Raw genomic sequence first — 51,029 nt, forward strand, 5'->3', positions numbered from 1 at the left:
CGTCATCAACAACTCGTGGGGCTCCAGCGGCGACTTCGACCCGGACGACCCGATCAACGTGGCGTCGCGCCTGGCGAACGAGCGCAACATCGTGGTCGCCTTCGCGGCGGGCAACTCGGGCTCGGCTCCGGACACGCACAATCCCTACGCCAAGGCCCCCTGGGTGATCTCGGTGGCGGCGGGCACCAAGGCGGCGACGCTGGCCGACTTCTCCTCGCGCGGCCGCACCGGCGGCGCCCGCACGGTGACGTCGCAGAGCGGTGAGGTCATCACCTGGCTCGACGAGCCGTCGATCACGGCGCCGGGCGTCGGCATCTACTCGGCGTACGCCCCCACCGGCGTGCTGGGCGCGCTCGGGCCGGACGAGACCAACCCGTTCTACACCATCATGGACGGCACCTCGATGGCCTCGCCGCACGTGGCGGGGATCGCGGGGCTGATGCTGGAGGCCAACCCGCTGCTCACGCCGGACCAGGTGAAGCAGATCATGCGCGAGACGGCCACCAAGATGCCGGGCTTCCGCGCGTTCGAGGTGGGTGCGGGCTACGTGAACGCCTACGCCGCGGTGCAGAAGTCGTTCGCCCTGGCCACCCCCTTCGGCAAGACGCTGACGGTGGAGACGGTGCCGGCCACGGTTCGCGAGGACGTGCTCTACGACAAGACGTTCGACTACACGCCGGCCTCGCTGCCGGGCGCGTACAAGCACGCCTTCCAGGTGGCGCCGGGCGCGAGCATCCTGGAGGCCAAGATCGAGTTCCAGGGCGTGAACGTGCCGGCGTACGGCACGGTGGGCAACCCGCTGCTCTTCGACGTGTACGACCCGAACGGCAACCGCTACAACGCATTCGACCTGTACTTCGCGGAGAACGGCACCACGCGGCTGGTGATCGTGGTGAACAACCCGACGCCGGGGACCTGGACGGCCGAGGTCAAGGCGCTCACCCCGCTGGGCAACGAGGCGGGCAACTTCGCCACCCTGCCGGACAAGGTGCACGAGACGGAGATCCTGACCTTCATCACGCCGCCGGTCATCGCGGACGTGCAGGGGCACGCGGCGCAGGGCGCCATCGAAGTGGCGCTGGCGAACGGCTACCTGGGGCTGTGCGCGCCCGGCTCGTTCTGCCCGGACGCGGAGCTCACCCGCATCGACCTGGCCCGCGGCTTCACGCAGTTCGGCACGATCCGCCAGAACCTGCCGCTGAACGGCGCCAGCACCTTCAGCGACGTGTCCGCGGCGGACAAGCCCTTTGCGGAGGCGGTGGCGGCGCGCGGCGCGGCGATGCGCGACCGTGAGCACCGCTACGCCGGCATCATGGACGGCTCGGGCGGCCTCTTCTCCCCGACCGCCAAGGTGCAGCGCGGCGGCCTGGCGCGGATGCTGGTGCGGGGCGTAGGCGGCGACGCGGCGGCGCTCGCCCACACGGGCGACGTGACCTACACGTACAACGGCCAGACGTACGTGATCGCGGACCAGGACCAGATCCCCGCCAGCCTGCGCGGCTACGTGCACACGGCGATCAACTCCAACATGCTGAACGTGTACGCGGAGATCGAGCAGGGACCGTTCGACCTGACGCCGAAGCTGAAGTTCTACTTCCGGCCGACGAACGTGGTGAAGCGCGGCGAGGCTGCCGTGGCGATCGCCCGCTACCATGCGCAGTTCTTCCAGTAAGGGAAGTGCCAAGTCCTAAGTGCTGAGTGCTGAGTCAACAGCGCACTCACGCACTGCCGTTCAGCACTTAGCACTTAGCACTCAGGACTAACCATGCGCCGGGGGTTTCCGCCCCCGGCGCATTGTCTATCCACCCCACCGGCTTTACTGTGTACGCGTGAAACGCTTTCCCTGGCACACCCACGCGCACTCGCGCGCCGGGTTCACCCTCCTGGAAGTGATCGTCGCGCTCGCCATCCTGGGGACCGGGGTGGTGGCCGCGCTCGGCATCCTCGCGACCGGCACCTCGGTGACCGCGCGCGCCAGCACCCGCCTGCTGGCCACGGAGCTGGCGGAGTCGCGCATGGAGGAGACCCTGCTGCGCCCCGCAGACTCCCGCGGGCGCGACGAGGGGAGCTTTCCGCCGCCGCACGACGACTTCCGCTGGCGCACGCGCGTGGGGCCGGGGCCGCTGGACGGGACGATGTCGGTGGAGGTGTCGGTGCTGGGGAACGGCGACTCGGTGCACCTCGCCACCCTGCGCCGCCGATGAAGGGGCGCGCGGGGTTCACGCTCATCGAGGTGGTCATCGCCCTGGCGCTGGCCGGGCTGGCCATGGCGCTGGTGGCCGGAAGCGTGCGCGCCGCGGTGGACACCGGCGAGCGCCAGACGCGCGCCGTGGGGGAGGAGCATCGCGCCCGCGTCACGCGCGAGTTCCTGCGCGAGGCGGTGCGCGGCCTGGCGGTGGAGCGTGCCGGGCGCGGCGACCTGGTGATCCTGACGCCGGGCGGCTCCCGCGAGCGCCCCATAGACCGCGTCGTCTTCTCCACCCACGGCGGCGCGGTGTTCGGGTGGGAGAGCGACCTCAAGGCCGTGCAGCTCCTGGTGGACGCCGACCCCGCCACTCCCGAGAGCGGCGTGGTGGCGCGCGTCCTCCGCACCGTCCAGGGCGGCGCGGTGGAGGAGACGCTCACCCTCCTGCCGGACGTCACGGGGATGGGGATCAGGATGCTGGAGGCCGGCGGCGAGTGGCAGGATGCGTGGCCGGACGCCACCCGCGCCCCCGCCGCCATCGAGTTCCGCTTCACCGGCGGCGACGCGGAGCCCGGCGTCTCGCCGCTGGCGGCGCTCCCCCTGCGCGTGCGGGTGCCGTGAGGGACCGGCGGGGGATCGCGCTGGTGGCGGCGCTCTGGGCGCTCCTCCTCCTCGCCTCGCTGGGGACGGCGGTGGCGCTCACCGCCCGCCGCCACCTGTGGATGGTGGGGACGCAGGACCGGCGCGCAGCCGCCCGCTGGTCCGCCGAGGCGGGGATCGCCGAGGCCGAGACGCGGCTGGACTCCGTGCTCGTGGAGCTGATCACCCGCACCCCCGCCAACATCGGCGCCGCGTCGCTGGGCGGCGAGGAAGACCCGGGGATGCGCGAGCTGCGGGCCCGTGCCCGCGCGGCGCTGGAGACCTTCAACTCGCTGGACTCGCTGGTGGCGCGCGGCGGCGACCGGCGCCTTCCCAACGGCGCGGAGTACGCGCTCCGCGTGCACGACGTGAGCACGCGCCTGAACCTCAACGCCGCCGATGAGCCGGAGCTGCGCAACTTCTTCAGGCAGTGGATCCTGGACGAGCGGGAGCTCGCCATCTTCGTCGAATCGCTGCTGGACTGGCGCGACGAAGACGACCTGGCCCGCGCCAACGGCGCCGAGCAGGCGTTCTACGCGCGCCGGGACGAGCGAGTGCGCAACGGGCTCCTGCTGTCGATTCGCGAGCTGCTGCGGGTGCGGGGGATGACGCCGGAGATCCTTGAGCGGGTGGAGCCGTTCCTGGTGGTGCTCCCCTCGCGCGACCTGCGCATCAACGTGAACGCCGCGCCGGTCCCGGTTCTCGCCGCCATCCCCGGCTTCTCGCGCGAGATGGCGACGGCGCTGGTCTTCCGGCGCCGGGCACAGGGGCCCTTCCTCTCCGCCGCCGAGATCACCGCGGACCAGACGCTCCGCGGGCTCTTCGACGCGGGCACCGGCGCACGCGCCATCAACGTGATCGCGACGCACCCGGAGGTCCTGGAGGTCTGGAGCGCCGGCCGCGCCTCCGAGGGCGAGTCGACGCACACGATCCGCACCCTCTACGCCGTGGAAGGCGCCGCCCTCCGCCGCCTGGAGCGCGAGGAGGCGGACCAGTGAAAACAGCAACAGCAATCTCACACAGAGACACAGAGGGTAAAGAAAGGACACAGACGAGCACCGTGTCGCCCTCCTCTTCCTTGTCGTTTCCTCTGTGTCTCTGTATGAGGCGCTTTTTGGCGAGGCCGCGATGATCCGCCGCGTGGGGGTCGCGGTGGCGGAGGGGGAGCTGCGGACGGCGCTGGTGGAGCGCATCGGCAGCCGGGTGCGCGTGCGCGGGGTGCACCGCACGCACGTCGCCGGAGCGCGCACGCTGGACGATGCGATCCGCGACGCCGCCGAGGTGCTCGCGCCGGGGCGCCGCGCGGAAGTGGGCGTCGCGCTGTCGCCGCGCGATGCATGGCTCAAGCTGCTGGCGCTGCCGCCGCTGCCGCCCGCGGACCGCACGCGGCTCGTGGAGATGGAGGCCGAGCGCTACTTCCCCGTGCGCGGCGAGGCGGTGCTGGCCGATGCGTCCTCCGACGGGCCGGTGGCTGCGGCGCGCGCGGACGCGGTGGAGGCGCTGGTCGGGCGTGTGGAGGAGACGCTCGGGCGCGTGGTGGCGGTGGAGCCGCAGGCGCGCGCCGCGGTGCGCGCGTGGGCCGCCCTCCAGCCCGCTCTGGGACGCGGCGTCTTCGCCACCGTCACGCACACGGGCGGGTGGTGGGAGGTCTCGGTGGCGCGCGGCGGCACGCTGCTGGGCCACGCGCGGCTGCTGGGCGCGGAGCCGGAGGCGGTGGCGGATGCGCTCGCCAGCGCCGTGCAGCAGGGCGGAGTGCTGCCGCGCGTGCTGATCGGCGTGGACCCCGCGGAGGAGGAGTGGCTCGCATCACGCCTCGCGGCGGCCATCGAGGCGCGGCTCCCCGGCACCGTCGCCGAGGCGTGCGGGGAGCTGGCGCCGGGGGTCCCCGCGGAGTTCGCGGCGGCCATCGGGGCGGCGCTGGCGCCCGCGGGCGGGCTGCTTCCTGCATCGCACCGCGAGCGGCTGAGCGCGGCGGGGCGGCGGCGCACCATGGCGTGGGCGGGGGCGGCGGCGCTCGCCTTCCTCCTCTTCCTGGGCGCCGGCCCCTGGCGCGAGTCGCGCCGGGCAAAGGCTCTGGAGGCCGAGGCCGCCGCGCTCGCCCCACGCGCCGATGCCGCCGCCGAGTTGCTGGAGCGGGTGCGCCGCTCCACGGCCACGGTGCGCTTCACCGACTCCCTGGACGCGTCGCGCCCCCGCTGGCTGGATGCGCTGGAGGAGCTTGGGCGGCGCCTTCCGCCCGGCGCGTACCTCACGGAGTTCCAGGCCGACGCGGAGAAGCAGACGGTGGAGATCCGCGGCTACGCGGGGCGCGCCTCCGCCATCGTCCCGCTCCTGGAGCAGTCGCCCCGCTTCTCCGGCGTGGAGTCGGTGGAGCCGGTCACGCGCCGCACGATCGGCTCCGTGGAGCTGGAGAACTTCGCCATCCGCATGCAGGTGGCCCCGTGACGCCGCGCGAGAAGCGGGTCGTCATTGGCGGCGCGGTGGCGGCGGTCCTGATCCTCCTGATCGGCATCGGTCCGCGCCTTTTCGGCGGCGGCGACGGCGAGAGCGGGGCGGCGCTGCAGGCGGAGCGGGTGGCGCGCTTCCGCGGGCTGGCCGCCAGCCGCGACACGCTGCGCACCCTGTCGCAGAGCGCCGCGGCGGCGGAACGGATCGCGGCGGGGCGCTACCTGGGCGGCAACACGCCGCAGGTGGCCGCGGCGCGCCTCTCCTCCGTGGTCCAGGCGATCGCCGAGGACGCCGAAGTGGAGGTGGTGCGCGAGTCCATCCTCCCCCCCGCCCCCGCCGGCCCGGCGACCGCCACCTCGCTCCAGATCGTGGCGCGCGGCGACGCGACGGGGCTGATGGAGCTGCTGAAAGGCGTGGAGCAGAGCCCCGTCCTGCTGCGCGTCGACGACCTCACGGTGGGCGGCGATCCGCGGGAGGGCGCGGGCACGCCCTCGCTCACCATCAGCCTGCGCGTGACGGGCTACCTGCTCCGCCCAGCCGACGACGAGGAGCCAACATGACCACCAACGACCGCATCTGGGCCGGCGCCACGGCGCTCCTCCTGGCCGGGGCCGTGTGGAGGGCGACGGGAGCCGGCGAGTCGCCGCGGGTGATCTGGCCCGAGCTGCCGCGCGCATCCGCCGCCACCCCGCGCCCCCCCGCGCGCGACCCGGAGGCGGTGGTGCGCGGCGCCCTGGACCGCAACGTCTTCAGCGCGTCGCGCACGGCGCCGCAGAGCCGCTACCGCGTGGGGATGCAGCTCACCCCGGGCGTCGCGCCGACCACGCTGACGATGCCGGCGCCACCCCCTCCCCCCCCTCCCCCGCCCCCCCCGCCGCGGTACCGCGTCGCGGGGACGATGGTCTCAAGCACGGGCGGGATGGCGCTGATCGACGCGGACCCGTCGTCGCCGGGGCCGGAGGTGTACCGGGTGGGAGACGCGGTGGGCGGATACCGGCTGGAGCGGGTGGCGTACGACCACGTGGTGATGGTGGGCGCCATGGGCGAGCTGCGCATGGACGTCGCGCGCCCCGGCGAGGGGCGGCGCGCCGCGGCCGCGGCTGCATCGCTGCCGTCGGGCACCCCGCTTCCCAACGCGGCGCCCACACCCGAAGTGCCCATGAGCCAGCGCGCCAAGAGCGCGGCAAACACCCCGCCCGGCGCCATTCCGCCCGGGTGGTAGCCCCATGTCATCGTCCCGAGCGAGAGTACACCGGGTGAGAAGCCAAACCGTGCATCGTGCGCTGGCCGCCGCGCTGGCCTGTCTCCTCCTTGCCGTGCCGCCCGCGAGCGCGCAGGTGAGGATCAACTACCAGGACGCGGAGCTGACGACGGTCATCAGCGCGCTCGCCGAGATGGCGGGGCTCAACGTCGTCTTCGTGGGCGTCGACCCCGCCACGCGCGTCACCATCAAGATGGGCCGCCCCATCTCGCCCGACGAGATCCCGGGGCTGATCCGCACCATCCTGGAGAGCGCGGGGTTCGCTACGGTGGACCGCGGCGGCATCCTGCAGGTGGTGCCCGCCGCGCAGGCGCCCACGCTGGGGGAGACGCAGGTCTTCGTGCACCCGCTGCGCCACGCATCCGCCACCGAGCTGGCGCTGACGCTGGCGGCCATCTACGGGAGCACCGACGCCGCCAACGCCGCCGCCGGCGACACGCGCGGCCGTCGCTCCCTCAGCGACCAGCTCCGCGGCCAGCGCGAGGGGAGCAACGTCACGACGTCGGGCGGCGGCTTCGCGCTGGGCGCGGATGGCGCGGCACGCCCGCAATCCGTGCTGACCCGCCCCAACACGGGCCAGACGCCGACCGTCGGGGGTCTGATGGTGGGCGAGGCGGCGGTGGTCCCCTACACCGCCACCAACTCGCTCATCATCCGCACCACGCCGCGCAACTACGAGCTGCTGCGGCAGACCATCGACCGGCTCGACACCCGCCCGCTGCAGGTGGTGATCGAGGTCTTCGTGGCAGAGGTGACGCTGGATCGCGAGACGCAGTTCGGCGTGGACTGGGTGGCGAGGCTGGGCGAGCGCGGCGGCGGCCAGGCGGTGCGCGGAGTGGAGCGCTTCCGCACCCTTGCGGACACGACCCCGGGTGGCCTGGTGGTGTCGATGGGCTTCGCGGAGGGCGACTTCGACGTGCGCGCCACGCTGCGCGCCATCGCCGCGGACGCGCGCGTCAACGTGCTCGCCACGCCCAGCGTGCTGGCGCGCAACAACGAGGAAGCGCGCATCCTGGTGGGCAGCCAGGTTCCCTTCACCCAGATCGCGCGCTCCGGACTTTCGGGCGAGGTGCTGGACCGCGTCGTCCAGTTCCGCGACGTGGGGACGGAGCTCGCCATCGTCCCCACCATCAACCAGGACGGCTACGTCACGCTCAGCGTCCTGCAGCAGGTCTCCACCCTCACCAACCAGACGCTCTTCGGCGCGCCCATCATCACCGTGCGCGAGGCGCAGACCTCGGCCGTGGTGCGCGACCGGCAGACGGTGGTCATCGGCGGGCTGATCGGCTCGGAAGAGTCGCGGTTCCGGCGCGGGATCCCCATCCTCAAGGACATCCCACTCCTGGGCTACCTCTTCCGCGACACGGAGCGGCGCGGCAGGAAGACGGAGCTGGTCATCTTCCTCACGCCCTACCTGGTGGAGTCCGACGCGGACCTGGAGCGGCTGCGCGAGCGTTCCATCGAGCGCACCAACAGCCGCCAGCAGATCCGCAGGGAGCTGGACCGCAACCGGCTGGACAGCGTGCGCGTGCTCCCCGCCACGCCTGTGCCCGCCCTGCCCGCTCCGCAGGGGACTCCGCCCGCGGCGCCCGTGCAGACTGTGCCGCCCGCGCAGCCCGCGCGCACCCCGCAGCCCTGAGGAGCGCGTGCTCGACGACGTCCGCCCGCTGACCGACCGCCTCTCCGCGCGCTACCTGGAGGAGCACCGCCTCGTCCCCATCCGCCTGGACGGGGACGCGGTGGTGGTCGCCGCATCGGAGCCCCTCGCGCCCGACGTGCTGGGGGAGCTCGCGGCGGTCTTCGAGCGCCCGGTGCGCATCGTGGAAGCGCCGCGCGCGGAGATCGAGCGGGCCATCGACCGCGCGTACGGGGCGGCGGCATCGACGGTCAACGACGTCATGGCCGACCTGCGCGAGGACGGTCTGGAGCTGGTGACCGAGGGCACCGAGAGCGCGGACGACCTGGAGGGCCTCGCCAACCAGGCGCCCGTCATCCGCCTGGTGAACCTCATCCTCTTCGACGCCCTCCAGCGCCGCGCCAGCGACGTGCACCTGGACGCCATGCCGGACGCCCTGCGCGTCCGCTATCGCGTGGACGGCGTACTGCGCGAGGTCTCCGCATCCCCCAAGCGCTACCAGGCCGCCGTCGTGAGCCGCATCAAGGTGATGGCCAGCATGGACATCGCCGAGCGCCGGCTGCCGCAGGACGGGCGCATCCGGCTGCGCATGGCGGAGCGCGAGGTGGACCTGCGCGTCTCCACCATCCCGACGGTCAACGGCGAGTCGGTGGTGCTGCGCATCCTGGACCGCTCCGGCGCGCGCACGGCGCTGGAAGACCTGCAGATGGACCCGGACGACCTGCGCCGCTTCGTGCGCCTGATCGAGCGGCCGAACGGCATCCTGCTGGTGACGGGCCCCACCGGCTCGGGAAAGACGACCACGCTCTACACCGCCCTCTCGCGCCTCAACGACGAGACGCGAAAGATCCTCACCGTCGAGGACCCGGTCGAGTACCAGATCCGCGGCGTGTCGCAGGTGGAGGTGCACCCGCGCATCGGCCTGAGCTTCGCCGCGACGCTGCGCTCCATGCTGCGCCAGGACCCGGACGTCATCATGGTCGGCGAGATCCGCGACCGCGAGACGGCGGAGATCGCGGTGCAGGCCGCGCTCACCGGCCACCTCGTCCTTTCCACGCTGCACACCAACGACGCCCCCTCCGCCGTCACGCGCCTGCTGGACATGGGCGTGGAGGACTACCTGGTGGCGGCGACCGTGGAAGGGATCGTGGCGCAGCGCCTCGTCCGCCGGGTCTGCCCGCACTGCTCCGAGCCGCGCCCCGCCGCCGCGGACATGGCCGCGCGGCTCGGCGTCGCCCCCGGCACCCTCTTCCGCGAGGGCCGCGGCTGCGACGCGTGCGACGGCACCGGCTACCGCGGGCGCACGGGCATCTACGAGATCCTCAACCTTACCGACCGCCTGCGCTCGATGATCGTGGCGCGCACCCCGCTCGAAGACCTCCGCGCCGCCGCCCGCGCCGAGGGGATGCGCTCCCTGCGCGCCGCCGGCCTCGCCCGCGCGCTCGCCGGCGAGACCACGCTGGAAGAAGTCCTGCGCGTGACGGCGGAGGCCGAAGAGTGAAAAGCCTCACACGGAGACACAGAGGAAACAGCAAGGCAGCAGAGGGCTTCGGTGAGTCCTTCTGTGTCTTTCCTTTTCCTCTGCGTCTCTGTGTGAGATTGCTTTTCAGGATGCCCGCCCCATGACGGCATTCCGCTATCGCGCCTCGACGCCAGAGGGAAAGATCGTGGAGGGCGTGCTCCAGGCGCCCTCGCGCGACGGCGTGCTGGCCGACCTGCGCGCGCGGGCGCTCTTCCCTGTCGCCGTGGAGGAGGCGGGCGACGCGGAGGTGTCGGGCGGGAGGGGCGGGCGCGCCGGGGCATCGCTGCGCCTGCAGCTCACCCGCTCGCTCTCCACGCTGCTGGAGTCGGGCTTCCCCGTGGACCGCGCGCTCTCCGTCGCCGCCGACCTGACGGACGACGCGATGCTGCGCGGCGTGGTGCAGGCGGTGCGGCAGGACGTGCGCGCGGGGCGGCCTCTGTCGGATGCCTTCGCGGCGCACCCGCGCATCTTCCCGCCCGTGTACGTCGCCATGGTCGCGGCGGGGGAGGCGGGCGGGACGCTGGGGCCCACCTTTGGCCGCCTCGCCACGCTCCAGGAAGAGGAAGCCGAGCTCCGCTCCAGCCTGGTCTCCGCCCTGCTCTACCCCGCGCTGATGATGTTCGCGGGCGGCATGGCGGTGACGCTCCTGGTCTTCGTCGTCCTGCCGCAGTTCGCCGGCGTGCTCCAGGATGCGGGCGCAAAACTCCCGTTTACCACCCGCGTCCTCCTGGCGACGACCACTGCCGCGAGCCGCTGGGGGTGGCTGGTCGCGCTCGTCGCGGCCGCGAGCATCTGGGCGGGCGTGTACACCGTCCGCACCCCCGCCGGCCGCGCCAAGTGGGACGCGCTCCTCCTGCGCATCCCCGGCGTCGGCGACCTGATCCGCCGCGTCGCCACCGCGCGCATCGCCCGCATCCTGGGAATGCTCCTGCAGAACGGCGTCCCCCTCGTCAACTCGCTGGAGATCGCGCGCGGCACCGCGGGGAACGTGGTGCTCGCGCGCGGCCTCGGCGATGCCGTCCGCGCCGTCCGCGAGGGGAAGACGCTGGCTGCATCCGCCGGCCCCATGCTCCCCAAGCTGGCGCGGCAGATGATGTCGGTCGGCGAGGAGACGGGCACGCTGCCCGAGATGCTGCTGCGCGTGGCCACGGTGTACGACCGCGAGGTGCGCGACACCCTCAAGCGCGCCATCACGCTGGTGGAACCCACGCTGATCCTCCTGTTCGGCGCAGTCGTCGGCTTCATCGCGCTGGGCATGCTCCAGGCGATCTACAGCATCAACGCGGGCGCGCTCTGATGCGGCGCCGCGACGGCTTCACCCTGATCGAGCTGATCGTGGTGATCGCAATCATGGGCGTGATGCTCTCCGTCTCGGTCGCCGCGCTCGGCCGCACCTTTGGCCCCGAGACGACGCCCGCGGGCCTCGTCGGCGAGCTCGCCTCCGAAGCCCGGCTCCAGGCCGCGCGCCGCGAGGAGCCCATCCGCGCCACCCTCCTCTCCGACGGCAGCTACCGCCTCGCCTCCGCCCGCACCGACTCCGTCATCGGCGAAGGAAAACTGGCGATCCAGAGCGTGCAGCCGAGCCCCTGGTCCGCCACCTTCTTCCCCCTCGGCACCTCCACCCGCGCCACCCTCCGCATCCGCCTCGACGCCACCTGGCACACCATCCGCCTCGACCCCGTCACCGGCGGCGTGGAGGTTGTAGAGTAATGCTGCTCAACATCGAGATAGAGCGCGAAGACGATGTCGCCCGTGCGTGATGCCCACTGGATAGCAGTACGGGTGTACGCAGCCGGGGAGACGTCAGTTCTGCACCGCTCGAACGAGCATGAGGACCAAGTAGATGATTCCCGAGATCCCTATGATGATTCCACAACCGATCAGGATTGTGGACGGCGTCATTGATGGTCGAGGGCGCCCGCACCTGGGGCACTCGTCTGCCATCGCGGAGACTTCCCAGCCGCAGGCCGGACAGTTGATTAGAGTCACGTTCGAGCCCTGCGGTGTGTCGTTTATGCATGAACCAGTAGCGTTGCCCGTCACACACGCCCGGGCGACGCCCGTCAAAGAAGCCGCGCGGAGGACGCCCGCAGAAAAACAGCGAAATGATTTCGCCGTTTTCCGAAGACACAGCCGGCGAAGACGGGGGTTTCTCGCGCACGGTTCAAGAAGAGGTGCAGATCGCGGACCCAGATTATCCCCGGTCTATCTGCTATGCGCTCGACAGGATTCGAACCTGTGGCCTTCGCCTCCGGAGGGCGACGCTCATCCAGTTGAGCTACGAGCTTGCTCGTATCACCATTTCTGACGATGTTCGATGCATCGAGCACTCTTCAGACCTGGTGACGAGGTTCCGCCGATGCAGTTCAACATTGAGATCGAGCGCGAAGACGATGGTCGCTGGATCGCTGAGGTACCCGACATGCCCGGCGTGATGGTGTATGGCGACAACCGCGCATCCGCCGTCGCCAAAGTGCAGGCGTTGGCGCTTCGCGTTCTCGCCGAACGCCTCGAGCACGGCGAGGAAATTCCGGAGCTGCTCAGCGTCTCGTTTCTCGCGGCATGAGCATCTGGCCGAGCACGAAGGCGCGGCGTGTTCTGGCCGCGCTGCTTCGAATCGGCTGGGCGGTAAATCGTCAACAAGGCACATCTCACCGCACGCTCACCCGCGAGGGCTGGCCGGACTACGTCTTCGCTTTCCACGACTCCGATGAGGTCGGCGGACGGATGCTCGCACGGATCGCAAAGCGTACGGGCCTTAGACCGGAAGACCTGTAGGGGAAGCCGTCGCGAAACTCGCGAGCGGCTCACCCTATATTAAAGCGTGTCTTCGCTCAGCCCTCTTCGAACGCCTCACGGCTGCGGATCTAGTGGAGGAATCGTACGTCTCACAGAACGCAGTTGCGCGCGCACCTAGACACAAGTACATGCGACTATCGGCCACCACCAGGGCAGTGGAAGGTCGCCCGTTGCGCGACTTGCAGTACAACGCGCGAGGGAGTTAATGAAACCTTCCTAACCGGGTCAACAAGATACAATCCACGGGAGAGAAAAATGATCAACGGCATCGATGGAGACTTTACCGGTAGTGCTCGTCTGAACGTTTTGCTGAACACACTTGACGAATGGCGTGTCCCCCCAGGGTTCCGCTTGCGGGTTTCCCGTGTGGGATCATCGACCGAGATCGAAGCGGTTGAACTCACCCTCGACGCTTTGCGGCGCGCGCATGGATATATCCCGCGGGAGGGGCAGGGGTACTGGAGGCTTGTGGACGCGCCGGGCAAACAGGGCTATACGGCGGAGTTCCCGGTCGACCTGCGCGACAGTTACAACTTCGTTGGTCAAGACATGCACGACGAGCGCGGCTTCGCGCAAGCAGTTGTGGATCGTGGTATCCGGATGATCAAGAGCAACTCGCCGTGAGGCCAGCCCTGGCGTCCTCCTCCGGGCCTCTTCGGCTCACTCCCTACCGGGTCGTCTCCTGGACCGCGGCTTCTACCGTCCGCCCTTCCCGCCGCAGTATCGTCTCCGCAGCGTGGCGATCCGGCCCCCATCTGTCCGGGTGCGCCTTGCCCATCTCGCGCACCTCAGCGGTGAACCCGGCCAGGTGAATCCGGGCTACCGTTGACCAGGAGGGCCGCAGCGGACGACTCGGCGACGCGAGAGGTGCGAGTGCGGGTCCGCGGTATCGGTGCTCCGGGAAGGGCGGGGTCGGCACGAAACATGGCTATATGGTACCCGCGTTCGTTACCGTGAGCAACGCTCAGCCCAAAATGAGAAAACCCCCACAGCACACAAGTAATTTGTGCTGTGGGGGTTTATCTTAAGTGCGCTCGACAGGATTCGAACCTGTGGCCTTCGCCTCCGGAGGGCGACGCTCTATCCAGCTGAGCTACGAGCGCGGATGTTCAGGGAGGCGAATAAGCCGAGTTCTGTCCCCGGCGAGCCGGGGGAGGACCATTTCTCTGGGACCGGCGTTGCCGCCGGCCTCGTGCAGCCTACCCGTGACTGTGAAGAACCGGGGTCCTTCGCGGGACGGGCCGCCCCTCGTCACTGCTTGGCCTTGCTCCGGGTGGGGCTTGCCGTGCCACGGCTGTCGCCAGCCGCGCGGTGCGCTCTTACCGTCACCGTTTCACCCTTGCCTGTGCTGCCCCGAAGGGAGCCATCGGCGGTTTGCTTTCTGTTGCGCTTTCCATCGCCTCGCGGCGCCCGGACGTTATCCGGCACCCTGCCCTGCGGAGCTCGGACTTTCCTCGACGCGAACGCCGCGGTCCTCACTCGCCTCCCAGATCCGAATTGTCAAAGATGCCCAGGAGAGGACTCGAACCTCCACGCCGGTTAAGGCACCAGATCCTTAGTCTGGCCTGTCTACCAATTTCAGCACCTGGGCACAAACAACAGCCGGTACCAGGCTTCGGACAGTGCTCTCGAGAGGACTCGAACCTCCACGGGCTTACGCCCACTAGATCCTGAATCTAGCGCGTCTACCAATTCCGCCACAAGAGCGAGAATGTCCGTAGCTGGTACCGACTGGCCGGAGGCGTGGGGTGAGCCACGCCGCCGAAAGTGCGCCCGGAGAGATTCGAACTCCCGACCTTCTGATCCGTAGTCAGACGCTCTATCCAGCTGAGCTACGGGCGCATATACCGACGGTTCTGTCAAAAAACACGCTTTCGCGTGCAGTGCACCGAGTAGGAATCGAACCTACAACCTTGGGATTAAGAGTCCCCTGCTCTGCCAGTTGAGCTATCGGTGCGTTGCCACTGGAAGCCCTTCAAGCTAAGCAAACCAGCCGGATGTGTCAACCGCCCGGGCCTTCCCGTTTCCAGCTACGGGCGTTGCAGGGCCAAGAATATGCCATCGGCCTTCCGCATCGTCAACCCCTCCCGCGCTATGGCGGGAGGGGCTTCCCGAAGGCCTCAGTACGCGGCGTAGCCGGTGACGTCCTGCCCCAGGATGAGGCCGTGGACGTCGTGCGTGCCCTCGTACGTATAGACGGACTCCAGGTTGGCCATGTGGCGCATGGCGGAGTACTCCACCAGGATGCCGTTGCCGCCCAGGAGGCGCCGCGCCTCGCGCGCGACGTTGGTGGCGATGTCCACGTTGTTGCGCTTGGCGAGCGACACCTGCTCCGGCCGCATCGTCCCCGCGTCCTTGAGGGTGCCCAGGCGCCAGGCCAGCAGCTGCGCCTTGGTGATGTCGGTGAGCATCTCGGCCAGGCGCGTCTGCTGGAGCTGCGTGGCGGCAATGGGCTTGCCGCCGAACTGCACGCGGTTCTTGGCGTACTGCAGGGCCTCGTCGTAGCACGCCATCGCCGCGCCGACGGCGCCCCACGCGATGCCGTAGCGCGCCTGCGTCAGGCACATCAGCGGGCTCTTGAGCCCCCCGGACTTCGGCAGCAGCGCCGTCTCGGGCACGTGCACGTCCTGCAGCACCAGCTCCGACGTGTCGGAGGCGAGCAGCGACAGCTTTCCCTTCTGGTCGCGCGCGGTGAAGCCGGGCGTGTCCGTGGGGACGATGAAGCCGCGGATCGACTTTGTGTCGTCCAGCTCGCCCGTCTTGGCCCAGATGATGGCGATGTTTGCGGTGGAGCCGTTGGTGATCCACATCTTGGCCCCGTCGATCACGTAGCCGTCGTCCGTCTTGCGGGCGCGCGTGATCATCCCGCCGGGGTTGGAGCCGAAGTCGGGCTCGGTGAGGCCGAAGCAGCCGATGACTTCGCCGGCGGCCATGCGCGGCAGGTACTCGCGCTTCTGCTCCTCGCTGCCGAAGGCGTAGATGGGGTACATGCAGAGCGCGCCCTGCACCGACGCGAAGGAGCGGATCCCGGAGTCGCCGCGCTCCAGCTCCTGCATGATGAGGCCATACGAGATGTTGTCCAGCCCCGCGCACCCGTACTCCTCGGGGAGGTTGGCGCCGAACACCCCCAGCTCCGCCATTCCGGGAATGAGCTGCTTCGGCAGGTAGCGTCCGATGTACGCGTCGTTGATCACGGGGAGGAGGTTCTCGTCCACCCACTCGCGCACCGTGTCGCGGATCATCCGCTGCTCCTCGGTGAGCAGCCCGTCTATGTCGTAGTAGTCGACGCCCTGGAACCTGGCCATCGCTCTTGCCTGTCGAAGGATTGTATAACCCGCTGGGATGCGGGAATATAGGCCGTGCGGGGGAGGGGCGGCAAGCACCCAGCCCCCTCCCCCCGGCCCCCTCCCCCGCCTGCGGGGGCGCAGGGCGGCGGAGGGGGAGAACTCCGCTCGCCGCGCGGATGCCCCGTAGGGGCGCGATTCATCGCGCCCGTGCCCAACGCTGCTCCGCCGCCCGCCTCAACAAACCAATTCCGTAGGGACAGCCCCGCGTGGCTGCCCGTGCCTTGCGACGCGAAGAACCCCGCCGCCGCGCACCCATGCACGCCAACCGCCCCTCCCCCGTGGTTTGGGGGAGGGGCAGCGAGGACCGAGCGGGGAGAGGGCCCGCGATGCCCGCCCCGCACCGCCACACGCAAACCGCCCCTCCCCCAGGTGGTTATTGGGGGAGGGGCCGCGAGGTGACGAGCGGGGGAGGGGGCCCTTCACTCGATCGTGTGCGACCCGTCCTTTTCCGTCTCCGCGACGCCGGGTTTGGCCTTGCGGTGGTCATAGAGGGCCCACCAGAGCAGGATGAAACCCGCCAGCGACGCCACGCCCGCACCCACCGTCGCGGTGTGGAAGAGGCGGCCGATGCCGAAGCCCAGCAGGATGCCTCCGACCGTGGCGGCCAGGACGTTGATCAGGGGACTCGCAAGGAAGCCGCGCATCTGCATCACCCCCGCGCGCGGGGCGTCATGCGACCGCGGATGACGTCGAACGCCACGCGCCGCGCCACCTTGAACATCACCCACGCCAGCGCCACCCCCAGCGCGATCCACACCACCATGAAGCGCGACTCCAGCAATCCGCCCCACACCAGCAGGTAGGCGTAGAGCAGCCCAAAGACCACCGCCGGCGCCCACGCCACGCGCGTGGAGCGGGAGACGAGGCGACCGCGGCACTGTGAGCACCAGCCGGCCGCGTCCGGCTTGTCGTGCTCGCCGAACTGGCGGCCGCAGACGCGGCAGGGGCCCGTCCACTCTTCGGACATGGCTAGAGCCGCCGGATGAGGGCATCGGTGAACGAGTCCGTCGTTCCGGTGCCGCCCAGGTCGGGGGTCAGCGTGTCGTTCTCGCGGATGGCGCCCTCCAGCGCGGCGATGATGCGGCGCGACGGCTCGCGCATCCCCAGGTGGTCCAGCATCAGCGTGGCGCCCATCAGGAGCGCGGCCGGGTTGGCGATGTTCTTCCCCGCGATGTCCGGCGCGGAGCCGTGCACCGCCTCGAAGATCGCCGCGTCCTTGCCGATGTTGGCGCCCGGGGCCAGACCGAGGCCGCCCACCAGCCCCGCGATCTGGTCCGAGAGGATGTCGCCGAACATGTTCTCGCAGACGATCACGTCGAAGCGGTAGGGGTCCATCACCAGCATCATGGCGGTCGCGTCGATGATGCGGTCCTCGAACTCCACGCGGCCGGCGTACTCCTTGGCGATCTCCTTCCCCATGTCCAGAAAGAGGCCCTGCGTGTACTTGAGGATGTTGGCCTTGTGCGCCAACGTCACCTTCTTGCGGCCGTTGTTCACGGCGTACTCGAAGGCGTAGCGCAGGATGCGGTTGACGCCGAAGCGGGTCACCAGCATTACCGACTCGGCGGCGGCGCGCGGGTCGTCGCCGATGCCGATGTAGTGCTCCACGCCGCTGTACAGCCCCTCGGTGTTCTCGCGGATCAGGACGATGTCGATCCCCTCGTAGCGCCCGCCCGACACCAGGGTGCGCGCGGGGCGCACGTTGGCGTACAGGTCGAACTCCTTGCGCAGCGCCACGTTGATCGAGCGGAAGCCCACCCCGGAGGGCGTGGTCAGCGGCCCCTTGAGCGCCACGCGCGTCTCGCGGATGGAGTCGATCGTCTCCTGCGGGAGCGGGGTGTTGTGCGTGGCGACGGCGGAGACGCCCGCCGGCCTCTCGTCCCACGTGAGCTCGGCGCCGGCGGCTTCCAGCACGCGCACCACGGCACGGGTGATGTCGGGCCCGATTCCGTCACCGGGGATCAGCGTTACGGTCTGCGGCATGGGGTACGGCTTCAGGGATTAGGGAACAGGAAACTGGGTACAGGACCGATGGGCCGTGCAAGACGGATGCGAGCGCGCGCTCAGCGGCTCCCCGCCACCAGCATCCGCTCGGCCAGGGCGGCGGCGGCGCTGGCGAGGGCGGCGCGGTCGAAGGCCGGGCGCTCGTCCCCCTCCGCGTCGCCGTGCCAGATGACGCGGGCGCTGCGGGCGTCCACCACCGCGGCCGTCATCCTCACGCGGCCCCCGCCGCTCCCCGGCATCCAGCGGGCGGCGCGGGGGATCAGCACCACGCGCGCGTCGGTCAGCGCGGAGTAGCGCCGCACGATGCCGCCCAGCGGGTCCACGATGGAGCGCTCGCCGTGGTGGATGTACGGGTCGTCGGGAAGCGCGCCGGGGTCCGCCGCGTAGCCGGGTGCCCCGCGCAGGGCGCGCCGCAGCTGATCCGGCGTCACCCACTGCGTGCGCGCGTCGCGCTCGGCGAGGGCGAAGACCAGCTCGCTCGTCGCCTCGTCGCGCGTGCCGACGCCCTCCGCCGCCTGCACGGGAAGGATCAGCACCCGCTGCCCGCCCAGGTCCATCGCCGGCATCGCCACCGGCGCGGGGACGGGCGCCGGGCCCGGGGCGGCGCGCGGGCCTCCGCACGCGGCGACGGCCAGCACCAGCACGGACGGCCTCACACAGAGCCACAGAGCAACAGAGAGAAAAGCAGAAGGGCTTCTCCGTGGCCTTTCCGTTCCCTCTGTGTCTCTGTGTGAGGCTCTTTTCACAGGAGGTGCCCGCCGTCTACGGGGATGACCGCGCCGGTGATGTGGCGCGCGTACTCGGAGCAGAGGAACATGACCACGTTTGCGACGTCCTGCGGATCGCCCAGGCGGCCGAGGACGGCGCGCTCGCGGGCCGTGTCCAGGATCTCGGCGGGGACGCCGCTGGTGAGGCGCGTGGTGCGGATGTACCCCGGCGCCACCGCGTTCACGTTCACGTTGCTCGGCCCCAGCTCCAGCGCCGCGGAGCGGGTGAGCCCCAGCAGCCCCGCCTTCGACGCGCTGTAGTTGGCCAGCCCGAACTCGCTGCGGATGCCGTGCACCGACGACACGTTCACGATCTTGCCGTCCGACTGGCGGCGGAACATGGGCGCCACGGCGCGGATCATGTGAAAGGCGCCCGTCAGGTTGGTGTCCAGCACCGTCCTCCACTGCTCGTCCGTCAGCCGCCAGAGGGCGCGGTCGCGGGCGATCCCGGCGTTGTTCACCAGGATGTTGATGGCGCCCAGCTCCTCGTGCGCGTCCTTCACGAAGCGGCTCACCTCGCCCGGGTCGCGCACGTCGCACGATGCGTGGTGCACGCGCACCTCCATCTGCGCGATCTCGCGCGCGGTGGCCTCGGCCTCCGCGCGCAGGTCCTCGCCGTCGTCGTAGCAGAAGTAGTTGAACGCCACGGCGGCCCCGTGCCGCGCGAACTCCAGCGCGATCGCCCTGCCGATCCCCGTGGCCCCGCCGGTGACGATGGCGACGCGCCCCCGCAGGCTGGAGCCGTAGCCCAGCGACTTGCTCTGCGTCTCCTCGCTCATCTCCACCAGGAGCTGCTCCACCTGGTCCTGCATCTGGACCATCTCGGGAGCGGTCGGGGAGTACTGCGCCGCGGGTTGCGGGGTGTGGCCGTGGGGAAGTCGCTCGCTGGGGTGCGGAGGCATCAAGCGACCCGGAGGTGGGAGGTGCGATGCTGCTGTGCGCGCGGAAGCTTACGGGCGCGGGAGGTTGGGGTGCAAGCTCCCGGCGCGCGGGCACAGGGCGGCCATCGTTACACAGAGCAAGCTCCGCGCCGGGCCAACGCCGCGCGGGGCGGAGGGTTTCCCCCCCCGCCCCCGCTCGGCGCCCGCACCTGCGCCCGCACGTGCGCGCGCTATGCGTTCGAGAGCGCCCCGGCCCCGTGCTTGATCGAGCGGCCTTCCACCAGGAACACCACGTCCTCGCCGATGTTGGTGGCGAGGTCGGCGATCCGCTCCAGGTTGCGGCTGGCCAGGAAGAGCGACATCGCGCTGCCGATGCGGCGCGGGTCCTCCATCATGTGCGTCACCAGGATGCGGAAGACGGAGTCGTGGAGCTGGTCCACACGGTCGTCGCGCCGGCACACCTCGCGCGCGCCCGCCGCGTCGCCGCGCACGAAGCAGTCGAGGGCGTCGGAGAGCATCTCGCGGGCAAGGCGCGACATCTCGTCGATCTCCGCCAGCTCCATGCTCACCGGGTGCTCCGCCTGGTGCCGCACCCCCTCCGCGATGTTGACGGCGTGGTCGCCCACCCGCTCCAGGTCGTTGGAGATCTTCATCGCCATGGTGATCAGCCGGAGGTCGCGCGCCATCGGCTGCTGCAGCGCCAGCAGGTGAATGCAGCTGTCGTCCACCGCGATCTCCATGGCGTCCAGATCGTTGTCGCGCGCGATCACCTGCTCCGCGAGCGCCACGTCGCGCTCCGTGCGGGCCTGCACCGCCATCCCCACCAGGTCCTCGGCCAGCGCGGACATGTTGAGGAGCTGGTGCTTGAGGCGCGCCAGCTCCTCGTGGAAGTGGCGCACCCCCGGCGTGGGGCTCATCCGAACCTCCCGGTGATGTACGCCTCGGTGCGGTCCTCGCGCGGGTTGGTGAAGATCTGGTGCGTCGATCCCACCTCCACCAGCCCGCCCATGTAAAAGAACGCGGTGAGGTCGGAGACGCGCGCCGCCTGCTGCATGTTGTGGGTCACGATCACGATGGTGTACTCGTCCTTGAGCTGGTAGATCAGCTCCTCGATCTTCTGCGTGGCGATGGGGTCCAGCGCGCTCGCCGGCTCGTCCATCAGCAGCACCTCCGGCTGCACCGCCAGCGCCCGCGCGATGCACAGGCGCTGCTGCTGGCCTCCGGAAAGACCGAGCGCGCTGCGGTCCAGGCGGTCCTTGACCTCGTCCCACAGCGCGGAGGACTGCAGCGAGCGCTCCACGATCTCGTTGAGCTCCGCGCGGCCGCGGGCGAGGCCGTTGACGCGGGCGCCGTACGCCACGTTGTCGTAGATCGACTTGGGGAACGGGTTGGACTTCTGGAAGACCATCCCCACCCGCTTGCGCAGGTTCACCACGTCGAGCCCCTCGCGGTATACGGACTCGCCGCGGATCAGGATTTCGCCGTCGTGCCGCACGCCGGGGATCAGGTCGTTCATGCGGTTGATGGAGCGCAGAAAGGTGCTCTTGCCGCACCCGGACGGGCCGATCAGCGCCGTCACCTGCCGCTCGGGCACCTCCAGCGTGATGTCGTTGAGCGCGCGGTTGTTGCCGTACCAGAAGGAGAAGTCGCGCGCCTCCACGGCGAGCGGCACGGTGCCGGTCGATGCGTTGCCGGGCGCGTCCGGCACGGTGCGCGGCGCGGCGGTGGCGATCTGTTGCATGGTCATCGTCCCTTGTACGGGCTGCGGATGAAGAGGCGGGCCGTGAGGCTCACCCCCAGCACCAGTGCAATCAGCAGGAGCGACGCGGCCCAGGCCAGGCGGTGCCACTCCTCGTAGGGCGAGATGGCGTACTGGAAGATCTGCACGGGAAGCGCGGCGATCGGCTCGCTCAGCTTCCATCCCCAGAACGGGTTGCCGAGCGCGGTAAAGAGGAGCGGCGCCGTCTCGCCCGAGATGCGCGCCAGCGACACCAGCACGCCGGTCAGGATGCCGCTGCGCGCCGCGGGAAGCACGATCCCCAGCGTGGTGCGCCAGCGGGTGAAGCCCAGCGCCAGGCCACCGTCGCGCAGCTCGCGGGGCACCAGGCGCACCATCTCCTCGGTGGTGCGGGTGACCATGGGGATGAGCATGATGGCCAGCGCCACGCCCCCCGCCAGCGCGGAGAAGTGCCCCATCGACACCACCACCCACGCCCACACGAAGATGCCGATGACGATGGACGGGATGCCGTTCATCACGTCGGTGATGAAGCGCACGGCGTTGGCCACGCGGCTCCCCTCCGCCTCGGCCAGAAAAAGCCCCGCGCCGATGGCCACCGGCAGCCCGAAGACGGCGCCGAGCCCCACCAGGATGCCGGTGCCCAGGATGCCGTTCCCCACCCCGCCGCCGGGCTCGCCCACCGGCGCCGGGGTCTCGGTGAAGAAGTCGCCGTTCATGGCCGCGATCCCGGCCCGCAGCAGGTGCCACAGGATCAGCACCAGCGGGAGCACCGTGAGCAGCGCCGCCACCCCGGTCATCGCCAGCATCACCGTGCTGGTGGTGCGCCGCCGCCGGTCGCGCCACGAGGGCGCGGTCACAGTCGGAGTGTTCATGTCAGGCGCCCCACCTCCGCCCCGCCCGGATGGCTCATGCCAGGTGCGGACGAGGGTGCATCATTTCCTGAACGAAGCGCCGCCCGGTACCCGCCCTCGCGCCGCACCCCTGGCGCGGAGTGAAGGAGACGGGCTCTGTCGAACGCGCAGATCCAACCCATGTTCGGTAGATGGTTCGGTCCATGGTGCCCGGCGTGCGGCGCGAGCGGCATGCGCAGGTGTATCGAGGCCATGGCCGGGTCGGGCTGCGGGATGAGCGCTTCGGTGGCGGAGCGCGCTTCGATCTGCACGTACCAGCTTCGAACATGGGCCGGTGCGGTGCAAGTGGCGGAGGCCGTCTCCTTCACTCGGCGCCACAGGATTGTGCGGGTGCAGGTGCGGTGCGGCGCTTCGTTCAGGAAATGGGGGTGTCTCGTCCGCGGTGGCGCGGCGGAGCCGTGGGGGTCGTGGATTCTCATCGTCTACTTCCCCGCGCGGCGCGCGACGCGCCACACCAGCAGGCGCGCGACCGAGTTCACCACGATGGTGATGCCGAAGAGGATCAGGCCGATCTCCATGAGCGCGGCCAGGTGCAGGTCGTCCGACGCCTCGCTGAACTCGTTGGCGAGCACGCTGGCCATGGTGTAGCCGGGCGCGAAGAGCGAGGTGGGGATGTCTGGCCGGTTGCCGATGACCATGGTGATGGCCATCGTCTCGCCCAGCGCGCGGCCCAGCCCCAGGATGGTGGCGCCGATGATCCCCGGCACCGCGTAGGGGAGCACGACCTGCCAGGTCATCTCCCAGCGCGTGGCGCCCAGCGCGAGCGCGGCCTCACGCTGGTCGCGCGGCACGGCGGCCAGAACCTCGCGCGACACGGCGGAGATGAAGGGGACGATCATGATGGCCAGGATCGCCCCGCCGGCCATGATGCTGGTGCCGTACGCCGGCCCGGCGAAGAGCGGAAACGAGTCGCCGAACGCGCTGGCGAGCGGCTGCTGGATGCTGGAGCGCAGCCAGGGCACCAGCACGAAGATCCCCCACAGCCCGTAGACCACGGAGGGGATGGCGGCCAGCAGCTCGGTGCCGAAGGCCACCGGCGCGGCGATCCAGCGCGGCGACAGCTCGGTCAAAAAGATGGCGAGCCCCACCGCCAGCGGCACCGCGATCAGCAACGCCAGGAGCGACGACGCCAGCGTGCCGAAGATGAACGGAAGCGCGCCGTAGCTCCCCGCCACCGGGTTCCAGTCCGATCCGATGATGAAGCCGCCGCCGAACCGCTGCAGCGCGGGCCAGGCGGCGGTCCCCACGCGCAGCAGGATGAAGCCGAAGAGGATGGGGATCGCCGCGCCGAACGCGCCCAGCGTGATGGCGTAGGCGCGGTCCGCCAGGTTGCCGTGGCGCACGGACGGGAAGACGCGGCGGACCCTGGAACGGGGTCCACCGCCCGCCAGCACGCCGGCCTGCTCGGGAGTGGGCTGCATAAGCGCGTCAGCCGGCCAGCGCGGGCTGGCGCTGGGGGCCGCAGGTGACGCCCTGGAGCTTCCGCAGCACCTCCGCGCGCACCGCCTCCGGCAACGGCGCGTAGTGGAGCTGCCGCGCCATCTCGCCGCCCTCGGCCAGCGTCCAGCGCACCAGCCCCACGAGCGCCCGCGCCTTGCCGCAATCCTCCATCTGCCCAGGGACCAGCAGGTAGGTGAACGACGCCACCGGGTACGCCTGCGCGCCGGGGGCGTTCACCACCGACATGCGCAGGTCAGGATGCTGCCGGAGCTGCTCGCCGAGGTCGGCGGCCGCGGCGGTGGTCGACTCCACGCTGGGCTGCACGAAGGCGCCGGCCGAGTTGCGCAGCGCCGTCACCGGGAGCTGGTTCTGCGTGGCGTAGGCGAGCTCCACGTATCCGATGGCCCCCTCGCTCTGCTTCACCGAGCCCGTCACCCCCTCGTTGCCCTTGGCGCCCAGACCGGTGGGCCATTTCACCGACTTCCCCGTCCCCACCTGCTGCTTCCACTCCGGGCTGACGGTGGCCAGGTAGTCGGTGAAGACGTGCGTCGTGCCGCTCCCGTCCGTGCGGTACACGGGGAGGATGTCGGCGTTGGGAAGCGTGACGCCGGGGTTGAGCCCGGCGATCCGCGCGTCGTTCCACTTGCGGATGGTGCCCAGGTAGATGGCGGCCAGCGTCGGTCCGTCCAGCCGCAGCGGCTGCCGCAGCCCCGGAATGTTGTACGACACCGCCACCGAGCCCAGCACCGTGGGCACGTGCAGGATTTCCGGCTTGCGGGCCAGCTCCGCGTCCGTCATCGGCGCGTCCGAGGCGCCGAAGTCCACGGTGCCCTGCGTGATCTGCCGGATGCCGGCGCCCGAGCCCACGGAGGCGTAGTTCACGCGCACCGGGTTGCTCTGGCCGTAGGTGGCGAACCACTTGGAGTAGATGGGCATGGGAAAGGTGGCGCCCGCGCCCGTAAGCGTAACGGTGCCCGGTGCGGCGCCCGCGCTTCCCTTCATCGCACCCGGCGTGCTCCCCCCGCCGTCCCCGCCGCACGCGGCGAGGATGGAGAGAGCGAGCGCGGCGGGAAAAAATCGACGATTCGTCATGTCGGTAGTCCACGGTTGGTCGAAGATCGGCCTCCTCGATGGCGCGTGATCCTACCCATGCTCCGTAACGCGTCGGTAACGGCGGGCCCCCGCAGCGTAACCGGGCCGTGTAACACCCTTTTCCCCGCGCGGGCCGCACGATAGCTTTGGCGCGGGATTCCGGGACCGGCGCCGGCATGCGGCGCGTTACGCACCGGAATGCCTCATCGTTACACATCGATTTCCCCTGGAGGACGCAGTGGGCCTCTTTCCAAGAGACGAGCAGTTCTTCCCGATGTTCAGCGAGATGGCCAAGCGCCTCTCGGGGTGCGCGGACCTGATCGCGCAGATGTTCGCCGAGCCGGCGCGCATCGACGAGCTGGTGTTGGAGATCAAGCGGCTGGAGCACGAGGCGGACGTGATGACGCGCGAGATCAACGCGCGCATCGACCGCAGCATCGTGACCCCGCTGGACCGCGAGGACATCCACCTGCTGGCCGGCCGCCTGGACAACGTGATCGACCTGCTGGACGGCACCGCGCGCCGCGTGCAGATGTTCCACGTCCGCCAGATGCGCCCCGAAGCCGCGCGCCTGGCCGACGTGCTGCGCCGCGCCGCCGCGTGCATCGAGGCGGCGGTCATCAACCTCAAGAAGCCCAAGCTGATGCTGGAGCGCACCAGCCAGCTCAAGGCGCTGGAGGAGGAGGGCGACGCGATCTACTTCGAGGCGGTGCACGCCCTGTTCGCCAACTCGGCCGGCGACCCGCTCGAGATCATCAAGTGGAAGGAGCTGTTCGACAAGCTCGAGGACGCCATCGACGAGTGCGACCACGTGTCGCACGTGCTGGAGAGCATCGCCATCAAGAACGGGTGACCGCCGTGGACGCGAACGTCGTTTACATCCTGGTGATCATCGCGGTCGCGTTCGCCTTCGACTTCATCAACGGCTTCCACGACTCGGCGAACTCGATCGCGACGGTGGTGGGCACCCGGGTGCTGAGCCCGGTGAAGGCGGTGTTCTGGGCCGCGTTCTTCAACTTCGCCGCGCTCTTCGTGGTGGGCACCGCGGTGGCGAAGACGATGGGCAAGGGGATGATCGACGTGAACATCGTCACCCCCAGCGTGGTGATGGGCGCGCTGATGGGCGCCATCACCTGGAACCTGATCACCTGGTACTACGGCATCCCCTCCTCGTCGTCGCACGCGCTGCTGGGCGGCTACGCGGGGGCGGCGGTGGCAAAGGCGGGGTTCGCCGCCATCATCCCGGGCGGGTGGGTGAAGACGATCCTCTTCATCTTCCTTTCCCCGCTGATCGGCATGGCGCTGGGGTGGCTGCTGATGCTGATCGTGCTGTGGACCTTCCACAAGAGCAGCGCGGGCTTCGCGGACCGCTTCTTCCGCGTGGCGCAGCTCGCCTCGTCGGCCGTCTTCTCGCTGTCGCACGGCGGCAACGACGCGCAGAAGACGATGGGGATCATCGTGGGGCTGCTGGTGTCGTCCAACGCCGTCTTCGCGGGGCAGACGGGGTGGATGCGGCACCTGTACCTTCCCAATGCGGACCACGTGCCGCTCTGGGTGGAGCTGCTGGCGTACACCATGATCTCGCTGGGCACGCTCTTCGGCGGGTGGCGGATCGTGCACACGATGGGCACCCGCATCACCCGCCTGCGCCCGGTCGGCGGCTTCTGCGCGGAGACGGGCGGCGCCATGAGCATCTTCATCGCGACGCACTTCGGCATCCCGGTGAGCACCACGCACACCATCACCGGCGCCATCGTGGGCGTGGGCGCGACGCGGCGGCTTTCGGCGGTCCGCTGGAACATCGCGGGACGCATCGTGTGGGCCTGGTTCCTTACGATCCCCGCGGCGTTCGGCGTGTCGGCCCTCTGCTACTGGCTGCTGAGGGTAACCGTCGCGCCCTGAGTCGTCTGGCCGATGATGAGAAAGGCGCCCGGACCAGCCATGGTCCGGGCGCCTTTCCAGACGGCGTCCGTTACGATCCCGCCGGCGCCGCGGCCAACCCCCGAAACGGTCACGTCAACCGATGCCCCTCGTCCGCCGCGGTACGGCCGCCGTTACCTGCGCGGCTGCACTCGCCGTTACATGCGCCCTTCCCGCCCGCGCCCAGCAGCAGCCCGCCTCCCCGACCTTCACCGTCAACGGGATGGAGGTCACGCTGGGCGCGCGCGTGCAGACCCAGCTCAACACGAGCAGCGTGGACTCCGTCCCTGCGACGGACTGGCTCCTCCGCCGTGCGCGGGTGGAGCTGTCCACGCGCTACGGTCCGCTGGTGGCGGGGCGGCTCCAGGTGGACTTCGCCGGAAACCGCGTGGCGCTCAAGGACGCGTACGTGCGGCTGAACTTCCACCCCGCGCTCAGCGTGCTGGCCGGCAACGCGCATCGCCCGTTCGGCGCGATCGCGCAGACCAACTCCGCGCAGATGGCGCCCATCGAGCGCGGCGTGCGCATCCGCGGCCTCCGTGCCCGCGACGAGTACGCGCTCGTAACCGACCTCGGCTACGCGGAGCGCGACGTGGGCGTGCAGCTGATGGGACGGCCCGATCTCCCGCTGCGCCCCTTTTACGCGGCCGCTTTCACCAACGGCCCCGTGCACACGGTGGGCGGGGGCGAGCGCAGCTATCAGCTCTCGGCGCGCGCGGGTTTCCAGCCGCTCCCGGGCGTCACCCTCGGCGGCTCCTGGGGCCGCCGCGACTTCGTGCAGCCCGCCGCCGGCTCCGCGCCCGCCCGCTCCCGCGGTGGCCAGGCCTGGGCCATCGATGCGGAGGTGGGCGGCTACCGTCCCGGCCCGCACGCCGTCGCCGAGCTCGCGTTCGGCGACGGTGACCCGTTCGCCGGCCGGCGCTTCCTGGGCGCCCAGGGATGGATCTCCTACCGCACCAAGCCGCTGGGAAGCCGCGTCGCCTCTGTCGAGCCCCTCATCCGCGTCAGCCACGGCGACCCCGACACGGACCTCGACGCTCCCGAAGACGGCGCCGGCACCCTGATCACCCCGGGCTTCAACGTCTATCTCGGGGGCCTCAACCGCGTCATGTTCAACTACGACTTCTGGCGCGGCGCCCACGGCGCGCCGAGCGGCCAGAGCTTCAAGGCGCAGTTCCAGATGGCGTTTTGAGGGGGCGGCTGTGACCGGGCGAGTGAACTCGCTGCAACAACAGCACAAAGTCCGCCTTCGCGGACTCGGGGGCGAGATCCGCCCGTATTCCTGATTCCCGGCGCCGCCGCACCGTAGGGGCGCGATTCATCGCGCCCGCCCTCTCCCCCACCTTGACCTCCGCTCTCCGCACCGATCCCGTAGGGGCAGACCCACGTGTCTGCCCGTGCCATGGGAATGCACCGTGCCCCGCCATCCCCGACCGGCGTTCGAGGTGCCCCGTTCCAGGAGCCCCGTTCGAGAGCGCGGACTCCGGGTCTGATGCCGGGGTGCACGAGCCGGCTTCAGCCGCCTTCCCGTGGTTCCAGCCGGGGGATTCATCCCCCGGCGACCAGCCGCCGGACCCACAAAGAAGCCCCGGCTCGCAACCCGAGCCGGGGCCTCTTTGCATCCCAACCCTCAAACCCCGCCCGTCAGACCAGCGCCCCCGCCTCCGCCCCCGCCAGGAAGCGCTCGGCGAGCTCCACGTACTCGGTCGTCCCGATGAACAGGGGCGTGCGCTCGTGGAGGTCGTGGGGGATGATCTCCATGATGCGCTGCTCGCCCGTGGAGGCGCGGCCGCCGGCGTGCTCGGCGATCATGGCGAGCGGCGCGGCCTCGTACAGCAGGCGCAGCTTCCCCTGCGGGCACTTCACGTCGGCCGGGTACATGAACATCCCGCCGTACAGCAGGTTGCGGTGGAAGTCCGCCACCAGGGAGCCGATGTAGCGCGCGCTGAACGGCTTCGGGTTGTCGCCGTCCGCGTTCTTGAGGTGGTCCACCATCCGGCGCTGCTCCTCGGACCAGCGGGCGTAGTTCCCCTCGTTGACGCTGTAGATCCGCTGCCCGGGCGAGGGGATCCTGATGTTGGGGTGCGACAGGAGGAACTCGCCGATCGAGGGCTCCAGCGTGAAGCCGTGCACCCCGTTGCCGGTGGTGTACACCAGCATCGTGGACGACCCGTAGACGATGTACCCCGCCGCCACCTGCTTCGTCCCCGGCTGCAGGCAGTCCTCCACGCAGCCGCGCGCGTGGTCGCTGACCTTGCGGTGCACCGAGAAGATGGTGCCCACGCTGACGTTGGCGTCGATGTTCGACGATCCGTCCAGCGGGTCGAAGAGCACGCAGTAGTTCCCCGTGGGGAACCGGTCGGGGATGGGGATGAAGTCCTCCACCTCTTCCGAGGCCATCCCGCACAGGTGCCCCGTGTGGTCCAGCGCCTTGAAGATCACCTCGTTGGCGAACTCGTCCAGCTTGCGCACCTCCTCGCCCTGGATGTTCACCTCGCCCGTGAGCCCAAGCACGTCCGCGAGCCCGGCGCGCCGCACCTCGCGCGCGATCATCTTGGCGGAGAAGGCCAGGTCGTACAGGATGTTGCTGAACGCACCGGTCGCCTCGGGGAACTCGCGCTCCGCCTCGATGATGTGGCGCTCGATGGTGACCAAGCCTTTTCCAGTCACGCGTTCCTCGGGGTTGTAGGGGTTCGGGGGAAGGCCCGCTCAGCCTCCGCCCGCGCCTCGACCTCGTACCGGTTCTGCAGGTACCCGTGCCGAAGCGACTGCAGCGCGTACTTCAGGGGGAAGAGCCGGTCCTCGCCCCACTGCCGCACGTGCGTGAGCTCGTGCACCAGCAGCCGCGGCGAAAGCTCCGCGCCGGGAAGGACGACGATGGTGCGCCCCAGCGTCACCGCCGTCACGGGGCCCTTCATCTTCGCCAGCACCCCGCCGATGGCCGGAACCAGGCGCCCTCTGCGAAAGGTGACGCCGGGCGGGACCGCGCTGGCGGACACGGAGGGAGGCGGCGGCGCCACGGGCCCCAGCACCGAATCCAGGAGCCGGTTCCAGAGCATCACGGCTCCACGCGCTCCCAGAACGCGCCACCGGGGTGGACCCGGACGATCACCGTCCCCTCCAAATCCGTGCGCGCCACGGGCACGCCGCGCGCGGCCAGGCGCTCCAGCGTTTCCGGCGCGGGATGGCGGTAGCGGTTGCGTACGCCGCAGGAGATCACGGCCAGCTCCGGTTGCACGGCGCGGAGGAATTCGTCGGAGGTCGCGGTGCGCGATCCGTGGTGCCCCACCTTGAGCACGGCGGAGCGGAGCGCGGCGCCGTAGCGGCCCACCAGCCGCGCCTCCACCTCGGAGGGCGCGTCGCCGGTGAGGAGCGCGGTGAATGCCCCGTACCGTAGCCGCACCACGGCGCTAATGTCGTTCGCGTCCGCGGGGGCGTCAAGCGACCCGGCGGAGGGCCAGAGGAACGCCACTTCCACCCCGTCGATTTGCAAGACGCGGTCCTGCCTTGCGACAGACCACACGGCGCCTCGTTCTTCGATGGTGCTGAGCAGATCGCGGTAGAGTGGCGTGCCGAACGGGAGCCCCGGCTCCACGACGCGCCCCACGCGCATCCCGCGGAGCACGGCCGCGGCGCCGCCCACGTGGTCGGCGTGCGGATGAGTGAGGATCATCGCCTCCACCGCCGTAGCGCCGCGGCTGCGCAGGAAGGGGAGGACGCGCTTCTCCCCCGCGTCAAAGCGCTCTTCGATGGGCCCGGCGTCCACCAGCAGCCAGCGCCCCGCCGGCGTGCGGATGGCGACCGCGTCCCCCTGCCCCACGTCGAGGAACGCGAGCTCCAGCCCCTCCGCGACCGGCGCGGCGGGGATGACGAGGAGCGCCGCGCACGCCGCCGCCGTCGCGAGCGATCCGCGCACCCACCCGCGCATGCGCACGCTCCACTCCAGCGCGAGGAGGATGGCGAGCGCCGCCGCGCCCCACAGCCCCCAGCGCGGCCGGGCCACCGCCGCATGCCCGCCCGGCAGCTCCGCCGCCACGTCGACCACTCGCTGCAGCCAGTCCAGCATCAGCGACGCGCCGTCCGCGAACAGCCGGCCGAGCGGCGGCACGACCGGCTCCGCCGCCAGCGCCGCGCCGGTGCCGACCAGCGCCAGCGAGGTGAGCGGGACGGCCGGCAGGTTCGCGACGATCGACACGGGCGCGATCTGCCCGAAGTGATGAGCCGCCACGGGCGCCGTCGCGACAAACGCCGCCAGCGACGTGACGAGCGAGTCCGCCAGCCACCGCTTCCACCCGCGCTTCAGCTCCGCGGGGAGCCGTTTGAGCATGGCCGGGCGGATGAGGATCAGCCCGAGAACGCCCGCGAACGAGAGCTGGAACCCGATGTCCAGCGCCGCGATCGGGTGCACGGCGAGAATGGCGAGCGCCGCCGCCGCCACGGGTGCGAGCGGCGCCGTCGGTCGCTGCAGCACCGTCGCGGCGAGGGCGAGCGCGAGCATGATCCCCGAGCGCACCGCGGAGGGCGGCGCGCCGATCACCGCCAGGTACGTCGTCACCAGCGCCACGGTGGCCGCCACGGCGTGGCTCCGCCTCAACCGCGCGGCGCGCGCCAGCAGGAGGAGCACCGCGCCGATCAGCGCGACGTGGCTCCCGCTGATCGCCAGCAGGTGCACCAGCCCGCTGCGCGCGAACCGGTCGGCGAGTCCGCGGTCCAGCGTCTCGCGGCGACCGAGCAGGAGCGCATCCGCGAGCGGCGCGTTGCGGGGAAAGAGGCGGATGATGCTCCGCTCCGTGCGTCCGCGCAGCGTCAGGAGCGGGTGTGCGGACAGGCTCGGCGGCGCCACGACCGCCGCCTTCCCCGCGAAGATGAAGCCCTTGTACGACGGATCGGCGGGCCACGCGCTGGGCGTGACGGGCCGTGGCATCCGCCACCACGCGCCGTCCACGCGGAGCTCGGTGCCCGCCAACATTGCTGGAGTGCCGCGCGGCAGGCGAACACGTGCCTCCACACGGCAGTTGGGTATCGCGCCGCCTTTCGCTTGCGCCCCCTCCAGGATCAGCGGAAGGAGCGGGATGCGGCCATCCGGCGCGGGGACGAGGTTGGCGCCCAGCACGCCGCGGACGTGGAGAGTGGCCCCATCCGCCAGCACCGCTCGGCAGTCCCGCTCCGCATCGATACGCGCCGCCGCTCCCTGCCCTGCCCCGGCGCAGACGAGGGCGCCCAGAATCACGTGCAGCACGTGCCGAGGAGGCACGCTGCCCACCCCAAGCCGCGGAGCGACGAACATCGCGAGCACTCCTACGACCGCAACCAGCGCCGCCCCCGGCGCTATCGCGGAGATGCGCAGACCCGCCAGCACCCCGGCGAGGTACGCCAGGAATGCGAGGACGATCGGCGGTCGGAAGTGCGCCATCGGACGGGGTGGCGGGGGCGGTTGGAAGCAACGCCGCCAACATGTGCGCAACGACTCGCCAGCGCAAGTAAGTCGTTGCAAATGCGCTATTTACGGAGCCACCATCCGTACGCGCTTGTATGCCCGGTGGCGCAGCGGTGCCGCCAGCGCTCGGCTGTGGCGTGATCGGGGAGCATTGGCGCGGCCGTTGCACGCCGATGGGGAAACGCGATGGGAGAGTGGAACCAGGGGAGGTGCAGGATGCTCAAGCACACCGGGAGTGCGCTGGTGCTGGCGGCGCTGGTGGCGTCGGCCGCATGCGACGGCGGGAACGTGTTCGGGAGCACGCGGGTGCCCTCGGACGGCAGCGGGGCGACGAACGGGACGATCACGGGGCAGGTGCAGGCGGGGGGGAGCGGCGTCGGCGGGGTCACCGTGCTGCTCGGGACGCAGGACTCCACCGTCACCAGCACGACGGGGACGTATACCTTCAACGACCTCGCGGCGTCCACGTACAACCTGGCGGTCCGGGTGCCGCTGGGGTACGCCCCGGCCGCCGGCGAGACGGGGCAGCGCACCGTCGCCATTCCCACGACCGGGGGCACGGTGAACGTGACCTTTGCGCTGCAGCGGACGACGACGGGCGCGTTTTAGGGGCGGGCACCGCGGCCGCATCACCGGGGGCTGAAGCCCCCGGCTGGAACCACGGGAAGACCGCTGAAGCGGTCTTGCGATCCGCACCTGGAAAACGAAACCCGCGCTCCCAACAGGAAGCGCGGATCGTCGTATGTCCCGGTAGGGCGGGCGTTTACGCGACCTGCTCCAGGACGGCGAGCTCGGCGTTGAAGGTGGCGCCGGTGGTGCTCGTCAACGTCACGTCGACGAAGCTGCCGATCAGGTCCGGGGTGCCTTCCAGGTTCACCGTCTTGTTGCTCTCGGTGCGTCCCTGCACGCCGCCGCGGCGCCCTTCCTTCTCCACCAGCACCTCCACCGTGCGGCCGAGCCAGCTCTGGTTCACCTCCAGCATGATCTGGCGCTGCATGTTGATCAGCTTCAGGAGGCGCTCCTGCCCCTCCACCTCTGGGACGAACTGGTCGGGCGGGAGGCGGGTGGCCGGCGTGCCGTCGCGCGGGGAGTAGCGGTACATGTACGCCTCGTCGAAGCGCACGTCGCGCATCAGCTTGAGCGTCTCCTCGTACTCCTCCTCCGTCTCACCGGGGAAGGCGACGATGACGTCGGTCGAGAGCGCGATCCCGGGAATCGCCTCGCGCACCCACTCCACCTTTTCGAGGTACTCCTCCACCGTGTAGCGGCGGAGCATGCGCTTGAGGGTGCGGTTGCTCCCGCTCTGCACCGGCAGGTGGAGCTGCTCGCACACCTCGGGCTCGGTGGCCATCACCTCCACCAGCTCGCGGGTGAAGTCGTTTGGGTGCGGCGAGGTGAAGCGGACGCGGCGGATGCCGTCGACCCGCGCGACCTCGCGCAGCAGGCGCGGAAAGTTCCAGTCGCCGTGCTCGTACGAGTTCACCGTCTGTCCCAGCAGCACGACCTCGGGGACGCCCTGGTCCGCCAGCGCGCGCACCTCGTCCAGGATGGCGCGCGGGTCTCGGTTCTTCTCGTCGCCGCGCACGTAGGGGACGATGCAGTAGGTGCAGCGGTAGTTGCACCCGCGCTGGATGGGCACCCACGCGGAGACGGCGGAGGCGCGCCTGGCGGTGACGCCTTCGTAGTTCTCGTGCGGGTCGAACCCCAGCACCGTGAGGCCGCCACGCGCCGGCGCGGGGGTCATTTGCGGCAGCGTGAGGAGCGTCGGCTTCGACTCCAGCGCGCCGAGTGCGGCCAGCTTCTCGGGGAGCTGGCGGTAGGAGTCGGGCCCCATCACCAGGTCCACCCCGCCGGCGCGGCCCAGGAGCGACTCGCCCATGCGCTGCGCCATGCACCCCGTGACGCCCACCAGCGCGCCGCGCCGCCGCTGCTCCTGGAGCTGGCCCACGCGCCCGATGACGCGCTTCTCCGCGTGGTCGCGGATGGCGCAGGTGTTCACCAGGATGACGTCGGCGTCTTCCGCCGAGTCGGTCGCGACGTAGCCGCTCTCCGCCAGGATCCCGTGCATCAGCTCGGAATCGGCGGTGTTCATCTGGCAGCCGTACGTCTCGATGTACGCTCGCTTCATGGCCGGGGACTTCAGGGGACGCTGGAGGGGACGGAGGCTTGGGTACACCGGTGCGGCGCGCGGGTTCAGGGAAAAGCATCACACAGAGGGCGCAGAGGGAACTACAAGGCGCAGAGAACCCCCTTTGTGGCTCTTTCTGTCCCCCTCTGCGGCTCTGTGTGAGACCGCAGTTCCGTTTACACCCGAACCCAGTCCGCGTACAGCGGAAACCGGTCGCACATCTCGCGGATCTCGCCGCGGACTGTGTTGGACACCGCCTCGTCGTCGGGGGCGGTGACGACGCGGTCGATGAGGAGGGCGATGGCGCGCATCTCGTCGGGACCGAGGCCGCGGGTGGTGAGCGCGGGGGTGCCGATGCGGATGCCCGAAGTCACGAACGGCGACTCCGTCTCTCCGGGCACGGTGTTCTTGTTGACGGTGATCCCAGCGCGATCCAGCGCCTTCTCGGCCACCTTGCCCGTGACGCCCTTGCTGCGCAGGTCGACCAGGACCAGGTGGTTGTCCGTGCCGCCGGAGACCAGGGTGAAACCGCGCTCCATGAGACCCTCCGCCAGCGCCTGCGCGTTCTCGATCACGCGGCCGCTGTAGGCGGAGAAGTCCCGCTGAAGCGCCTCACCGAACGCGACGGCCTTGGCGGCGATGACGTGCATCAGCGGGCCGCCCTGCACGCCGGGGAAGATCTGCTTGTCGATCGCCTTGGCGTACTCGGCGCGCGACAGGATCAGGCCGCCGCGGGGGCCGCGCAGCGTCTTGTGCGTCGTCGAGGTCACCACGTCCGCGAAAGGAACGGGGGACGGGTGGTGCCCCGTCGCCACCAGCCCGGCGATGTGCGCCATGTCCACGAACAGCTTGGCGCCGCTCTCGCGCGCGATCTCGCCCATCACCTCGAAGTCGATCTGCCGCGGGTACGCGCTGGCGCCTGCGACGATCACCCTGGGCTGCACCTGCATCGCCTGGTCGCGCAGGGCGGAGTAGTCGATGCGGTGGTCGTCCGGCCGCACGCCGTACGCGGCCACGTTGTACAGCCGCCCGCTGAAGTTGACCGGCGAGCCGTGCGTCAGGTGCCCGCCCTCGGAGAGGTTCATCCCGAGTAGGGTGTCGCCGGGCTCCATCAGCGCGAAGTAGACGGCCATGTTCGCCTGAGCGCCGCTGTGCGGCTGCACGTTGGCGTGCTCGGCTCCGAAGAGGCGGAGGAGGCGCTCCTGCGCCAGCCGCTCCACCTCGTCCACCACCTCGCACCCGCCGTAGTAGCGCTTGCCGGGATAGCCTTCGGCGTACTTGTTGGTGAGCACCGAACCCATCGCCTCCAGCACCGCCCGGGAGACGAAGTTCTCCGAGGCGATCATCTCCAGCTGGTGCTCCTGCCGGGCGGCCTCTTCGCCGATCAGGCGGTGGATGTCCGGATCTGCGGCCCTCAGCGCGTCTTGCATGTCTGTCTCCGTGCGGCGGCGGTCGTTCGGAAGCGCGGGAAGTTAGCGCGTTGGCCGCCGCGGGTCGAGAGCGGCTCAGGGCGAGATGACGTCCAGCCAGGGGAAGTAGCTTCTGTACCGGCGCGTATCGCGCGTGAGGAGACGCATCTGGTGAACCGATGCGTGCGCGCCGATGTAGAAGTCGGGCAGCGGCGACCGGCGCTCCCCGCCGCGTCTGCGATACGCGAGATAGCTTTTCCCGGCCAGGAAGGCGGCCTCCCACGGGAGCGCATCCCTGCGGAACCTCCAGGTCGGGAGCGCTTCCTCTACCTCTTCCACCCTGACGAACTTCACCGACACCTCCGCATAGATCACCGGGTTGATCACCAACTCCGACTCCGCTTCGAGGCGCTGAAGCGCCTCCGTGGACCAGCCGCTCCAAGCGGGGTCCTCCAGCAGGAAATCCAGGAGCACGTTGCTGTCGACCAGAACGGCGCTCACTCTTCACCCCGCGTGAGCGCCATCACTTCGTCGGTGCTCATGCCCCCCTTGAATCGGCCCCGCATCTGCTTGAAGTACAAGTGCGCATCCGCAGGTTTCTCCCGGACCTTGCGCACCAGCACACCGTCGTCCATCACGGTGAGTTCCACCTCGGTGTCCGGCAGCAACCCTATCTGGTCGAGCATGTGCTGCGGAATCGTCACCTGTCCGTCCGTGCCGATCTTCATCGCTCTGGCCCCTGGTGGTTGTGAAGACACGCAAGGAGTTTAGCTAGCTTTTCCCGCAGGTCAACGACTCGCCGAAAGGTCGTATTCGCGATGGCTGAACAGTACCGGCACCGCTCATTGGGGTCGCTCGGCTCACGATTTGCGAGCGAGCGTCGTACCAGTTTGCAGAGAGCAGACGAGACTGCTCCGCCATTAGCCACATCGCTGGAGGATCCACGAGATGATCGCTGTCTGCCGCCCGATCACGGTCGCCATGGTTTCGTGCGCGCTGCTCGCCGGGTGCGCGGAGACGTACCGCGCGACGGGTCTGAGGCCCGAGGGGCATCGGGGGAACGTGTCGCGGGGCAACGCGCGAGGCGCCGAGAAGGCCAAGGAGAAGTCGAACAACGGGCGGAAGCGCGGGCACGACGGGCAGCGCGGACGCGGAAACGGGCGCGGCAACAACGAGTAGCACGCGCCCGGAGCACCGAAGCGGGCGGCGGAGGTCCGGATCTCCGCCGCCCGTTTTTCTTGCTGCGCGACTTCGCGGACGCGCCTACGCGACGGCGGGAGGTGCGCCGGGCTCCGCGTCGTCCATCCTGCCCGCGAGAAATTCTACGTCGAAGCCTTCCTGCCGGATGCGCAGGTCGTAGTACAGGATCGTCGTCACCACGCCGATGAACGGATAGATGAGGCAGAGCACCACGCCGATGAACGGGTCCGCGAACCGCTCGTCGACCCCGAGCATGCCGATCGTCCATCCCACGGCGACGATAGCGCCTAGAAACACTACCCCGAAGATCACCCACGCCATGATCAGCGTGGCCAGGATGTGGCCGACGTACCCCTTCGCCAGCGCGCGCGAGCGACTGTACGACCCGAAGGCGCCGGCGCCTTCCAGCATCACGATGGCCGGCATCGCAAAGGTCCACGCATAGAAGATGAACGCGGGCACCACGAAGAGGAGGAGCCCGACGACGAGCATGATCCCCTGAATGATCGCCGCTCCGAAGACGCTGCCGAAGCGGCTGACGACCTCGCCTATGCTCCGCCGGACATCCGTTTCCTCGCCCGTGTAGATGTCGGACACGACCGCGATCACCGCGGTGCCTCCCGCCACCGTAAGGAGGCGGTCCGCGATGCTCGCGACGGGGTGTCCCTCGGGCAGCGCGAGCGCAAGAAGGATGGCCGGGACGAGGAACACGGCCGAGGCGAGCAGCACCGCGTCGTAGCGCGCGCGTACAATCTGGAACGCGGTGTCCAAGATCTCGCCGGGGCGGCGGGGGCGGAGTTGGGGAGCCTGCATCGTTTTCTGCGGTCTGGAGATGTTTACGCGGGGGAAGTGCCGCGGAAGGTGGGAACTCGGAAAGGTAATACAGAGACGTGTGGGCAAGAACGGCTGATCACGGGCTTTACAGTGACGTCGCCGGCCCCGGCGGCGGATCCAGCGTCCACAGGTGGCAGCGCGCGGTGACCGTTGTGCCGTCGGGAGCGGGGAGCTCGACGTGGCGGACGGGGCCGGCGGCTTCGGCGTACCCCTTCACCGCCAGCGACCCGCCCATCACCTGCTCGTCGCGCGGGAGGGTGCGCAGGACGTCCTGGCTGATGAAGACGACCAGCTTGGCACGCGGGCGGGTGATGGCGACGTTGAAGCGGTTCGGATTGAGGAGGAACGACGCCTCGCGCTCCGCGTACTCCCGGTCCGCCACGGCGTAGGAGACGACGATCATCTCGCGCTCGTTCCCCTGCATCCGCTCCACCGTGTCGACTACGGGAAGCTCCTCGCGCGGCCAGCCGCCCGCAACCAGCTCGCCCAGGATGGCGCTGTTCTGCGCGCGGTGTGGCGAGATGGCGGCGAAGGCGTGCCCGCGGAACGTCTCGGCCGTGTACGGCTCGCCGGTGGTTGGGTCGCGCATCCCCACACGCGCCAGCCGCGCGAGACGGGCGACGAGGCCGGCCTCGAACGGGTTGCGGGCGGTGGCGCGCACGCCGTCGTAGGTGCAGAAGACGACCGCGTCGTCGGGGCGGAAGAAGGTGTCCCAGAGGCACGCGTCCAACGGGTCGGCGAAAGCAGCGGGTGCTCTCAGCGTGAGCCGCCAGTCCGGCACCTTGGAGACGAGCCCCGGATAGAAGACGCGGCGCGGGTAGCGGACCAGCGCCTGGTTCATCCGCCGGCTCTCGCGCAGCATGAAGTGCCCGAACTTCGCCGAGAAGTGCGAGAAGGCAGAGCCGAAGAGGGTGTTCTCCGCGTCGTAGCTGCCGCGGATGATGGGGGCGAGCTGCCGGTCGTCGCCGCACAGGATCACACGCCCGCCGCGGCGGATAGACGAGAGCGCGATCAGCGAGTCCGCCACCTTCATCTGCGACGCCTCGTCGATCACCACCACGTCGAAGAGCGGGCGGACCGGCGCGTCGCCCGTCTCCTCCTCTTCATCCGACGAGGCGCCATTCATCGCCCGCATCTGCTTCCAAAGCGACCAGACGGTGGAGCCCACCACCACCGGCTCGTTGCGCGCGTCGGACTCGGCGAGGATTCGCTTGAGGTGCGTGTCCGGATGGAGGGCGTCGAGGCCGTGCAGGTCGGCGTCCGCCTCGCTTCCCCGCCCCTCCAGCTTCACCAGGCGCAGCGGGTTAGGGATGCCGCTCGCCGCCAGCTCGCGCGCGATCCGCACCAGCACGTTTACGACGGCGCGGTGCGTGGCGGCGCTCACCAGGATTCGGCAGGGCCGCCCCGCGCGCTTCGCCGCCGCCGCGATCCCGATCAGCATCCACGCCAGCAGGTAAGTCTTCCCCGTCCCCGGCGGCCCCCAGACGACGGAGATCTCCCTGCCGAAGACCCCGCGCCACGCCTCCTCCTGCTCCGCGTTCAGCACCGGGCGACCGAAGGCGGCGCTCGCGGGGGCCACGGCGTCTCCCCATGCCACATCCGCGTCAAAGGGCGCCAGGAGCCAGTCGGTCGGGCGCTCGCCGCGCAGCAGCCCGCGCACGAGCTCCGCCTCACCCCGTCCAGCGGCGAGGGCGCGCAGCGTGGCGACGACGCGGCGTGTGTTGAAGTCGGCCTCCGCCTTGTCCAGCACGCAGACGCGGCCGAAGTCGATCAGTCCCTCCTTCTCCGCGCGCGCAAAGCCGTACTCGGAGGCCAGCGTCATGCGCGGCGGGTCGGCGGCGAGATCGTAGTCCACCATCTCCGCGGCCAACTTGCGGCGCAGCCACGGCTTGTGGTGCGTGTCGGTGAGCGTGTGGCCGTCGTCGTTGGTCAGCAGGAGCGCGAAGTCGCCGGGGCGGAACTTGGCCTCGCGGCACTCGGGATCGAAGCTGAACACCGCGCTGCCATCCTCCCGCATCTCCTCCAGCGTGACGCCGCGGATGCATTCGAAGCGGCGCGCGCGGTCGTGCGTAGGCAGCGCGTGGAGCGAGCGGATGGCGGTGCTCTCCTCCGCCGCCTCCAGCTCGGTGAGCATGCGCAGCGACTCCAGCAGCGGGTCCGCGATGGGATCGCCTGACGATGGATTCGCGGCGAATGTCGCGGCCTGCAGCTTCAGGCGCGTCTCGCCCTTGCGCCGCACCGCCCGGTCGCGGACGGCGCGCACCACCGAGTCCAGCGCCGACAGCTTCGACTCCACCGTGCGCACGATCTCCGCGCGCACCTCGTACGGGCTCTGCTCCAGCTCGCCCACGCGAAAGGGGCGGCGGTTCCAGACGTTGTGGATGCGCTCGAACGCCACCTGGCTTGAGAAGGGCGATCCGTACGTGCCGCGCGGACGATGGACCCACGGCTTCACCTCTGGCTGCAGCGCCTCGGAGACGCGCGCCAGCTCCCAGGCATAGGGCACCGGGATCGCGTACAGCTCCGCCACCACGTCCAGCAGGACCGTCCCCGGCGCGGTCGATGCCGGCCGTGCCCCGTCCCCGCCGGGGAAGAGAAGCGCGGCCATCGCGGCGATCGCCGGCTGTGCATCCACGTCCCCCAGGTGGCGCTGAAGGAGCCCGCGCAGGATCTCCATCTCCAGCGATTCGTAGACAAAGAAGTGCATCGAGCGCCCCGGATTGGCCTCCTCCGCGAGCGCCGCGCCCAGGTGGTCCAGGAACTCGCCCAGCATCCGCCGCTCCGCCCGCGGATGCCCCTTCTCGCACACGAAGACGCGCGCGATTCCCCGCCCCCCCGCCTCCACCCTCGCGCCCACCGCGAAGCAGAGCCCCGTGACGGGATCGCTTTCGGCCGTGAGGAGGATGCGCACCCCCTCGCCCATCCCCATGCGGTGGGTGCGCCCTTCGACGTCGAAGACCTTGTTGAAGCGCAACGCCTGCACGCGCGCCTTGAGCTGCGTCTCGTTCGCCTCCAGCGCGTGCGAGCCGGTGTACACGCCCTTGTTGAACCCGCGCTTCTGCAGCTCGCCCACCGTGCGGATGCCGCGCGCGTTGAGCACCTGCCGCGCGACGGGAGTGATGCCGTGCACGCGCGACAGGTCGTCCTCGCGGTCGGCCTGGGCGCGGCAGTGGTCGAAGAAGCCGCACCCCGCGCACAGCGGCATCAGGTGCCACGCGGCCTCGGCGGGTGTGCACGCGGCCACGCGCGCCAGGTCATCGCGCAGCAGCTCGCGTACGTGGTGACGATACGCGGCGAGCGCGAACGGCCGCGGCTTCGAGGCACCGCGCGTCCAGATCCACGCGCGCCTCGTCTCCGCCACGCCGTCGATCCCCTCCGCACGGCAGATCTCCTCCAGCAGGAGCCCATAGAACGCCACCTGCGCGAAGTGCTGGAGCGTCCCGTTGCGGCTCCACTTGATGTCCACCACGCCGAACCGCGCCCGCCCGTCCTTGCCGCGCCGGATGCGGATCAGGTCCGGCTGCGCGGGCTGGATGGCGATGCGCGGATCGACCCCATGCCGCGCCGCGAACGCCTCCGGATCGCGCAGCAGAAGCTCCGGCTGCACGATCCACCGCGTCTCCCCCGGATGGCGCAGCGCCTCGACGACGCGATCATACGCGAGCTTGACCGCATCGCCGTGCTCGTTGCGCCCGGCCGAGAGCACGACGCCGGGAAAGCGGCGTTCGAGCTGCGCCAGCTTCCGCCGCTCGAACACCCGCCCCGCCTGCGTAAGGAGTCCCATTCCCGGCCGCGCGCTCGCCCTGGGGATCTCGATGCCGCGCAACGCGGGCGGCACCATCTCCCAGCGGAGGCGGCGGTCGCAGCGGAAGCGGAAGTGCTGTGCGGCAAGCGACCCGGTGAGGCGGAGCGCCGGATCTTCGGGGTGGGCCATGCAAACGGGTGCGGACGTGGTCTGGGATCGGAAACGGATCGTACCGGGAGGAGGGGGTGCGGTACAAGCGAAGAGAAGCCGAAGGAGGCCCCCTCCCCGCTCGTCACCTCGCTGCCCCTCCCCCAAAAACTACCTGGGGGAGGGGCGCACGCGTGCATCGGAGCTGGTCGGCTGGGTCGGCGTGAGGTAAGGCGGCTCGCGGCTCGCTGACGGCTACCAGTCGCGTGCCGCGCGCTCACCCGGTGGGGCTTCGCGCAGCTTGCGGCGCTGAAGCTCACGCTCGTCGCGCTCGGCGGCGGAGAGGATGCTCTCGGCCTCGCCGCGGGAGAGGTTCGGATCGCCGGCGCCGGCACTGGAGCGGGTCGGCTGCGGCGGGCCCGGAGCGGGTTGCGGCTCGCCCTCGTCCTGATCCTCATCGCCGCCGCCGGAGTCGTCTTCCCCGCCGCCGCCTCCGCCCCCCTCACTGGGCGGCGGGTCGCCCAGCAGGCGTTGAGCAAGCTCCAGGTTCCACTTCGCGTCGCGGTCCGCGGGATCGAGAAGGAGCACACGCTTGTACTGTGCGATCGCGCGGCGCAGGCGTGCAGTACGCTCCTCGCTCTGCGCAGAGTCGGTGAAGGCGGGCTCCAGCTCGGTGTTGCCGAGGTTGTAGTGCGCCCGCTCGCCCAGCATCCGGTCCGAGCCGGGAAGGGCCGCCACCAGGTGCGGCCGCGCATCGTCGAACTGCCTCAGCCGCAGAAGAGCCGTCCCCAGGTTGTAGCGCGCGATCCGCGACGTATCCCCGCCCTCCACCGCCCGCGCGTACCCCTCCCCCGCCTGCCGCACCTCGCCGCGCCTGTACTGCGCGTTCGGCGACTCCGCGCACGCCCCGAGCAGCAGGAACAGCAAGGCGCCCCCCCAGGAACGCCCATCCAGGAGCGAATGAATTCGCCGCTGGACCCACACAAAGTCCGCCTTCGCGGACTGGAGCCACACGGACCCCCGCCGCGCACGACGACCTCCCCCCCTCACCCGCCCTGCGCCCCCGCAGGCGGGGGAGGGGGCCGGGGGGAGGGGGCCCACCGCCCTCACCCCCACACCGCCTCCTCGCGCACGCGCCGCCGCCGCCGCAGCACCCCCGACTCCAGCACCGAATCCAGCGCCAGCAGCACGAGCGCGGCTCCCAGGAACCATTCATACCGGTTCCCAGGCCGCACCTGCGTCCAGTCCGGCCCGCCGGGGCGCACGGTGTTCACCGCCGCCGCCATCTCCGCCGCCGACGCCGTGCCGATCGGCCGGTAGCTGCCGCGCGTGACGGCGGCGACGCGCTGCAGGAGCGGCTCGCCCAGAGCGGAGCGCGCGATGGAGCCGTCCAGGTCGCGCTTGTAGCCGATACGCCGCCCGGTGCCGGGCTGCACGTCCGGAACCGGCCCGCCGGCGGGAGTGCCGATCCCCACCGCGTGCACCGCGATTCCGGCGCGGCCCAGCAGCGTGGCGGCGAGCTCCACGTCGCGCAGCTCCTCCAGCGCGTCGCCGTCGCTCATCAGCACCAGCGCCCCGCGCGCCTGCTCGCCCGGGCCGCCAAAGAGGAGCGCCGCACCCTGCCGCATCGCGTGCGACAGCGACGTCCCGCCCTGCGGCACCATCTCCGGGGCGAGCGCTTCCAGGTACGCGTCCAGCGCGTCGTAGTCGCGGGTCAGCGGGGCGACCACGTATCCCGCTCCCGCGAAGACGACGATGGCGACGCGCGCGCCCTGCACGCGCTTCAGGAAGTCGCGCGCGAGTGTCCGCTGCCTCTCCAGGCGGTTCGGGCGCACGTCCTCCACCAGCATGGAGTTGGACGCGTCCAGAATCAGCACCACGTCCGCCACGCGTGGGGCGGCGACCGGCTCGCGCCCCCACGTCGGCCCCGCGGCGGCGATGCCGAGAAGGAGCGCGGCAAGCACCAGAAGCGCCACCCGCCTTCGCGGAAGCCGCTCCAGCGCGGGAGCGAGGCGGCGCACCAGCGCGGGGTCGCCCAGCGATGCGGCGGCGTCGCGGCGGCGGCGCACCCACAGCAGCAGCGCGATCAGCGCGACCACGGGGAAGAGCGCGATCAGGTGCCGCAGCGCCGGATGCGCCAGCGTCAGCTCGGGGATCACGGCAGCCTCCCCCAGCGGGTCGCGCGGAAGAGGACTTCCAGGAGGAAGAGCGCCGCGCCCGCCAGCAGGAAGGGGAGGTACAGCTCGCGGTACTCCACCGTGCGGCGGATGCGGACGGGGCTCTTCACCAGCTGGTCGATGACCTCGTAGATGCGCTGCAGCCCGCGCGCGTCCGTCGCGCGGAAGTAGCGGCCGCCGGTGAGGCTCGCGATGTCGCGCAGGAGCGGCTCGTCGATGCTCACCGGAAGGAAGCCGTAGCGCAGCCCCGCCGGCGTCCGCGCGATGGGGATGCGGGCGCGCGTCTTGGAGCCCACGCCGATGGTGAAGACGCGGATGCCGTACGCGGCGGCGGCGCGGGCGGCGTCGCGCGGGTTGACGTTGCCGCGGTTGTTCTCGCCGTCGCTCAACAGGATCACCACGCGCGACCCCTCGATGCGGCGCAGGCGATTGGCCGCCGCCGCCAGCCCCAGCCCAATCGCGGTGCCATCCTCCAGCTGCCCCACCTGCATGCTTTCGAGGACGGTGAGGAGCATGGAGTGGTCGGTGGTCAGCGGCACCATCGTGAGCGCCTCGCCCGCGAACGTCACCAGCCCGATTCGGTCGCTCTCGCGGTCGCGGACGAAGCTCGCCAGCGTCCGCTTGGCCGCGCCCAGACGGTTCACGGGGCGGAAGTCCTCCGCCAGCATCGACGACGACACGTCCATCGCCACCACGATCCCGATCCCCTCCGACTCGCTCTCCACGATCTGGCGGCCGGAGCGCGGGCCGGACAGCGCGATCACCAGGAGGACGAACGCGACCGCCCGCATCGCCGATGGGAGCCACGACCAGACGCGGGCGCTGCGCGGCGCGATGCTCGCCAGGAGGCCCGTGCGCGCGAATGTGACGGCGGGGCGCACGCGCTTCTTCGCCGCCCACCACCCCCAGAGCGGGAGGAGCAGAAGGAGCGCGAACGCCCACGGGTGCTCGAAGCCGAAGCTCACCGCCGCGCCTCCTCCTCGCGGGGGGCGCGCGCGTCGCGCCCGAACGACTCCACCCACCTACGCGCCTCCTCCCAGTCGCGCAGCGCCGTGTCCGCGGGCACGGGGAAGCGCGCGAACTTCGCCAGGTCGGCCGTGTGCAGCACGGAGCGGAGCGGCCCCAGGTCACGGGCGGGTACGCCGTCGCGCTCCATGCGGCGCTCCAGCTCGGTCGTGGTCAGGTCCGGGCTCCAGCGCGGGCGGACGGCGTGCGCGAAGCCGCGCAGCGCGTCGGCCACGAGCGTGTAGAAGGCTCGCCCGTCGCCGCGCTCCGCCAGCCCCGACACACGTGCCGCCTCCAGCGCTTCCAGTGCCTGCTCGCGTGCGTCCGTCGGCGCGACGATGGGCTCGGGGCGCGGCCGGAGCCTGCGGCGGCGCAGCCAGTAGAGGAGCACGAGGAGCCACGCCGCGAGCGCCGCCCCCGCCGCCACCAGCCGCCAGTCGAGGCGCCGGTCGGGTCCGATGACGTCCTTGGGCGGCTTGGGCTTGAGTTGCGACGTGTCGCGCGGAAGTACGGACTGCACGGCCGGCACGCCGAAGCGGAGCGGGATCGTGCGCACTCCACCATCGGCCGCGACGATGCGTCCGCGCGCCGTCACGCTCGTCGCGGGGCCGGGCGTCCACGCCACCAGCGTCGCCGTGGCGCGCGCGCCGGGCTCGATCCTCACTCGCCCGATCGCCTGCACGCGCGAGCTGTCCGCATTCAGGAAGCTCACTTCCAGCCGCGAGCCCGCCGGGATCGCGATCTCCACGACCGAAACGATGCGGTCGCCCACGGTCAGCACGCGCCTCGCCTGCGCGGCGGCGGGCGCGGCGAGGGCGGCGCACAGCACGAGCGCCATCCACCGCGTCACTGCCGCAGCCTCCGCTCGCGGCGCCGGAAGAAGGAGAGCACCGCGTTGGAGGTCGGCTCATTCGTCGCCAGCGCGATCTCCTCCATCCCGAGGCGCCGGAAGATGCGCCGCATCGCCATCCGCTCGTCGCGGACGGCATCGCGGTACCGCTCGCGGATCTCCTCCGAGCTGGTGTCCACAATCACCTCCGCGCCGGTCTCGGGATCGCGCACGCGCAGGAGGCCGGCGTCGGGAAGCTCGTCGTCCGCGGGGTCGGTCAGGACGACGGGGATGACGTCGTGGCGCGCCGAGGCGGCCGTGAAGGCGCGGTCCACATCGGCCAGCGCGGGGCCGACGACGAAATCCGAGACGACGAAGACGATGGAGCGCGAGCGCAGCAGCCGCGTCGCGTAGCCGATCGACGCCGCCAGGTCCGTCCCGCGCCCCGCCGGACGGAAGGCGATCAGGTCGCGCAGGATGCGCATCACGTGGCGCCTCCCCTTTCGCGGCGGCACGAAGAGCTCCACGCGGTCGGTGAAGACGAGGAGCCCCACGCGGTCGTTGTTGCGCACGGCGGACATCGCCAGCGTGGCGGCGGCCTCCACCACCATCTCAGATTTGAAGCGCGCGCGCGTCCCCCACCGCTGCGAGCCGGAAAGGTCGACGGCGAGGAGCACCGTAAGCTCGCGCTCCTCCACGTACTTTTTGACGAAGACGCCGCCCGTGCGCGCGGAGACGTTCCAGTCGATCGTGCGCACGTCGTCGCCGGGGAGGTACTCGCGCACCTCCACGAACTCGATCCCCTGCCCCTTGAACACGGAATGGTACTCGCCGCTGAAGCGCGACGTCACCAGGCCGCGCGTGCGCAGCTCCACCCGCCGCACCTGGCGGAGGATCTCCTGGAGCGGAGCGGGGGGCGGCAGGGCGGGCGGGCTCGGGCGCCGCCGGAAGAGGTCCAGCAGCCCCATCAGGGCACGCGCACCACTTCGAAGATGCGCTTCACCACGTCCTCCGAAGTCACCTCCTCCGCCTCCGCCTCGTACGTCAGCACCACGCGGTGGCGCAGCACGTCCGGACCGATCGCCTTCACGTCGTCAGGCACCACGAAGTTGCGCCCGCGCAGGTAGGCATGGGCGCGCGCGCAGGCCGCCAGCGCCAGCGTCGCCCGCGGCGATGCGCCGAACTCGATCAGCGGCTGCAGCTCGGCGGCCCCGTGGCTGCGCGGGTCGCGGGTGGCGCCCACCAGGTCCAGGATGTAGTCGGCGATCTTTTCGTCGAGGTAGAGCCCCGCCACCACGCGCCGGGCGGCGAGGATCTCCTCCGGCCCCGCCACGCGCCGCACGGGCTCCTCGCCCACGCCGGCGCCGCGCCGCAGGATCTCGCGCTCCTCGTCGCGGGTGGGGTAGCCCACGCGCACCTTGAGCATGAAGCGGTCGACCTGCGCCTCGGGGAGCGGGTAGGTGCCGGTCTGCTCGATGGGGTTCTGCGTGGCGAGCACCAGGAACGGCTGCGGCAGCGGGTGCGTCTCGCCGCCGATGGTCACCTGGCGCTCCTGCATCGCCTCCAGCAGCGCGGCCTGCACCTTGGCGGGGGCGCGGTTCACCTCGTCGGCCAGCACGATGTTGGCGAAGATCGGGCCGCGGTGCGGCACGAACTCCCCCGTGCGGTTGTTGTAGATCGTCGTCCCCACCACGTCGGCGGGAAGTAGGTCGGGGGTGAACTGGATGCGCTGGAAGGAGGCGTGGATCGTCTCCGCCAGCGTGCGCACCGCGAGCGTCTTGGCGAGGCCCGGGAGCCCTTCGAAGAGGACGTGCCCCCCCGTGAGCAGCCCGATCAGGAGCCGCTCGATCATGTACTGCTGGCCCACGACGCGGCGGTGCACCTCTTCCACGACGCGGTCCAGGAACTCGGCGCGCGGGATCTCCGCGGGCGCGTACGGCGAAGGGATGCTCATCCGGTCCACTTATTCGGGAGTCAACGACGAACCGGCCCCACCCGAGGAAATCTCGTGCCGGGGCGGCGGATGAACAGCTTCACACAGAGACACAGAGGGTACGGAAAGAAAGAACGACAAGAAGTTCTCTGTAGCTTTTCAGTTCCCTTCGTGTTCTCTGGGTGAGGCTGTTGTTTTCACGCCATCGTCGGTGAAAGCGCTTTGATGACGGCGTCGCGGACTTCGCCGTTGCGGTCGCGGAGGAGGGGCTGGAGGGCAGCACGGGCCGCGTCCCCGCCAATCTCGCCGAGGGCGCGCACGGCCTCGATGCGCACCTGCGGCGGAGTGCGCGAGAAGAAGCCGCCGGCACCCGCGCGCTCCGCAAGCGCCGGGATCGCGCGGGCGTTGCCGATGCGGCCCAGCGCGCGGAGCAGCTCGACGAGCGCCTCCGCGTCCGTCTCGGCGGCGAGGCGGTCGAGGAGGGGGGCTACGGCGGAGGGCGACCTGGTGAGGCCCAGCCCCAGCGCCGCAGCCGCGCGCAGGGAGGATTCGCGGTCGGTGAGCGCCTTGACGAGGAGCGGCACCGCCTGCTCGTCGCCATACTTGCTGAGCGCCAGGATCGTCTCGCGGCGCACCCGGGCATCGGCGTGGAGGATGGTGCGCGCGAAGTGCTCCGCCGCGTCCGCGCTGCGGATCTCGCCCAGGATGCCGACCATGTTGCGCACCACGAACCAGCGCTGGTCGCCGATCATGTCCTCCAGCAGCGGCACGCCCACCGCGTCGAGCGCCACCAGCGTGTCGCGGTACGCGCGCCGCGCCGAGAGGTCGCTCGCCGCCGTCAGCTCGCGCACCAGCGGCGACACCACCTCCGCGCCCAGGTGCAGCAGGGTGGAGCGGAGGGCCGTGCGCTCCTCGTCGGAGCGGGTCCGGCCCAGCCGCCGAACCAGCTCGTCGATGATGGTGGGATCGGCGATGCGGTGCATGGCGAGCATCACCGCGCCGCGCGTGGCGGGATTGCGTCCGTGGAGCTGCTCCGCGTCCCGCCGCAGCTCGTCCAGCACCACGATGGCGCGGTCCATCTCGCTCTTTTGCATGTAGTACTGCGCGACGAGCTCCAGCCGCTGGAGCGCCTCCACCCGCTGGCTGTCGTTCCCCTCGTGCAGCATGCGGCGCAGCTCGGCCGTGTCCTCCGTCGCCACGCGTTGCGCGGAGAGCTGCACCTGCTCGTACATGTCCTGCGCGCTCCACAGCGAGATCCCGTCCGCCGCCGAGCCGGCTGATGCCGGAGACTGCGGCCGCGGCTGGATCCAGTCGCCGTTGACGGACACGCGCGCGGCGCCCGCCGCCGCCAGCGCCGCCGCGAAGCCGCCGACGGCGCGGGCCACGCGGGGCGGCAGGGTGCAGGCGGAGAGGAAGCGCCCCACCGATTCGATCCCCATGTCGCGGCGCAGCACGAGCGAGCGCACGCCGTGCTCGCAAAGCCGCGTGGCGAAGCGCTCCACGTGCGGCGAGCGGCGCACCGGCGGCTCGCCCACCATCACCAGGCCGGTGGAGTCGACGTCGACGCGCGTGTCGTCTTCGCGCGCCTGGAGGGCCGCACCCAGCTTCAGGATCCCCTGCACCAGCGTGGGATGCTTGAGCGGGTAGAACTCGCTGAGGGCGAACCCCCGCGCGAGCTCCACGAGCAGCGTGGAACCGCTCTTGTTGCCGTTCACCTTCCCCCCGGGCGCAGGTTTCTAGCGTTTGATGCGCTCGCCTTCGTCCTCGTACCGGAAGATCCACGCGGCCAGGGCACCGGGGCGGATGCGCCGCTCCCGCTGCCAGGGCTCCATGTCCCACCGCGACCCGCCCTCGGCGCCGGAGTGGGAGTCCAGCCGCCGCAGCACCTCGCCCACCCTCCGCTGCCACGTCGCCCAGTTGGCCGCCCGCAGGTCCACCCACCCGCTCCGCGCCGCCGCTTCCGGCCCGCGATCCCCCAGCCCGACCTTTACGTCGCGCCCGCGCAGCACGCGCTCCCCGTCCACCAGCAGGATGGGGAGGCCGATGGAGAGGATGCGGGTGCGCAGGTCTGCGTCCTCGTCCAGCAGCCGCCCGGCACGCGCCGCCATCTCCTCCGGCTCCAGCTCCGCCGCGCGGTCCAGGCTGCCGTCCGCCAGGCGGCGCAGGATCTCGCCCTCGAAGAGGAGCTTGGCGAGCCGGGGCGGACCCAGCATCTCGTAGGCGACGGCGTGGCTTCCGCTCTCCTCCTCCAGCGCGTCCATGTGCGCCAGCGCGGCCGTGCGCAGGACGCCGGCGCGGTACGTCGGCCCGCTGGTGGCGGCGTCCAGCGCGGCGACCACGTCGTGCCCGCTGGGGCGCCCCTGGATCTCCCACACCACGTCGCGCGCGATCTCTTCCGGGGTGATGAACTCCATCAGCCCCAGCGCCGTCAGCGCCTCGAACTCGCCGGGGCTGAACAGGCCGTTCTCCCCCGCGTCCAGGAAGACGCCGTCCAGCGTCTCCCCCGTCTCCTTCCACGCCTCGCCCGCGCCCTCGAACCCCTCCAGCGCCACCGGCCCCGCCGCGTCGATGCGCGGGATGGGACGCCGGCCCTTCATCACCTCGCCGAAGCCGATGCGTTTCCACGAGATGGCGGCGGTGGGCTTGATCTCCTTGACCGCCGGGGCCCCCGGCGTGCGCGCCATCAGGTAGAGGAGCAGCGTGTGCGCCCCCGCCACCGCGCTCTTGGCCAGGAGCTGGCGCGACGGCCGGTCCTCGGAGTGCGTGAAGGGGATGTTGAGCCCCATCCCGCCCGTCCCCGCCGTCCCCACCTTGAGGTAAGCGCGCGTCCCCACCTCCATCATCGCGTTTAGCGCGACGTAGACGTGGTGGATCAGGTTGGGGAGGTAGAGCGTGAGGAGGTGCTGCTCGACCAGGTCGGCGCCGGCTTCGTCGCGGCGGGCGGCGTCGCGCAGGCCGTTGGCGCTCTGGAAGACGTTCTGGTACGCGAAGCCGGTGGCGGTGTTCACGCAGTCGATCACGATGTCCGGCCGGTGGCGGAAGATGAGGTCGCCGAGCGCGTTGGCTCGCACCGCGTCGCCGCCGAGCGAGCCGTAGAGCCCGTCCAGCACCTGCCCGCGCGCGTCCGCGTCGTTCATCAGCGTCTCGCGCGGCGCATCCTTGAGCGCTGCCGGCACGAAGAGGTTCCCCCACTCCGCCAGCAGCTCGGTGCCGCCGGCCTCCGGGCGCAGCAGCTCCACCCCGTCGCGCGCCTCCCCCTCCGTGAGCGCGGCGATCACGACCACCGCCGGCTGGTGCAGCAGAAGCTCCCGAGCCGCCGCGAGCCCCACCAGCCCGGAACCGCCCAGGATCAGGATGCGCGAACCCTTGATGTCCATATCTATGATACGAGAGCAGATTGAAGAAGAACGGGTCTCACGCGGGGGCGCGGAGAGAACAACGGCAAAAGCATCAGTAGAGTCGAGTCGGGGCGCCGTGGCATGGTTGCCCGGTTTCCCCGACCCGCTCATCGAACCGGACGTGCGGATTTCCCGCATCCGGCTCTCCGACTGGGTTCACTTCAAGGCATGCGAGAGCGCCACCCGCCGACGTC

Annotated in this window: 47 protein-coding genes, 6 tRNA genes and 1 other RNA gene; 19 read left to right on the plus strand and 35 right to left on the minus strand. The window is 70.8% G+C overall.

The features are described from left to right. From VF584_04990 to VF584_05040, 11 genes are all read left to right on the plus strand, one after another. A partial coding sequence (locus VF584_04990) for a S8 family serine peptidase (protein ID HEX8209527.1) occupies window positions 1-1,672 on the plus strand: 1,672 nt, incomplete at its 5' end. Between the two features lie 157 nt (window positions 1,673-1,829). Then, a complete protein-coding gene (locus VF584_04995) occupies window positions 1,830-2,204 on the plus strand; it encodes a prepilin-type N-terminal cleavage/methylation domain-containing protein (protein ID HEX8209528.1) in 375 nt (124 codons plus the stop codon). Further along, window positions 2,201-2,806 (plus strand): prepilin-type N-terminal cleavage/methylation domain-containing protein, encoded by a 606-nt coding sequence (locus tag VF584_05000; protein ID HEX8209529.1) that lies wholly within the window; start codon window positions 2,201-2,203, stop codon window positions 2,804-2,806. Before VF584_04995 ends, VF584_05000 begins: the two co-directional genes overlap by 4 nt. After that, on the plus strand, window positions 2,803-3,822 hold the full coding sequence (locus VF584_05005; GenBank protein ID HEX8209530.1) for a type II secretion system protein GspK: 1,020 nt from the start codon (window positions 2,803-2,805) through the stop codon (window positions 3,820-3,822). The genes VF584_05000 and VF584_05005 overlap by 4 nt, the downstream gene beginning before the upstream one ends. A 130-nt stretch (window positions 3,823-3,952) precedes the next feature. Further along, on the plus strand, window positions 3,953-5,269 hold the full coding sequence (locus VF584_05010; protein HEX8209531.1) for a PilN domain-containing protein: 1,317 nt from the start codon (window positions 3,953-3,955) through the stop codon (window positions 5,267-5,269). Next, a complete protein-coding gene (gspM, locus tag VF584_05015; protein HEX8209532.1) occupies window positions 5,266-5,832 on the plus strand; it encodes a type II secretion system protein GspM in 567 nt (188 codons plus the stop codon). The genes VF584_05010 and gspM overlap by 4 nt, the downstream gene beginning before the upstream one ends. Beyond that, a complete protein-coding gene (locus VF584_05020) occupies window positions 5,829-6,494 on the plus strand; it encodes a hypothetical protein (protein HEX8209533.1) in 666 nt (221 codons plus the stop codon). Before gspM ends, VF584_05020 begins: the two co-directional genes overlap by 4 nt. 34 nt (window positions 6,495-6,528) lie before the next feature. Continuing rightward, window positions 6,529-8,172, plus strand: a complete 1,644-nt coding sequence (locus VF584_05025; protein HEX8209534.1) for a secretin N-terminal domain-containing protein — start codon at window positions 6,529-6,531, stop codon at window positions 8,170-8,172. A gap of 7 nt (window positions 8,173-8,179) precedes the next feature. Further along, window positions 8,180-9,670 (plus strand): type II secretion system ATPase GspE, encoded by a 1,491-nt coding sequence (gspE, locus tag VF584_05030; GenBank protein ID HEX8209535.1) that lies wholly within the window; start codon window positions 8,180-8,182, stop codon window positions 9,668-9,670. Window positions 9,671-9,791: 121 nt separating this feature from the next. Next, window positions 9,792-10,988: a type II secretion system F family protein gene (locus tag VF584_05035; protein HEX8209536.1), complete on the plus strand. Its 1,197-nt coding sequence runs from the start codon at window positions 9,792-9,794 to the stop codon at window positions 10,986-10,988. Next, the gene (locus VF584_05040) at window positions 10,988-11,401 is read left to right on the plus strand and encodes a type II secretion system protein (protein HEX8209537.1); all 414 of its coding nucleotides are present in this window, start codon (window positions 10,988-10,990) and stop codon (window positions 11,399-11,401) included. Before VF584_05035 ends, VF584_05040 begins: the two co-directional genes overlap by 1 nt. A 508-nt stretch (window positions 11,402-11,909) precedes the next feature. On the opposite strand, the gene VF584_05045 is transcribed toward VF584_05040, so the two are convergent. Beyond that, a tRNA-Arg gene (locus VF584_05045) sits at window positions 11,910-11,979 on the minus strand. Between the two features lie 71 nt (window positions 11,980-12,050). Here VF584_05045 and VF584_05050 point away from each other — a divergent pair. From VF584_05050 to VF584_05060, 3 genes are all read left to right on the plus strand, one after another. Then, a complete protein-coding gene (locus tag VF584_05050; GenBank protein ID HEX8209538.1) occupies window positions 12,051-12,257 on the plus strand; it encodes a type II toxin-antitoxin system HicB family antitoxin in 207 nt (68 codons plus the stop codon). Beyond that, window positions 12,254-12,469 carry a type II toxin-antitoxin system HicA family toxin gene (locus VF584_05055; GenBank protein HEX8209539.1) on the plus strand — a complete coding sequence of 72 codons (216 nt, stop codon included), beginning with the start codon at window positions 12,254-12,256 and terminating at the stop codon, window positions 12,467-12,469. Before VF584_05050 ends, VF584_05055 begins: the two co-directional genes overlap by 4 nt. Window positions 12,470-12,745: 276 nt before the next feature. After that, window positions 12,746-13,114: a hypothetical protein gene (locus tag VF584_05060; protein ID HEX8209540.1), complete on the plus strand. Its 369-nt coding sequence runs from the start codon at window positions 12,746-12,748 to the stop codon at window positions 13,112-13,114. A 405-nt stretch (window positions 13,115-13,519) separates the two neighbouring features. Here VF584_05060 and VF584_05065 read toward each other — a convergent pair. The 17 genes from VF584_05065 to pstS all read right to left on the minus strand — a co-directional run bounded on the left by VF584_05065 (window position 13,520) and on the right by pstS (window position 24,673). Then, a tRNA-Arg gene (locus tag VF584_05065) sits at window positions 13,520-13,593 on the minus strand. A gap of 3 nt (window positions 13,594-13,596) precedes the next feature. Next, window positions 13,597-13,980, minus strand: an RNA gene (gene rnpB / locus VF584_05070) — RNase P RNA component class A. Window positions 13,981-13,997: 17 nt separating this feature from the next. Beyond that, window positions 13,998-14,081, minus strand: a tRNA-Leu gene (locus VF584_05075). Window positions 14,082-14,113: 32 nt separating this feature from the next. Continuing rightward, window positions 14,114-14,197, minus strand: a tRNA-Leu gene (locus tag VF584_05080). Window positions 14,198-14,258: 61 nt separating this feature from the next. Continuing rightward, window positions 14,259-14,332, minus strand: a tRNA-Arg gene (locus VF584_05085). A 42-nt stretch (window positions 14,333-14,374) separates the two neighbouring features. Beyond that, window positions 14,375-14,447, minus strand: a tRNA-Lys gene (locus tag VF584_05090). Between the two features lie 163 nt (window positions 14,448-14,610). Beyond that, a complete protein-coding gene (locus tag VF584_05095; protein ID HEX8209541.1) occupies window positions 14,611-15,795 on the minus strand; it encodes an acyl-CoA dehydrogenase family protein in 1,185 nt (394 codons plus the stop codon). Window positions 15,796-16,256: 461 nt separating this feature from the next. Next, on the minus strand, window positions 16,257-16,481 hold the full coding sequence (locus VF584_05100) for a hypothetical protein (protein HEX8209542.1): 225 nt from the start codon (window positions 16,479-16,481) through the stop codon (window positions 16,257-16,259). Between the two features lie 5 nt (window positions 16,482-16,486). Next, window positions 16,487-16,804, minus strand: a complete 318-nt coding sequence (locus VF584_05105) for a hypothetical protein (GenBank protein ID HEX8209543.1) — start codon at window positions 16,802-16,804, stop codon at window positions 16,487-16,489. A gap of 2 nt (window positions 16,805-16,806) precedes the next feature. Next, complete coding sequence (locus VF584_05110) at window positions 16,807-17,820, minus strand: isocitrate/isopropylmalate family dehydrogenase (GenBank protein ID HEX8209544.1); 1,014 nt, start codon at window positions 17,818-17,820, stop codon at window positions 16,807-16,809. 80 nt (window positions 17,821-17,900) lie between these two features. Then, entirely contained in the window at window positions 17,901-18,497 is a 597-nt protein-coding gene (locus VF584_05115) for a hypothetical protein (GenBank protein HEX8209545.1), read from the minus strand. Window positions 18,498-18,583: 86 nt separating this feature from the next. Next, entirely contained in the window at window positions 18,584-19,510 is a 927-nt protein-coding gene (locus VF584_05120; protein HEX8209546.1) for a 3-oxoacyl-ACP reductase family protein, read from the minus strand. A gap of 209 nt (window positions 19,511-19,719) precedes the next feature. Continuing rightward, window positions 19,720-20,406, minus strand: coding sequence for a phosphate signaling complex protein PhoU (gene phoU, locus VF584_05125; GenBank protein ID HEX8209547.1), 687 nt, complete (start codon window positions 20,404-20,406; stop codon window positions 19,720-19,722). Beyond that, window positions 20,403-21,236 (minus strand): phosphate ABC transporter ATP-binding protein PstB, encoded by an 834-nt coding sequence (gene pstB, locus VF584_05130; GenBank protein HEX8209548.1) that lies wholly within the window; start codon window positions 21,234-21,236, stop codon window positions 20,403-20,405. The genes phoU and pstB overlap by 4 nt, the downstream gene beginning before the upstream one ends. Next, a complete protein-coding gene (gene pstA / locus VF584_05135; GenBank protein ID HEX8209549.1) occupies window positions 21,233-22,102 on the minus strand; it encodes a phosphate ABC transporter permease PstA in 870 nt (289 codons plus the stop codon). Before pstA ends, pstB begins: the two co-directional genes overlap by 4 nt. Window positions 22,103-22,563: 461 nt before the next feature. Next, complete coding sequence (gene pstC / locus VF584_05140) at window positions 22,564-23,562, minus strand: phosphate ABC transporter permease subunit PstC (protein ID HEX8209550.1); 999 nt, start codon at window positions 23,560-23,562, stop codon at window positions 22,564-22,566. Between the two features lie 7 nt (window positions 23,563-23,569). Beyond that, entirely contained in the window at window positions 23,570-24,673 is a 1,104-nt protein-coding gene (gene pstS / locus VF584_05145; GenBank protein HEX8209551.1) for a phosphate ABC transporter substrate-binding protein PstS, read from the minus strand. Window positions 24,674-24,911: 238 nt separating this feature from the next. Here pstS and VF584_05150 point away from each other — a divergent pair, with 238 nt between their 5' ends. The 3 genes from VF584_05150 to VF584_05160 all read left to right on the plus strand — a co-directional run bounded on the left by VF584_05150 (window position 24,912) and on the right by VF584_05160 (window position 27,785). Beyond that, on the plus strand, window positions 24,912-25,526 hold the full coding sequence (locus VF584_05150; protein HEX8209552.1) for a DUF47 family protein: 615 nt from the start codon (window positions 24,912-24,914) through the stop codon (window positions 25,524-25,526). Further along, window positions 25,523-26,575, plus strand: coding sequence for an inorganic phosphate transporter (locus VF584_05155; protein HEX8209553.1), 1,053 nt, complete (start codon window positions 25,523-25,525; stop codon window positions 26,573-26,575). The genes VF584_05150 and VF584_05155 overlap by 4 nt, the downstream gene beginning before the upstream one ends. Window positions 26,576-26,696: 121 nt before the next feature. Next, window positions 26,697-27,785 carry a hypothetical protein gene (locus tag VF584_05160; GenBank protein HEX8209554.1) on the plus strand — a complete coding sequence of 363 codons (1,089 nt, stop codon included), beginning with the start codon at window positions 26,697-26,699 and terminating at the stop codon, window positions 27,783-27,785. A gap of 452 nt (window positions 27,786-28,237) precedes the next feature. Here the strand turns inward: VF584_05160 and fbp are convergent, their stop codons facing one another. The 3 genes from fbp to VF584_05175 are packed head-to-tail and all read right to left on the minus strand — an operon-like array spanning window position 28,238 to window position 32,006. Beyond that, complete coding sequence (gene fbp, locus VF584_05165) at window positions 28,238-29,248, minus strand: class 1 fructose-bisphosphatase (GenBank protein HEX8209555.1); 1,011 nt, start codon at window positions 29,246-29,248, stop codon at window positions 28,238-28,240. Between the two features lie 11 nt (window positions 29,249-29,259). Further along, on the minus strand, window positions 29,260-29,652 hold the full coding sequence (locus tag VF584_05170; protein HEX8209556.1) for a DUF4157 domain-containing protein: 393 nt from the start codon (window positions 29,650-29,652) through the stop codon (window positions 29,260-29,262). Next, window positions 29,652-32,006, minus strand: a complete 2,355-nt coding sequence (locus tag VF584_05175) for a DNA internalization-related competence protein ComEC/Rec2 (GenBank protein ID HEX8209557.1) — start codon at window positions 32,004-32,006, stop codon at window positions 29,652-29,654. Before VF584_05175 ends, VF584_05170 begins: the two co-directional genes overlap by 1 nt. 240 nt (window positions 32,007-32,246) lie before the next feature. On the opposite strand from VF584_05175, the gene VF584_05180 reads away from it, so the two are divergent. Further along, complete coding sequence (locus VF584_05180; GenBank protein ID HEX8209558.1) at window positions 32,247-32,639, plus strand: SdrD B-like domain-containing protein; 393 nt, start codon at window positions 32,247-32,249, stop codon at window positions 32,637-32,639. 154 nt (window positions 32,640-32,793) lie between these two features. On the opposite strand, the gene miaB is transcribed toward VF584_05180, so the two are convergent. From miaB to VF584_05200, 4 genes are all read right to left on the minus strand, one after another. Further along, a complete protein-coding gene (miaB, locus tag VF584_05185) occupies window positions 32,794-34,158 on the minus strand; it encodes a tRNA (N6-isopentenyl adenosine(37)-C2)-methylthiotransferase MiaB (GenBank protein ID HEX8209559.1) in 1,365 nt (454 codons plus the stop codon). 176 nt (window positions 34,159-34,334) lie between these two features. Next, a complete protein-coding gene (gene glyA, locus VF584_05190; GenBank protein HEX8209560.1) occupies window positions 34,335-35,588 on the minus strand; it encodes a serine hydroxymethyltransferase in 1,254 nt (417 codons plus the stop codon). Between the two features lie 75 nt (window positions 35,589-35,663). Continuing rightward, window positions 35,664-36,068 carry a type II toxin-antitoxin system VapC family toxin gene (locus VF584_05195; GenBank protein HEX8209561.1) on the minus strand — a complete coding sequence of 135 codons (405 nt, stop codon included), beginning with the start codon at window positions 36,066-36,068 and terminating at the stop codon, window positions 35,664-35,666. Further along, on the minus strand, window positions 36,065-36,295 hold the full coding sequence (locus VF584_05200) for an AbrB/MazE/SpoVT family DNA-binding domain-containing protein (GenBank protein ID HEX8209562.1): 231 nt from the start codon (window positions 36,293-36,295) through the stop codon (window positions 36,065-36,067). The genes VF584_05195 and VF584_05200 overlap by 4 nt, the downstream gene beginning before the upstream one ends. 220 nt (window positions 36,296-36,515) lie before the next feature. On the opposite strand from VF584_05200, the gene VF584_05205 reads away from it, so the two are divergent. Then, window positions 36,516-36,746 carry a hypothetical protein gene (locus VF584_05205; GenBank protein HEX8209563.1) on the plus strand — a complete coding sequence of 77 codons (231 nt, stop codon included), beginning with the start codon at window positions 36,516-36,518 and terminating at the stop codon, window positions 36,744-36,746. An 84-nt stretch (window positions 36,747-36,830) separates the two neighbouring features. Here the strand turns inward: VF584_05205 and VF584_05210 are convergent, their stop codons facing one another. The 10 genes from VF584_05210 to VF584_05255 form a co-directional block, all read right to left on the minus strand. Further along, entirely contained in the window at window positions 36,831-37,580 is a 750-nt protein-coding gene (locus tag VF584_05210; protein HEX8209564.1) for a hypothetical protein, read from the minus strand. A gap of 106 nt (window positions 37,581-37,686) precedes the next feature. Further along, complete coding sequence (locus VF584_05215; GenBank protein ID HEX8209565.1) at window positions 37,687-41,535, minus strand: AAA domain-containing protein; 3,849 nt, start codon at window positions 41,533-41,535, stop codon at window positions 37,687-37,689. A gap of 213 nt (window positions 41,536-41,748) precedes the next feature. Continuing rightward, the gene (locus VF584_05220; GenBank protein HEX8209566.1) at window positions 41,749-42,420 is read right to left on the minus strand and encodes a hypothetical protein; all 672 of its coding nucleotides are present in this window, start codon (window positions 42,418-42,420) and stop codon (window positions 41,749-41,751) included. Window positions 42,421-42,599: 179 nt separating this feature from the next. Beyond that, window positions 42,600-43,652: a VWA domain-containing protein gene (locus VF584_05225; GenBank protein HEX8209567.1), complete on the minus strand. Its 1,053-nt coding sequence runs from the start codon at window positions 43,650-43,652 to the stop codon at window positions 42,600-42,602. Beyond that, entirely contained in the window at window positions 43,649-44,635 is a 987-nt protein-coding gene (locus VF584_05230; protein ID HEX8209568.1) for a VWA domain-containing protein, read from the minus strand. The genes VF584_05225 and VF584_05230 overlap by 4 nt, the downstream gene beginning before the upstream one ends. Next, a complete protein-coding gene (locus VF584_05235) occupies window positions 44,632-45,525 on the minus strand; it encodes a hypothetical protein (GenBank protein ID HEX8209569.1) in 894 nt (297 codons plus the stop codon). Before VF584_05235 ends, VF584_05230 begins: the two co-directional genes overlap by 4 nt. Next, the gene (locus VF584_05240; GenBank protein ID HEX8209570.1) at window positions 45,522-46,472 is read right to left on the minus strand and encodes a DUF58 domain-containing protein; all 951 of its coding nucleotides are present in this window, start codon (window positions 46,470-46,472) and stop codon (window positions 45,522-45,524) included. The genes VF584_05235 and VF584_05240 overlap by 4 nt, the downstream gene beginning before the upstream one ends. Beyond that, on the minus strand, window positions 46,472-47,458 hold the full coding sequence (locus VF584_05245) for an AAA family ATPase (GenBank protein HEX8209571.1): 987 nt from the start codon (window positions 47,456-47,458) through the stop codon (window positions 46,472-46,474). Before VF584_05245 ends, VF584_05240 begins: the two co-directional genes overlap by 1 nt. A gap of 176 nt (window positions 47,459-47,634) precedes the next feature. After that, the gene (locus tag VF584_05250; GenBank protein HEX8209572.1) at window positions 47,635-49,152 is read right to left on the minus strand and encodes a HEAT repeat domain-containing protein; all 1,518 of its coding nucleotides are present in this window, start codon (window positions 49,150-49,152) and stop codon (window positions 47,635-47,637) included. Window positions 49,153-49,173: 21 nt separating this feature from the next. Then, complete coding sequence (locus VF584_05255; protein HEX8209573.1) at window positions 49,174-50,814, minus strand: hypothetical protein; 1,641 nt, start codon at window positions 50,812-50,814, stop codon at window positions 49,174-49,176. Window positions 50,815-51,029 lie beyond the last annotated feature (215 nt).

This window comes from Longimicrobium sp., assembly GCA_036389135.1.
Lineage (GTDB): Bacteria > Gemmatimonadota > Gemmatimonadetes > Longimicrobiales > Longimicrobiaceae > Longimicrobium.

Excerpts from the sequence above, each read along its gene's own strand:
- VF584_05000 (HEX8209529.1), top strand. The coding sequence starts at position 2,201 with ATGAAGGGGCGCGCGGGGTTCACGCTCATCGAGGTGGTCATCGCCCTG.
- VF584_05010 (HEX8209531.1), top strand. The coding sequence starts at position 3,953 with ATGATCCGCCGCGTGGGGGTCGCGGTGGCGGAGGGGGAGCTGCGGACG.
- VF584_05020 (HEX8209533.1), top strand. The coding sequence starts at position 5,829 with ATGACCACCAACGACCGCATCTGGGCCGGCGCCACGGCGCTCCTCCTG.
- VF584_05035 (HEX8209536.1), top strand. The coding sequence starts at position 9,792 with ATGACGGCATTCCGCTATCGCGCCTCGACGCCAGAGGGAAAGATCGTG.
- VF584_05040 (HEX8209537.1), top strand. The coding sequence starts at position 10,988 with ATGCGGCGCCGCGACGGCTTCACCCTGATCGAGCTGATCGTGGTGATC.
- VF584_05050 (HEX8209538.1), top strand. The coding sequence starts at position 12,051 with ATGCAGTTCAACATTGAGATCGAGCGCGAAGACGATGGTCGCTGGATC.
- VF584_05055 (HEX8209539.1), top strand. The coding sequence starts at position 12,254 with ATGAGCATCTGGCCGAGCACGAAGGCGCGGCGTGTTCTGGCCGCGCTG.
- VF584_05060 (HEX8209540.1), top strand. The coding sequence starts at position 12,746 with ATGATCAACGGCATCGATGGAGACTTTACCGGTAGTGCTCGTCTGAAC.
- VF584_05095 (HEX8209541.1), bottom strand. The coding sequence starts at position 15,795 with ATGGCCAGGTTCCAGGGCGTCGACTACTACGACATAGACGGGCTGCTC.
- VF584_05100 (HEX8209542.1), bottom strand. The coding sequence starts at position 16,481 with ATGCGCGGCTTCCTTGCGAGTCCCCTGATCAACGTCCTGGCCGCCACG.
- VF584_05105 (HEX8209543.1), bottom strand. The coding sequence starts at position 16,804 with ATGTCCGAAGAGTGGACGGGCCCCTGCCGCGTCTGCGGCCGCCAGTTC.
- VF584_05110 (HEX8209544.1), bottom strand. The coding sequence starts at position 17,820 with ATGCCGCAGACCGTAACGCTGATCCCCGGTGACGGAATCGGGCCCGAC.
- VF584_05120 (HEX8209546.1), bottom strand. The coding sequence starts at position 19,510 with ATGCCTCCGCACCCCAGCGAGCGACTTCCCCACGGCCACACCCCGCAA.
- phoU (HEX8209547.1), bottom strand. The coding sequence starts at position 20,406 with ATGAGCCCCACGCCGGGGGTGCGCCACTTCCACGAGGAGCTGGCGCGC.
- pstB (HEX8209548.1), bottom strand. The coding sequence starts at position 21,236 with ATGACCATGCAACAGATCGCCACCGCCGCGCCGCGCACCGTGCCGGAC.
- pstA (HEX8209549.1), bottom strand. The coding sequence starts at position 22,102 with ATGAACACTCCGACTGTGACCGCGCCCTCGTGGCGCGACCGGCGGCGG.
- pstC (HEX8209550.1), bottom strand. The coding sequence starts at position 23,562 with ATGCAGCCCACTCCCGAGCAGGCCGGCGTGCTGGCGGGCGGTGGACCC.
- pstS (HEX8209551.1), bottom strand. The coding sequence starts at position 24,673 with ATGACGAATCGTCGATTTTTTCCCGCCGCGCTCGCTCTCTCCATCCTC.
- VF584_05160 (HEX8209554.1), top strand. The coding sequence starts at position 26,697 with ATGCCCCTCGTCCGCCGCGGTACGGCCGCCGTTACCTGCGCGGCTGCA.
- VF584_05170 (HEX8209556.1), bottom strand. The coding sequence starts at position 29,652 with ATGCTCTGGAACCGGCTCCTGGATTCGGTGCTGGGGCCCGTGGCGCCG.
- VF584_05175 (HEX8209557.1), bottom strand. The coding sequence starts at position 32,006 with ATGGCGCACTTCCGACCGCCGATCGTCCTCGCATTCCTGGCGTACCTC.
- VF584_05180 (HEX8209558.1), top strand. The coding sequence starts at position 32,247 with ATGCTCAAGCACACCGGGAGTGCGCTGGTGCTGGCGGCGCTGGTGGCG.
- miaB (HEX8209559.1), bottom strand. The coding sequence starts at position 34,158 with ATGAAGCGAGCGTACATCGAGACGTACGGCTGCCAGATGAACACCGCC.
- glyA (HEX8209560.1), bottom strand. The coding sequence starts at position 35,588 with ATGCAAGACGCGCTGAGGGCCGCAGATCCGGACATCCACCGCCTGATC.
- VF584_05200 (HEX8209562.1), bottom strand. The coding sequence starts at position 36,295 with ATGAAGATCGGCACGGACGGACAGGTGACGATTCCGCAGCACATGCTC.
- VF584_05205 (HEX8209563.1), top strand. The coding sequence starts at position 36,516 with ATGATCGCTGTCTGCCGCCCGATCACGGTCGCCATGGTTTCGTGCGCG.
- VF584_05210 (HEX8209564.1), bottom strand. The coding sequence starts at position 37,580 with ATGCAGGCTCCCCAACTCCGCCCCCGCCGCCCCGGCGAGATCTTGGAC.
- VF584_05215 (HEX8209565.1), bottom strand. The coding sequence starts at position 41,535 with ATGGCCCACCCCGAAGATCCGGCGCTCCGCCTCACCGGGTCGCTTGCC.
- VF584_05240 (HEX8209570.1), bottom strand. The coding sequence starts at position 46,472 with ATGGGGCTGCTGGACCTCTTCCGGCGGCGCCCGAGCCCGCCCGCCCTG.
- VF584_05245 (HEX8209571.1), bottom strand. The coding sequence starts at position 47,458 with ATGAGCATCCCTTCGCCGTACGCGCCCGCGGAGATCCCGCGCGCCGAG.
- VF584_05255 (HEX8209573.1), bottom strand. The coding sequence starts at position 50,814 with ATGGACATCAAGGGTTCGCGCATCCTGATCCTGGGCGGTTCCGGGCTG.